The sequence below is a fragment of the Legionella qingyii genome, from assembly GCF_003990155.1.
Taxonomy (GTDB): Bacteria; Pseudomonadota; Gammaproteobacteria; order Legionellales; family Legionellaceae; genus Legionella; species Legionella qingyii.
In genome coordinates, this window is record NZ_RZGX01000013.1 from 57,672 (window position 1) to 115,342 (window position 57,671).

Sequence of the window (57,671 nt, forward strand, 5' to 3'; positions counted from 1 at the left end):
CCACAAAGAGCAGTTACCCCAGGACAATATGTAGTTTTTTATGATAAAAACCAATGTCTGGGTGGTGCTACAATTGAACAAATTATTCGATAATTGCATTATAATTTATATGATACAACGGGAGTTAAAATGGCTGCTATTGATATATCCCCTACTGCCAGCAACATCCACTTCTCTGTTAGTGCAGCAGATAAAGTGGCAGAGCTAATAAAAGAAGAAGATAATTTAAACTTGAATCTCCGCGTCTCAATTACAGGTGGAGGCTGTTCTGGGTTCCAGTATGGATTTAGTTTTGATGAAGAAATCAACGAAGATGATACTGTAGTTGTTCAGCAATGTTCAGATGGTGTCTCCTCAGTAAAACTTCTAGTTGACTCAATGAGTTATCAATATTTGCATGATGCTGAAATTGATTATGTCCAAGGCATTCAAGGTGAGCAGTTTGTCATTCGTAATCCAAACGCAAAAACTACTTGCGGATGCGGTTCATCATTTAGTATTGATGATGAGGATGATTATTAATTAATAATACTCAGTATCATTTTGGCGTAACGAAGCAAAATATATTTTGCCTCGTTACCTGCGCTTGCAGAATCAGTAAGGTTTAACAACAACCTTAGTTCCTATTTTAATAAAATTTTTGCTTAGCCATTTAGCATCAGCTGGATGTACCCGAATACAGCCATGGCTCGCATTATAATTAGGGACTTCATAAGAACCGTGTACTGCATAATATTTAGTAAAGAACATACAATATGGCATTGGCGAGCCACCGCGTCCTACAGGATAACGACTCGAAACACATCCAGGTCCTCCCTTACTCCATACTGTAAAAACACCACTTGGTGTTTTACATCCCCTATGGATGTCCGGGCAATATTTTTTACCACCAGATCCTTTTCCTATACGCACAACTTTGCCATTTGAATCTATAGCCTTCCATGTCAAGGTATTGGGATTGAAAACAAAGGTGTTTGCTAAAGCAGCGGAAGAACAAAAAAGAAAAGCAAATAGAGGAATAAATAAAAAATAAACTAATGATAATAAAATAGAACTTTGTTTTTCCATAATATTTCCTAATGATTTATCCATCTTCACCTTAATTCTAGTTCATTATTTAATCAATACAAATTATTTTTAAGCAAAGTAGAATTATTTGTTCTACTATTTAATGGAGGGATATTAATAGGTATTCAATCATGAATAAAAATTTGCTTACAGGATTGTACATTTTGTTAGGTAGTACATTTATTTCTTTCACAATAAATGCTGAAGATACATCCAGTAGTACTAGTGCCGGAGATGTCTCTTCCAATAATAATACATCTAATAATCCAATTGATATATCAAAAGACAGTTGGTTAAAATCAGTTACCCCATTATTGCCTGATCTCATCTGCAAAGGATTTGAAAATGATCCTCAGCTAAAAAAGCGGCTTGATGAAATCAAAATGACTTATGAACAATGTGCTGCAAAGATTCCAGATAGCGTCAGTAAATGTCAGCAAGAACTTTATAGTACTATTCCTGATAAAATCAACAGTGATAATGCTGGGATTTGGGGAAAAGCGCTTGGAGAATGTATTGGTAAAGATTTTGCGATAAAATACCTAATTCCCAAAAGCCAATAGAAATTAAAATAAATAAAGAATGATGGATACCTGGTCCTAATTGGACCTAGTATCTGTCAGTTTATTATATTTATCAGTTTTGATCCCAATGATTAACTCCTGATTTCTTACTCAGAAACTCAACAAAAGCTTTATGAAGTTCAAGTTCCTCTGGTTCTGCAGGTAAAACAACAGGATTTTCTAATTGAAGTACAGCAATTTCTTGAGTTTTGACTTTGGCATGAATGGAAGATTCTTCAACTTCTGCAAATAAACTGGTTTGACCGCCAGTCATTGCCAGATAAACATATGCCAGGATCTCCGCATCCAGCAAAGCACCATGAAGTTCACGGTTAAAGTGATCTATGCCGAATCGTTTGCATAAAGCATCTAAACTATTTCGCTGTCCAGGATATTTTTCACGTGCCAAAACTAATGTATCAACAATATTACAATAATCCTCAAGTTTTTTGTTCCATTTAATCAGCTTTAGCTCTGAATTTAAAAATCCAACATCGAAAGGGGCATTATGAATTATTAATTCAGCCCCAACAATAAACTGCCAAAACTCTTCAGCTTTTTCTTCAAATAGTGGTTTGTCTTGCAAAAACTCATCACTTATTCCATGAACACGAAAAGCACCCTCATCAACCTGTCGCTGAGGATTGAGATAAACATGGAAATGTTTCCCAGTTAATTTTCTTTCAACTAACTCCACACAGCCTATCTCGATGACACGATGTCCGTGCTCTGGCCCTATACCAGTAGTTTCTGTATCTAAAATAATCTGACGCATCTTTTACTCGCTTAATTCTTCAATCGCCTGATTTGCCAAAGCATCTACCAAATCATTTTCTACATGACCAGAATGCCCTTTTACCCAATGCCATTTTATTTGGTGACGAGAAGCTAATATATCTAATATTTTCCAAAGATCTGCATTCTTGACAGGCTCCTTTTTGGAGTTTCGCCAACCCTTTATTTTCCAGTTAGGCAGCCACTCAGTCATTCCTTGTCTTAGATATTGCGAATCGGTATACAGATCAACTGAACAGGGGCGCTTTAAGGCTTCCAAGCCTTTAATTGCGGCCATAAGCTCCATGCGATTATTTGTAGTATGCGCTTCCCCACCATATAAGGTTTTTTCTTGTCCTTTATAACGAAGCAAAACACCCCAACCACCCGGCCCTGGGTTTCCTTTACATGCTCCATCGGTATAAATTTCAATAGTCACTTTTATTCCTAATCTTTATTCCATAAATGGAAAAATGGAGTAACAAATTTATCATTTAGGATTTGCTGCTTGATTATAGCAATGTCAGGCGCGAAATATCGATCGGTATCATAAGCGGCTACATGGGAACGAATCTGCTGATAAATTTCTTCTAATAATACTGATGATTTTAATGGTTTATGAAATTCAAATCCCTGTGCCGCCGCTAATAATTCAATAGCTAAAATCGTTGCAGTATTATCATTCATTTCATGTAAACGACGTGCAGCACTGGTTGCCATGGATACATGATCTTCTTGATTTGCGGAAGTTGGAAGACTATCTACTGAGTGTGGGTGAGCTAGTGCTTTATTTTCACTTGCACAGGCAGCTGCCGTAACATGGGCAATCATAAATCCCGAATTTAAACCACTTTCTTTAGTTAAAAATGCAGGTAATCTGCTGAAATTTTTATCAATTAGTAATGCAATACGTCGTTCAGCACTCGCTCCTATCTCAGCTATAGCCAAAGCAAGATTATCAGCCGCCATAGCAACTATTTCCCCGTGGAAATTACCTCCTGAAATTATTTGCTCTTGCTCGCTAAACACAAGCGGATTATCAGAAATCGCATTAACTTCAACCTCTAACGTCTCTCTTACAAATCGTATTTGATGCATTATTGCTCCCATAATTTGGGGTTGGCATCTTAACGAATAAGGATCTTGAACACGAGAGCAATGGCGATGGGCCTCGCGAATCTCGCTTCCAGCTAATAACTCCCTATAATATGCTGCAACATTTCTCTGTGCCTCATGTCCTCGTACTTTTTGAATGCGATCGTCAAATGGCACATCACTACCATTAGCCGCATCAACGGATAAAGCCCCAGCAATAAGTGCCGTTTCAAATAACTTTTCTGTCGTAAATAAAGCATTTAAAGCAATTGCAGTAGAGGTTTGCAGTCCATTAAGCAAAGCAAGACCCTCTTTAGCCTCTAATTCAATTGGTTTTAAACCCGCAATGTTTAATCCTTCAAGTGCGCTGATGACTATTCCTTGATATCGCACATCCCCCACACCCAGTAAAGGTAAAGATAAATGGGCTAAAGGAGCCAAATCGCCAGAAGCACCTACTGATCCTTTTGCTGGAATGCAAGGATATACTTTATGATTAAATAAAGAGATTAATGCTTCAATCAGCTCTAGACGAACTCCGGAATATCCTTGAGCTAGATTATTTATTTTAAGCAATAATATTAAAGCAACAATTTCATCTGATAATAGTTTCCCTGTGCCACAAGCATGAGAAAGTACGATATTTCGTTGCAATTGTTTCAGATTTTCTTCTGAAATTGTCTGATTTGCTAAAGACCCAAAACCAGTATTGATGCCATATACCGTTTTTTTGTCGAGAATTACTTTTTTAACTGTTTGATGTGATGCATGAATCCGCTCAAATGCCTCTTTAGCAAGAACACAAGTTAATTGTTTTGCTAAAATCTCTTTGATTGAATGCAAGTTCAATTCACCTGGTTGAAGAATAAAAGACTCTTGCATTAATTTACCTCCTTAAAAATAGGTTGGGTTTTTGCCCCATCCAGAGTACACAACTCAAACTAAGATCTTTTATTGGGACAAAACCCAACTACGAATCTATTCTAGGATTCCATAGGTAACCAAAGTGAGTTTTCCTTAGCGCATTTTTTTGCAAGCTCATACCCGGCATCTGCATGCCGCATCACTCCGGTTGCAGGATCATTATGAAGTACTCTTGCAAGGCGTTGTGCGGCTTTTTCAGTGCCATCAGCAACAATCACAACACCTGCATGTTGTGAAAATCCCATACCTACTCCACCACCATGATGGATGCTAACCCAGGTAGCACCACTTGCACAATTTAATAACGCATTAAGTAATGGCCAGTCAGAAACGGCATCACTTCCATCCATCATACCCTCAGTTTCGCGATTAGGGCTTGCTACTGAACCTGAGTCCAAATGATCCCGCCCGATTACAATAGGAGCTTTGACGTCACCATTGCGAACCATTTCATTAAAAGCTAAAGCTAAACGGGCTCGGTCTTTTAATCCAACCCAGCATATCCGTGCAGGTAAACCCTGAAATGCAATTTTCTTCTTCGCCATATCCAGCCAATTATGCAGATGTTTATTGTCTGGAATTAATTTTTTAACCATTTCATCGGTGGCATAAATATCTTCAGGATCTCCTGATAAAGCAACCCACCTAAACGGTCCAATACCTTCACAAAATAAAGGTCGAATGTACGCAGGAACAAAACCTTCAAATTTAAAGGCGTCTTTTTCTCCTGCTTCAAAAGCCATTTGCCTTATATTATTGCCATAATCAAAAACAGGAATTCCTCTTTTTTGAAATTCAAGCATTGCATGAACCTGTAGGGCCATGGATTTTTTCGCTGCAGCAACAACCTCTTCAGGTGCAGTCTTACGCATTTTTGTTGCTTGCTCTAATGTCCATCCCGCAGGAAGATATCCGTTTAAAGGATCATGAGCGCTGGTTTGGTCGGTGACTAAGGCGGGAGAAGCTCCTCGTTGAATCAACTGTGGAAAAATTTCAGCAGCATTTCCTAAAACAGCAACTGATAGAGGACTTTTCTTTTGACAGGATTCATTTATCCAGGCTAAAGCTTCATCTAAATCTGTTGTATAACAATCCAAGTATTTTGTATTAATGCGTTTTTCTATTCGTGACATATCACATTCAACGGCTAAAACACTCGCGCCTGCCATCGTACCCGCTAAAGTTTGCGCTCCTCCCATTCCTCCTAAGCCACCAGTTAATATCCAACGTCCTTCCAAACTCCCCTCGTAGTGTTTTTGAGCTGCAGACACAAAAGTTTCATAAGTCCCTTGAACAATACCTTGTGAACCTATATAAATCCAGCTTCCGGCAGTCATCTGGCCATACATCATCAAACCTTTTTTATCTAATTCATTAAAATGTTCCCAAGTAGCCCAGCGCGGAACCAGATTAGAATTAGCAATAAGGACACGAGGAGCATCCTCATGAGTGGTAAAAACACCAACAGGTTTTCCTGATTGAATTAATAGCGTCTGCTGATCATTTAATGTTTTTAGTACTTCTACAATTTTATTAAAGCATTCCCAATTGCGGGCAGCCTTCCCCAAACCACCATAAACGATTAGAGAATCTGGATCTTCTGCTACATTTGGATCAAGATTATTGCACAACATACGAAGTGCTGCTTCAGTAAGCCAACTTTTAGCTTGTTTTTCGCTGCCTTGACTTGCTCTAATTACACGCTTTGTCTTAAATTCTTCCATTAAAAATTCTCCATAGCGAACTAAAAATAGAAGCATCATACACCAGAGCTTTTTCAGAGCATAGATATCAATTTTGATAACTGGATGTAAGCGATATATCCTTTTGACTCTTTTATGAATATTCTATAATAATCGTGCAACCTGATCTCAGTAACGACAATTTTAACTCAACATGTCCTATAAGAAAACAGATTGTCTATGCTAGACTACATTACTATGTTATAATTGGTCCATGTTTACTTATCGATTTAAATAAAGTGCATACCAACTCTGAAAAACACCCAAAGTCACTCCGTATTTTTTTCGCAACTGAAATGTGGGAACGATATGGTTTTTATGTAGTGCAATCACTTTTAGCACTTTATTTAGCCTTACATTTCAAATGGCCAGACAAACAAGTGTATGCTTTGGTTGGGTCATTCACTGCATTGACTTATCTTTCACCGGTAGTAGGCGGGTGGATTGCGGATAAATTAATAGGTCAAAAACGCGCTGTTTTACTCGGTGCAGTTGTGCTCTTTGCAAGCTACTGTGTTCTATCACTAGTAGATAGCACAACTGTACTTACAGCAGCTCTTGCTGCAATTGCCGTAGGAACAGGGCTTTTAAAGCCCAATATTTCATCTCTTTTAGGAAATGAATATCTTATGGGTTCTGCACGTCGTGAAAGTGGCTTTACAATTTTTTATATGGGAATTACTACAGGTATCATTTTAGGAACCACGCTACCTAGTATTTTAAATGAGCACCTGGGTTGGATTGCCTCATTCACAAGCGCTGCAATCGGCATGATCGTCGCTTTTGGCGTTTTTTTATATGGCATCAAAAAATACAATATCAAAGACTATAATCCTTTTGTTTTTCAATATAAAAAGATTTTTGTGGCCATGTTCCTAATGATATTTTTATGGTCCTTATCGTTCTATATTTTAAACTCCCCTCAATTAGCGAATCTTATATTTGGACTTGTTGTATTGTTTTCAGCTGGATACATTTTATATTCTGTCAGTAGAGAAAATGCCAATCAATCGCGAAAAACTCTAGTAATTGGCTTGTTATGTATCATTTCAGTAGTATTTTGGTCTTTTTACTTTCAAATGTTTATGTCACTGACCCTGTTTATTTCACGCGTTGTTGAACCAACTTTTTGCGGCATTCAATTTCCAGCACCTTATTATGTAACTATTCAAAGCGTGGGCATGTTACTTATCGGTTACTTTCTAGCAAAGAAAAACCCCAAACTTAACATCGTTGAGCGCGGATTAAGTATTGGGAAAAAATTTCTACTCGCAATATTTATTACAACTGCAGCATATGCTGTTATTGCTTTTGTCAGTAATTTTACTGATAAAGGCACCCTGCTCTCGCCCCTTTTAATCATTCCAGCTTATTTAATGTTTTCATTAGCTGAGCTGCTTTTATCTCCAGTTGGATTATCTGCAATTACACTTCTTGCAGATAAAAACAAAGTAAGCACCTTAATGGGTATCTTTTTTGTTTCTCTTGGAATTGGGGGATTTTTATCAGGCAAACTGGCTTCACTAACAGCGATTCCTTCAGGCGAAACCAATATTGCTGTATTGAAAACGCTTTATGCCGCGGCATTTACTCAACAATTAGGAATACTATTTATTGCAGCTCTATGCTGTCTGATTTTATTTGCTGTGATTAAATTTTTATTAACTCATGTTCGTTTAAATGATTATCCAGACTCAGTCTTGGAGCCCATGTTCTCTATGCAAACCGATAAAAATATATCTTATTGATTTTTTGATATATTTTTTATCAAACCAGTATTTTGCCATTAAATGAATTGAGTGTATTCATTATAGCTCTTTTTATATAGGCAAAATACTGTTATTATTCAGCGCCTTTTATAATTGTTAGCTTATTTATGTCAGATAAAAACCCAATGTTAACGAAACTCTTACAGCTGCTTGATGATAATCAGGCAATCGACGTTAAAGTAATTGATGTTAAAAAACAAACAACAATTACAGACTATATGATTATTGCTTCAGGACGCTCCTCTAGACATGTTAAAGCAATTGCACAAAAAGTCATGGAAGATATGAAAGCTGCGGGTTCGCCAGCGATCAATTGCACTGGTCTAGAAACCGGTGATTGGGTGCTTATTGATTTTAATGACTTTATCATTCATGTTATGCAACCTGAATATAGACAATACTATAATCTAGAAGGTCTGTGGGAAGAACATCCCGAAAATTAAATATTTTACTCAATCGTTATGTTAAAAATCACCATCATTACTTTAGGCAATAAAATGCCAGACTGGGTTACCCAAGGCTCAAATGAATATGCCAAACGATTAAATGATGGTGTTCAACTTAAAATAATAGAAATACCTTTAATTCGACGCAGTAAATCATCGGACCTATCTCGGATATTAGAAAAAGAATCTGCGCTTATTAAAGAGGCCCTACCCAATAATGCACGAATTATCGCCCTCGAAATTGAAGGTAAGGCATTTAGCAGTGAAGAGTTAGCAATTAAGATATCTCAATTGCAACAGACAAGTAGCCATCTCTGCTTTATAATCGGTGGTCCTGAAGGACTCACTCAAGAAATACTTAAATTATGTGATGAACGTTGGTCTTTATCAAAACTTACTCTTCCCCATCCCTTAGTTCGTATTATTTTACTAGAAACCTTATATAGAGCTTGGTCTATTATTAATAATCATCCTTATCATAAGTAGCATTTATCACATTATAGTAGCTGTAACCTAAATATAGGTCCGAGGGGTCAAAACCCACGTTACACTGCATTTCATCCAGTCTGCAAGCACCAGAAATCTATAGTAAACCATTCCATTTTAAGTTACTATTCACGTCTTTAAGTCCAGCTTAACTGACTGTGCGTCAATGAGTCGAAATCAATCGTTCAAAAATTATAGGATAGAATCCCAGCATCAACTTTTTAGAATTAATTTGCTGGTTGCTTTTCTTATTATTTTATCTTTAATCCTTGTTCTAAGACTGGCATTTTTGCAAATTTCCGAATTCAAAAAATATCAAACCTTGTCGCTAAAAAATCAAATGAGTATTATTCCCATCGCGCCGCCACGAGGAGTAATCCTTGATAGGAATGGAGTCTTGCTTGCTGAAAACATTCCCGTTTATGTTCTGGAGATAATTCCCGAACATGTTAAAAACATGGATCAAACATTAGCTGAATTACAAAAATTGATTCCTTCAATTACAGAAGACGACATACAAAATTTCAAACGAATCCGAAAGCAAAACCGTTCTTTTGTCCCCATACCTGTTAAATTAAAATTAACGCAAGAAGAAGTAGCAATTTTTGCTATCAATCAATATCATTTTCCTGGCGTTAGCATTAAAGCGCGATTGATGCGCCACTACCCCTTAGGCGAAGTTACGGCCCATGTTTTGGGTTATGTTGGCAGAATCAATGTTGAAGAATTAAGATCCGTTGATCCAGCTAATTATCGTGCTACAAACTTTATTGGTAAAGCAGGTGTGGAAAAATATTATGAAGATGTGCTCCATGGTAAGGTTGGATACCAAATGGTTGAAACTGACGTAAGTGGGCGTACATTAAGAGTTGTTAACAAAATTAATCCTCATTCAGGCTCAAAACTCTACTTGAGTATTGATGTCCGACTTCAACAAGCGGCTTACGAAGCACTCAAAGATAAAAGAGGTGCTGTTGTTATGATTAATTCTAAAAATGGCGAAGTTCTAGCCATGGTGAGCTCGCCCAGTTTTGACCCTAATATTTTTGTTGGTGGCGTAAGTTCTAAAGAATACAAAAAACTATCAAATACATTACAAAGACCTTTATTTAATAGAGCTGTACGGGGAGTTTATCCACCCGCATCAACTATTAAACCATTTGTCGGTTTGGCAGGCCTGGATAAAGGGTTTATTACTACAGCGACAACAATTTATGATCCTGGTAAATATAAACTCCCTACTGCAAGTCATATTTATAGGGACTGGAAAAAAACAGGACATGGAATGATTAATTTTAAAAGAGCGATCACCGTTTCTTGCGACACCTATTTTTATCAGCTAGGCAATAAGATGGGCATTTCTAATATTGAAGATATGCTCGTAAAATTTGGTCTGGGTCATTTAAGTCATATTGATCTTTATGAAGAAGCCTCAGGTATCGTTCCAAGCCTACGATGGAAAAAGCAAACCAAAGGAGTCCCCTGGTATCCCGGAGATACCTTAATTACATCGATTGGCCAGGGCTTTATGCTCGCAACACCTCTACAAATGGCAAATGCCACCGCTTCGTTGAGTCAACATGGGCAACGATTCAGACCTCATTTATTAACAAAAACTGTAAATAGTGACAGTGGTGAGACAGAGCGATATAAACCTATCGAAGAATATCCAATTTACCTTAAAGATGAAGCAAATTGGGATATCGTTGCTGATGCAATGCACAACGTTTTAATCAGCAATGAAGGTACAGGTTATCGATTTGGACGCAACCCACCTTACCCTGTCGCTGGAAAAACCGGAACAGCCCAGGTATTTAGCGGCAGACAATATGAAAAAGCAAAATATGAGGATATTCCAGAAGCATTACGCGACAATTCATTGTTTATTGCATTTACTCCAGTTGAAAAACCTGAAATTGCACTTGCAGTGGTTGTAGAGAATGATGTTGCTGCTTCAATGGTTGCACGCAAAGTACTTGATGCTTACTATCAACTTTATCCGATGAAAACTTATGAACAGACGACACACTAAACCCGTTTATCGCTTCACTGCAAAATCACTCCATTTGGATTTTCCTTTATTAGGGCTATTGCTTTTATTAATCAGCTTTGGTCTTTTAATTTTGTATAGTGCATCTAATGCCAATTCAGGAATGATTTTACGACAATCAATGAGACTTGTTTTTGCATCACTCATTATGGTTGTGCTTGGTTTTATCCCCCCTCATAAGTATAAGATATGGACTCCATGGATCTATAGTATCGGATTAACCTTATTAATTGCCGTAATGCTTATGGGAAAAATAGGGAAAGGAGCTCAGCGTTGGCTTGAATTGGGTTTATTTCGCTTTCAACCTTCTGAAATAATGAAACTAGCTGTCCCTATGATGGCTGCATGGTACTTTGATCGACAAACACGACCCAGTAGTTTTAAATCTCTTGCTATCGCTGGACTTATTATCTGTGTCCCTGCACTTCTTATTGCAAAACAACCCGATTTAGGTACTGCGATTATGGTTGCAGCTGCAGGGCTTTGTGTTGTGTTTTTAGCTGGAATTCGGTTTAAAGTTATTTTGTTACTGATACTCCTGGTAGGTTCTGCTATTCCAGTAGCCTGGCATGTAATGCATGATTATCAAAAGCAACGAGTTTATACACTTCTTGATCCGGAACAAGATCCACTTGGAGCAGGCTATCACATTATTCAGTCCAAAATTGCTATTGGCTCAGGTGGCCTTGCTGGTAAAGGTTGGTTACAAGGAAGCCAGTCTCATCTTAATTTCTTACCCGAACATGCTACAGATTTCATCTTTGCAGTAACAAGTGAAGAATTCGGCTTTGCAGGAGGATTTGCAATTATTACACTCATTGTTTTAATTTCACTGAGAAGCCTGAATATCGCATCGAATGCACAAACGACATATACCCGCCTCTTAGCCGCAAGTCTTGCAATGTCTTTCTTTATGTCTGGATTTGTTAATATTGGTATGGTTATGGGGATTATTCCTGTTGTGGGCATTCCCTTGCCTCTAGTCAGCTATGGGGGTACGGCAATGGTTACCTTTTTAGCAAGCTTTGGGATATTAATGTCGATCAGCTCACATAAAATTTTATTCAACAGTTTAAGATAACTGTCAAAAGGACGTGCAGCCTAAGTGCATCGAATAAGCGCTCACTATTATAGGTCATTGCTAACGTAGTGAGGGATCTCCTGCCTATATGCCCTTTTTATATATAACGCTAAAAATCAGAAGATCTTTCGTCATAACCCCCTAAGGGTGACGTGAAATTCCGCTGCACTACCCTCAAGCAATACAAATTAAAGCAATGCGGCTACTTGTGCGTAACTTCGACGATGAATCATGCAAGGGCCAAGTCGATTTAATGCTTCCCGATGAGCAACTGTTCCATATCCTTTATGCTCTGAAAATCCATATCCAGGATAAATCGCATCAAGCGCTACCATTTCTGCATCTCGGAGCACCTTGGCAAGAATTGAAGCGGCACTAATTTCGGGGATCAAATCGTCTCCTTGCACAATTGCCTTACAAGGAATACTTAACTTGGGTATATGTATACCGTCAACCAGTACTTGATCTGGTTTGATTGGTAACGCTTCTACTGCTCTTTGCATTGCCAGCAAAGTTGCATGATGAATATTCAATGTATCGATTTCATCTACCTCTGCCCTGCCATAAGCATAAGCAAGGGCCTGTTCCTTTATTTTCACAGATAATAACTCGCGCTTTTTTGCGCTTAATTTTTTTGAATCTGCAAGCCCCTCTATCGGCTCTTTTAAAATAACTGCTGCTGTTACAACTGCACCAGCTAAAGGACCACGCCCTACTTCATCAACTCCAGCTATAAGCATAATATTCTTATTCCCTGTATCAAAATCAGTGTATTCATAGACATTAATGTTGGCCAATAATACTCTTTTAAAATTGATTTATCATCCAGGAAATGCGATCATTCGCACAAATAATTAACATATCTGAATTATAAATGAATAAGACTCGTTGTGCTGTGATTGGTGTAGGGTATCTAGGTAGGTTTCATGCACAAAAATATCAACTTCTTCCAAATGCAGAATTAATTGGGGTTTGTGATCTGAATCCAAAAGCGGTAGAAACTGTATCACAAGAACTGAATGTTGCTGGTTATAATGATTATTACGACTTATTTGACAAAGTTGATGCGGTAAGTATTGCGTCAACAACGAACAAGCATTTTGAAATCGCCAAAGCTTTTTTGGAACATGGCATACATGTTTTAATAGAAAAACCAATTACTGAAACTGTTGCTCAAGCAAATGAGTTAATTCAACTTGCTAAAAAACACCAGGTAAAACTTCAAGTTGGGCATCTTGAGCGTTTTAATTCTGCACGATTGGCTTTAGATGAATATTTAGAAACACCTTTATTTATCGAATCAGAACGATTAGCTCCGTTTAAACCTCGCGGAGCGGATGTTAATGTAATTCTTGATCTGATGATTCATGACATTGATATAATTCAAAATATAGTTAAGAGTCCTATAGTATCAATCTTGGCTCAAGGCACACCCATACTAACAACAGCAATTGATATAGCTAATGCCCGTATTACGTTTGCCAATCAGTGCGTAGCTAATCTTACCGCCAGTCGTGTAAGTTTTAAAACGGAACGGAAGACAAGAATATTCCAAAAAAACTCCTATCTCTCAATTGATTATCAAAGCAAAAAACTAGCAGTATTCAAAAAAGGTACAGGCGAAATGTTCCCTGGAATCCCTGATATTGTTCGCGAAGAAACAGAGTACGAGCAAGGAGATGCATTATTTGAAGAAATAAAATCATTCATCAAATGCATCCAAGAAGATAGTACGCCATTTGTGACTGGTGAAGATGGTCTACAAGCACTGAAGGTTGCAGAAACAATTACTTCGCTTATACACAATAACTTAATTGAACGTCATGCAAAAATTTAAGCGCATTGTTATTATTGCTGGTGAAGAATCTGGAGATGTTCACGCATCAGTTTTAATTCGCCAATTAAAAGCCACCTACCCCAATCTTGAAATTAGTGGAATTGGCGGTAGACACATGCAAGAAGCTGGAGCACATTTGATTTCAGATTTGGCTCATCTTGGTGTGACAGGACTTACAGCCGTTATCCGTAACCTTCATGTAATTCGCAAGGCATTTCTGGCAATTAAAAAACATTTAAATCAGCAAAAGCCGGATCTACTGATTCTAGTAGATTATCCAGGCTTTAATTTGAGACTGGCAAAATATGCAAAGCTTAAATTAGGTATTAAGATTCTCTATTACATCAGTCCTCAAATTTGGGCATGGAAAGCCAATCGTATTCACCTTATAAAGAAATGCATTGATCGAATGGCGGTTATTTTGCCTTTTGAAAAAATTTTATATGAAAAGGCTCAAGTTCCAGTAAATTTTGTCGGCCATCCTCTAGTAGAAAAAATAGCATCTGTTGATGAAAGTAAATCTCAGCGTACCGCATTAGGACTTCCTCAAGAGGCAAACATTTTTGCTCTTCTTCCGGGTAGTCGAGCTAATGAAATTAAGTATCATATGCCAGTTCTACGTGATACAGCCCTAATTTTGCAGCAGCGATATCCAAATTTACATTTTGTAATTCCTATTGCTGATACAATTAACCCAGAAAAAATCAAACACTATTTTTCTAATGTGAATTTACCTATTAGCTTTGTACAAGGTAAAGCACTAAACTGCATGGCTGCTGCAGATTTCATTATTGTTGCTTCAGGTACTGCATCCCTTGAGTGTGCTTTATTAGAAAAACCTATGTGTATTATTTATAAGTCTTCGTTCCTTTCCTATGTATTAGCCATGAGATTTATAAAAGTTAAATTTTTTGGTTTGTGCAATCTTTTAGCGAACAGAATGATCGTCCCTGAATTTTTACAATATGATTGCAACGCTCATGAACTAACTCGTTATGTTGATTATTTTTATAATGATCCAAGTCAACCGGAAAAAATGGTTGCCAATTTAAATAAAGTAAAAACCTCATTGTCTTCAGAAAAATCCGATCGCACATTATTTAATCTTGTGGTGAATGAATTGCTCGAAAAAAATGCATAGTTTTCTCTTAAAAATATAGAATATCAATTATGCTTCATGTACAATTAATTTTGCTTTCATTTTAAATGTTAGCAATTGGAATGTGTGATTTAATTAATAATAAGGAAGTTAAGATGACTGTCATTGAAACACCTGAAGCTACTTTAAGCATAACTAAACAAGACCAAGGTCTCCAAGATCTAGTCTACAATTTAGTCTCTCGTTTTCTCACTGAAAACAAAAGCAAAAACATTGACGATCTTTACGATATGATATTATCTGAAGTTGAGCCTCCACTACTGCAAGCAGTAATGGAAAAACGTCGTGGCAATCAACTGCAAGCTGCTAAGATGCTAGGCATAAGCCGCGGCACAATCAGAAAGAAACTCCAAAGATATTTTGGAACTAAATACTTCCGTTTAACTGACGAATAATAAATTTTAAATCAGAATTTACTTGTGTCTCTCAAAAAGGGCTCGTTTTTCGAGCCTTTTTTTTGCAATAAGCATTTCATCGTTTTAAGGATTATATGTAATGAAAAAAATAATGTATCTACCCCCCTTACTAAGCCTTCTAATTGCCTCCTGTGTGACTGACAAGCCCGATGTGATTGCAGATGATGCAGGTAATTTACATTACACTACCCCCTATCAAGATGATACAAGAGGACGCAATATTTTTCCCATGAAGAAAGACGTCCATGGTAAGAAACTCTTTATTTTTGACCCTAAAGCCTATGCATGGGCGGCATATGATGCACAGGGAAACAGAGTCATGACCGGTAGCGCTTCTGGTGGAATGGATTATTGTGATGATATTCATGAATCATGTCGCACAGTAACAGGAACCTATCATGTGTTCAATAAAAAAGGCGCTGACTGCAAATCCAATGAATACCCTATTGCCCGTGACGGTCATGTAGTTGGTGGAGCTAAAATGCCTTATTGCATGCATTTCCATGATGGCTATGCGATTCACGCAGCTTATGAAGTACCAAAATCCAATAGCAGTCATGGCTGTATCCGTGTCCTTCCTGGTGCGGCTAAATGGCTAAACGAGAATTTTATCGATGTAGGAACCACTGTATTAGTACTGCCGTACGCATAAAAAAATATCGGCGTTCAATAATCCTGGAAAATATTAAAGTCATTTTCCAGGATTTCTTTATCTTATTAAAAAATAACACTTATTGACACTTTAATGCACTTGTATAAAATGTGAAAAAAATATTTACAAGGAACCTTTAAGTATGTCTCTATCAAAATTAAATATTAATCTTTTAGTTGAAAAAATAACAGATCAATACATTAACCTCCATAGCTCGAACTATTCTGCCCTGCGCAACCCATGTATTCTCCCATCACCAGTCTCGGCTGTTACTCAAGAAGTTAACAAAGAGCTAACTGGTATTCTTAAGATTGATCAACAAGAATCAGCATCTCAATTAATATCAGATGCAAGTAAAAATCAACTACAATGCGATTTAGAAGAGAAAGAACGTGATCATCTCGAAGAGCAACAAGATTTACTTAAATCATCTCTATTAAAAAGTCATTTGCAACACATTAATGAGCAAAAAATCATAGCGGAACTAGAGATAAAAAAAGCTCAAGAGCATATTCAAAGACTTCAACTTCATTTAAAACGGATTAAAGAACAAAATATTATAAATAATCAAAAGAAAGAGGAAGTAACGCAGCATCATTCCCATCCATCAACTGAGGCATCGCCCCATAACCATACTCATCCAGAAGCAATAGAGCAGCATGTTAGAACCGAACATTCGCATCCAGAAGCAACAAAGCAAGACACAGCAACTACCCATGTTCACTCAGAAACTGCCCCTGATTCACAAACAACTCATAGTCATCCAAATACAACACAGCATGGACATCAAACAGCGGATCTTGAGTCTCAAAAAATAGAGCTTATTCAAAAAATACATTCACTCGAAATTAATTTATTAAGAGTCCAACAATTAAATCTTGAAACACGGCTTGAACAGTTCAAAAAAATAAGCCAAGAGCAAGTTGAGCTGACCAAGAGAACGGATCAAAGACGTGAGCGTGCTCACGCACGAGCTGCAAGAGAAAAAGCTCGTTCGACTGATGATCCAAATTTATTGCAACTTTCGCAACAAAACCGTAATGCACTGAAAGAAGCGATAAGAGAAGAACATAAAAGATTAAATCAAACAAAAGAAGAATTGATACAGAAAGCTAATGAGATAAGCTATCAAATTTACCTCAACCGGCTTGAGAATCTTTTATCCTCCGTAATAAAGGTAAGTTACCCAGAGCATCAGGCGCTAAAACAAATAATTCAACTCATGCAAGCCTATCTTGTAACAACAGCAGAGGAGAACAATAAAAAAGCCATCCTGGATAAAGAGTATCGTGCTAAGACCCGATTAATGCAACAAATGCGCGATAGTGAAAAAAGGATCGAACAATGCAAAACATCTAATCCGCAGTTGACATCCGCAAATTTAAATTTAGCAGAACAAAATAAACAATTAGAAATCACCATCGAAAACGCTCGCAACCATAGAAAGAATCTTTCTATAGCAGGATTACTTTTTCTTCTTTTTACAGGAGGGGCAACCGGAACTGGGATAGCTATTGAAGGTGGATTAGTCGCTCTAACCTCTTTAATTTTTGCTCCTGCTGCAGTACTTGCTTTTGTTACACTCAGTCTTTTCATTGCAGCATTAGTCTATGCAATCAAAACAAATATCGATGAAAATCAATTAAGCAAAAACAAATTAACCATGGAAGATAATCATGCAAAGATTGAGCAACAAAATAAGGACATAATTTCTTTAGAAAACACGATAATTCCCGATCTAAAAAGTGAAATCGACGCAACAGAACAAGAAATTAGTAAAGTAGCTAAAGACTATATGAACCTGCATCAACAAGCTGAATTACAATTGGGCCAGGCAAGAAAAGTAATGGTTATATATCCAAGCAGTCAGCTATTCACCAATGATCCCCTGCCTGAAGTTACTAATATTGAAGCATATCCATTTTTAATACAACCAACAGCTCCATTCATGGAGGAGCCAATTGGGCAAGCCAGTACTTATAATTGACCATAACCGAAGTGAAGTATCGGTATACTTTTATTAGGTTAATGACACATACTTTAGCCTATATCCCACGAAAAAACCGCGGGATATAGGCTAAAACTATTTTACGCCACAGATGAAACCAATAATCGATTCACACGATTTACAAAATCTGCAGGATTATCTAATTGACCACCCTCAGCTAAAACAGCTTGTTCAAACAACATGGTGACCCATAATTCAAATAAATCATCATCTTGAACATCATGTAAACGCTTAATAATTTGATGATCGGGGTTTATCTCAAAAACGGGTTTGCTCATAGGAACCTGTTGGCCAGCAGCCTGCAAAATACGTTGCATTTCTAATCCCATATCTTGCTCATCAGCAACAACACACGCTGGAGAATCAGTAAGCCTATTTGTCACCAGAACATCCTTAACTCGGGTATCTAAAACCTTCTTAATATGGTTTAACAAAGGTTCCAATGTCTTTTCCTGTTCTTTGATTTGTTCAGGTGACTCATCCCCTAACTCTACTTTACCCTTGGAAATAGAATGCAGTTTTTTCCCAGCATATTCACTCAGATAACCAACTAACCACTCATCGATTTTGTCGCTAAGGAGCAATACTTCAATTCCTTTTTTCTTAAAGATTTCCAAATGAGGACTATTTTTAGCCGCGTTATAACTGGAGGCGGTGATATAATAAATTTTATCCTGCCCTTCTTTCATACGACTCAGGTACTCATCCAATGTTGCTTCTTGCTTCTCAGAAGTTGCAGTTGTTGCAAAACGCAGCAATTTAGCAATTGTCTCTTTATTGGTAAAATCTTCAATCGGCCCTTCTTTTAAGACCAAACCAAATTCATTCCAAAATTTTTGATAGGTTTCTTTATCCTGGGTACTCATTTTTTCAAGCATGGATAAAACACGCTTTGTACATGCAGAACGAATGCTCTCTACTTGTTTGTTATCTTGTAAAATTTCTCGTGACACATTGAGTGGTAAATCACTTGCATCAACAATACCTTTTACAAAACGTAAGTAGCGTGGTAAAAATTGGGTGGCATCATCCATAATAAAAACGCGTTTAACATAAAGCTTTAAGCCATGTTTCGTTTCATGCTGCCATAAATCAAATGGTGCATGCGATGGAATATAGAGCAAAGAAATGTAATCATTCTTTCCTTCAACGTGGTTATGCGACCAAGTCAATGGATCCTGGAAATCATGAGAAATATGTTTATAGAGTTGTTTGTACTCTTCGTCAGTAATATCTGATTTTTGCATTGTCCATAAAGCAGTTGCCTTATTTACTGTTTCATATTCTTTTGACTCTTTATCATCCTCAGATATTTTTTTCATAGCGATGGGCCAACAAATGTGATCTGAGTATTTGCTAATAATGCTGCGTATACGCCAATTACTCAGGAACTCATCATTATCATCTTTAATATGTAAGGTGATTTCAGTACCTCGAGTTACTTTATTTTCAGAATCAATGGTAAACTCGCCTTCCCCCTTCGATTCCCAAATAATTCCCTCTTCAGGTTTCAAGCCCGCACGTCGGCTTTTAACGGTTACTTTATCAGCAACAATAAATGCCGAATAGAAACCCACACCAAACTGCCCAATTAACTGAGAGTCTTTTGCACTTTCTCCGGTTAAATGGCTCATGAATTCTTTAGTACCAGATTTCGCGATTGTACCTAGATTTTCAACAGCCTCATCCCAACTTAAGCCAATACCATTGTCTTTAATGGTTATAGTTTTTAGCTTTTCATTAACATCAACAGTAATTTTTAAATCAGAATCGCTTTCATACAGTGAGCCATTTGATAAAGCCAAAAATCTTAATTTATCTAATGCATCCGAAGCATTAGAAATTAACTCACGTAAAAATATCTCCTTGTTGCTATAAAGCGAATGTACTACCAAATGCAACATTTGCTTTACTTCTGTTTGAAAGCCCATGGTTTGTTGCTTACTCGACATTTACCTACTCTCCTATGACTAACACATTTTCTTATGATTTATTGTCATATAGGGTTTCAGTCGATAAATTTCAAGGGGAAACGAATGAAATTAATGTCACAAATTATTTATAATCAAATCCAGGCATGGTTAAGGTACCGCCGGAGTGAATAATTAATACATTACCTTTCAATTGTTGGGTTTTAATATAGTTCCTGGATGCGTAAAATAATTTGGCTGCATAGATGGGATCAGCCAAAATACCCTCCTCTCGCGCTAAACGTTTAACTTCATTTATAATGGTTTGATTCACAGAGCCAAAGGCTTTAGCAGTAGTAGGATAAAAGCAAAGAAAATTTTGAGGAATTAATTCAAGCCATAGTTTCAATTTTCCCCTAAATGTTGCCTCATTATCAGCTAATAGCAATACATGAATCTGTGCTGAATGATTTAATCGAGCCATCCCTTGGATGAGGGCCGCAGCAGAAAAACCTGTTCCTGCATCAATAAAAATATGTTGAAACGTCACCCCTAAAGTATGCTCATTTACACCAATATCATCAGCAAGAGTTGATGCGCCGCTCATTGCTTGTGGAACACTCGCACCTTCTTGCAATACAAATCCAGGTTCATTTAGAGTCTGTAAATAATCAGATGCCAATTCATTAACATTTGGCCAATCATCACGCTCAATCCAGACAATTTCCTGTTCCTCAAGGAATAAGCGGCTTAATTTATAATTTCCTCGTAATTCCAATTTCCACGGCTGAATCAAAAATGCAGTCACTTTCAGCTTGAATTCTCGGGCTAATTGTAACGCAGCAAGTAAATTATTAGATTGAGGTCCGGCAATAATAATTAAATGCTGAACCCCCTGATCAATTAAATAAGGAAAAAGGCTGGCATATTTACGTAATTTTGAACCACTAATTCCACAACCTAATTCATCATCTCTTTTAACATAGCAACTCACCTTGTCATCAGGAAATTGATTTAAACGATGTACTCGACTGGATAAATTCCACATAGATTAAACAAATTTTGAGACCTGGATGGAGCGCAGCAAAACCCGGGTTATATATAAAAATTTACGTTCCTGGGTTTCGTGGCGCTCCACCCAGGCTATAAATCATTTTGTCACATTAATGAGTATCTCTTACAAAATCGAGATGGCTAACAGTTGAAGTTGATTGATGAAACTTATAACCCAACTCATTAAATTGTTTAAGCTGCTCCAGATCATCAAATTGATTTTGCATGAGAAACTTAGCCATTGTTCCCCGTGCTTTTTTAGCATGAATACCAATCATTTTCAGCTGATCATTCTTTTTTTCATAAAAATTGATCGTAATAATCGGATAATTTAATCCCTTTGTATCTACAGCCTTAAAGTATTCATTAGACGCTAAATTAATCAATACTGGATTTTTTTGAGCTGCTAACTCTTGATTTAGTGCATCCGTTATTGTTTTTTGCCAAAAATCGTACAAACTCTTCCCAGCTGGATTCTGCAAATGAACCCCCATTTCAAGCCGGTAAGGTTGGATATTATCCAGAGGTTTTAATACGCCATAAAGCCCAGACAAGATGCGCAAATGATTTTGCGAATAGTCAATCGTCGTTTGTTCCCAGCTTGCAGCTTTTAAACCTTGGTACACATCTCCCTGAAAAAGAAGTAATGCAGGATATGCATGTGATGAGCCTGTATTGTCCAAACAAAAATCTTGATAACGTTTATAATTTAATTCGGCCAAATCCTTGGATAAATCCATCAAAGCAGCTATATCAGCTACTGATTTAGATTTCATCAGTTTAACTAGACTATTGGTTTTATCAACAAACATAGGATTGGATGTCGTTCCAGAATAAGGCTTGGAACTATTTAATAATTTTTTAGCTGGTGATAATAAAATTAGCATAATCAGTCCGTAGAAACTTAACGTGGTGCAGTACCAGGAACCATACCTACCCGTGGTCTAAAAACATAAATTGTTATAGGTTCACTCTTATCAATCACATTTCCCTCAGCATCCATTACTTGCACTGCCAAGGAATGAGAGCCCCGGTACATCCCTTTTATTTCAAAGGTTAGATTTGTTTGCGGTTCACCAAGAGCAACATCATCATAAAGCAGTTGTAACTTATCTCCAGGAAGCAAGTCAGGCTCAATTTGAGCAGTGACCATGACAAAACCTTGATTGTTACGAACCGTTGCACCACTTGCAGGTTCAGCAATTGCAATTTTGGTATAAGAATGCTTTAACTTCACTATATCAGGATGGTCAGTTTGTTCCGGTTCTTGCGTTGAAGCTTGAGAGGTTGAGGAGGCTGGTGATGAAAAACTTTGTGAATCAGGAATAGTCACAGTTTCAGCTCCCGGATGGGGAGTATCACTGAAATGAACATTGCCCTGACTGTCAGTCCATCTGAAAATTTGCGTAGCATAAGATACGCAAATTACCATCATCAATGACAGAGAAACAAAAAATTTACTCATCACCACTTATTCCTAGAGGCTGTAATATAATTCAAACTCATAAGGATGGGTCAGGCTTCTTATTTTACTTATTTCCTCTTCTTTCATGCTGATGTAGTTATTAATAAAATCTTGACTAAATACATCACCTTGTAATAAGAAATCATGATCCATTTGTAAATTTTCCATAGATTGTTCGAGAGAAGCACAAACTGTAGGTACATCAACAAGTTCTTCTGGCGGTAAATCATAAAGATCTTTATCCATAGCCTGACCTGGATGAATTTTTCTTTGGATACCATCCAACCCAGCCATCATCATAGCGGCAAATGCCAGATATGGATTTGCTGTAGGATCAGGGAAACGTACTTCGATACGACGCGCTTTAGGATTATTCACATGAGGAATACGAATCGCAGCAGAGCGGTTTCTTGCTGAATATGCCAATAGAACTGGAGCCTCGAAACCAGGAACCAGTCGTTTGTAACTATTGGTTGATGGGTTAGTAAATGCATTTAAAGCACGCGCGTGCTTGATTATTCCACCTATGTAATAAAGAGCAGTTTCTGAAAGACCACCATATTGATCGCCAGAAAACAGGTTCACACCATCTTTAACTAGTGATTGGTGACAATGCATACCACTTCCGTTATCACCCACTAATGGTTTTGGCATGAAAGTAGCTGTTTTTCCATAATTATGAGCTACGTTATGAACTACATATTTTAAAATCTGTAATTCATCTGCTTTCTTGGTTAATGTATTAAATCGAGTCGCAATTTCACATTGGTTTGCTGTAGCCACTTCATGATGATGTGCTTCGACAACGATTCCTAAAGATTCAAGAGTTAAGCTCATCGCAGAACGCATATCGTGGGAGGAGTCTACTGGTGGAACCGGGAAATAACCGCCTTTTATCGATGGACGATGTCCTATATTACCCCCTTCTAACTCTTTTCCTGAAAACCATTGTGCTTCTTCTGAGTCAATTTTATAAAAAGAGCCACCAATGGTTGTTTCCCATTGTACGCTGTCAAAAACGAAGAATTCGGGCTCAGGTCCAAAAAGGGCGGTGTCTGCAATACCAGTAGATTGCAAATAAGCTTCAGCACGTAAAGCCAATGATCTGGGACAACGTTCATATCCCATCATTGTTTTGGGATCAACTACATTGCATCGAATAAATAAAGTGTTGTCTTGGAAGAAAGGATCCGGTTTGATTGTTTGCAGATCAGGCATCAAAGCCAAGTCGGATTGGTGGATTTTTTGCCAACCTTTAAAGGAAGAGCCATCAATCATTTTTCCATTTTCAACAAAATCATTATCAACTGCTGAAACTGGCATTGTTATATGCTGCTCTTTACCACGAATGTCCGTAAATCGCAGGTCTATTAATTTGGCATCATGTTCCTTAATTGCCTCTAGTACCGTATTTTTGCTCATTATTGCTCTCCAGGATAGTCTGGTTGTATAGTGTACCTTAAGTGACTTATTAAACCCAATAGATTACACTCTATGTTTTAACATAAACCATAAAAAACTATGGGTGCTTACCAATATCAGGCGCTTCAAAAAAATGGCAACACAGCAAAAGGCGTCCTAGAAGCAGATTCTGAGCGTCATGCACGCCAACTATTGCGTGATCAAGGATTAATTCCAACTCAAATCCGTGTGTTGACTCAACAACGTTCAGGTAGTCAAACTAAAAGCAAAATTTCTGCCGCGGATCTCGCTCTGTTTACACGACAGTTGGCTACATTGCTTGCTGCCGGTATTCCAGTTGAAGAATCATTACGTGGAGTGAGTGAGCAAACAGAAAAAGATAAAGTCAGGGAACTGATTATAGGTGTGCGCGCAAAAGTGCTTGAAGGTTATGGGCTAGCACAGGCGATGGCCCAGTTTCCTCACGCCTTTCCTGAGTTATATCGTGCTACTGTGGGTTCTGGCGAACAAACGGGCCACCTAGATGTGGTTTTAGAAAAATTAGCGGACTATACTGAAAATCAACAGATAACAAAGCAGAAAGTTCAGCAAGCATTGATTTATCCGCTTATCATGATCATTGTTTCCATTGCGATTATTTCATTTTTGCTAAGTTTTGTAGTACCAAAAATCATTGAAGTGTTCACCAGCGGCGGACAAACCCTGCCTGAAATGACCCTATTGTTAATTAATATAAGTCACTTCATTAGAGATTATGGTCTTTATACTTTAATTGCTCTTATTCTTATGTTTATTGCCTTTAAAAAAAGTCTCGCTAATGAAAAAATCAAAACATCCTGGCATCGTCTATTGTTGAAGCTGCCTATAGTGTCGTATTTGGTAAAAACAGTTAATGTTTCGCGTTATATACATACTTTTGGTATACTTTTTGCTGCAGGAGTGAGTGTTCTAGAGACAATGCGTGTTGCAGCAAGTCTTGTAACCAATGTCGTTATGCGGCAGGCTTTTGACTCTGCTACTCTAAAAGTTAGAGAAGGATGTGGTATTAACGAAGCGTTAAAAGATACGGGTTATATTAGTCCGATGGCAATCCATTTAATTGCTAGCGGTGAAAAAAGTGGCCAATTGTCAAATATGATGGAACGCGCAGCTGTTCATCTTGATAATGAAGTCAAACGGTTAATTGATACCTCATTAACGTTATTGGAGCCGATGGTGATTCTTTTGATGGGTGCGATCGTTTTATTTATTGTTTTAGCCACTTTATTACCTATTTTTTCAATGGAGCAGTTAATTACTTAAATTTTAAAACTTGTAGTCTGGTGAAGTTCAGGTTGTGCACTTCACTCATCCAATCTATGTTTAAATCGGAGTAAAAATGAATAAACAAAAAGGATTCTCGTTAATTGAAATTATGGTAGTGGTTGTCATATTAGGCATTCTCGCCTCCATAGTAGTACCTAAAATTATGGGACGCCCTGATGAGGCACGAAGAGTTAAAGCCAAACAAGACGTGCTTGCCATACAAAATGCCCTGGATTTATATAAACTGGATAATGGTAATTATCCTACTACAGATCAAGGTTTGATGGCCCTTGTTGAAAAACCCACATCAAATCCAGTACCTAATAATTGGAAACAATACCTCAAATCACTCCCTAAAGATCCATGGGGTAGAGACTACCTTTATTTAAATCCAGGACAACATGGCGATATAGATGTATTTACCTACGGTGCTGAAGGACAACCTGGAGGTACAGGTATTAATGCCGAAATTGGTAACTGGGATGAACCCAAATAATAAACTTCTTTGGATATTCACTACAGAGAGTGAAGTGCGAGGAAAGACAGAGCATGGAACTGATGTATGCAGGCAAGGATATGGAACTGCATCAATGAAACTATCCCCGTCTGCAGTAGCAGTTTCCAAGAGGTCTAATCAAGGTTTTACTCTCATTGAGATCTTGATTGTTTTGGTAATTATAGGCATTACCTTCGGTTTTGCCTTAATTGCTTTTGGTGACTTTGGTGAGAGCCGACGTATCTTGTTTTCAGCGGAACAACTCATGAACACGCTTCGTTTGGCCCAGCACCAAGCTATTTTGGAAACCAGCACGCTTGGTCTGCGTATTAACAATACAGGCTATCAAGTACTTCAACTGAATAACAACACTCAATGGAAAGCTATTTCCGATAAAGGAGTGTTTAAAATGACTTACTTTCCCAAAGACACACATATTACCTTAAAAACAATTAACCCAACTCCAGTGGGAGCTCCTGCCATTATTATTTCTTCCTCTGGCGAGCTAACTCCTTTTACATTAAATTTTGGTAGCAAAAAGGACAATAATTTGGCGTTACTGATTGGCAAACGAAATGGAGAGTTAAAATTTAATGTGGTACACACTAAATGAGACCTTATCATAATAAATCAGGATTCACCCTAATTGAGGTATTATTAGCACTTTCCATAATTGCTATTGCCTTAACTGCTTTGCTTAAAGCGATATCACAAAATGTCGAAACGACACGCCGAGTAAAAGAAAAATCAGTAAGTCACTGGGTTGCTATGCAAGGCGTGGCAATGATTCAGCTTAATTTATTACAAATTAATCAAAGTCAGGAAACAACCCAAGATTCAATGATGTTGAATGAGCATTGGTACTGGAGAGCAAAAGTAAGTTCGACACCACAAAAAAATATTCAAAAAATAGTTATTTCAGTCAGCACGGATAAAGCAGGTCCATTTAGAGAGGAACTGCAAGCATTCAGGTATGTACCATGAAAAAAAACATAACTTCCAAAAAAGTAAACGGTTTTACTCTGATTGAAATCTTAATTGCACTTGCAGTATTTGCCATTCTAGCAACCATCACCTCTTCCGTATTGTATAACGCATTTACCACACGCTCCCGCGTTAATGAACAAAGTGAACGTCTCAATGAGTTACAACTTGCAATAAGTCTCATTCAACAAGATATCAGTCAAACTGTAGAGCGCCCTATTCGCAGTAACGAGATGCGATTATTACCTGCATTTATAGGACAAACAAATTATCTTGAATTCACACGTGATGGTAATGTAAATCCTGGCAGCATTGAAAAGCGCAGCACCCTAAAACGAGTTGCGTATCTTTGCCAGCATGGAACGCTGATCCGTAGAACTTGGAATAGTCTCGACATAATTGATCAAAAAATCTATGAAGATAAGCCCTTGCTAAATCAGCTTAATAACTGTCATTTTGGTTATTTAAATCAAAACTTACAGATACTTCCTGAATGGAGAGAACAAGCAGTAGGCTTAAATCAACGTAAAGAGCCTTTTCCTAAAGCAGTACAAATTAATATGACTCTTCGGAATCAGGGCGAAATAAATTTACTTTTTATTCTACCGGGTGCACTTTATGTTTCAAGTTAAAACCATAAAAGGAAGTGCCTTACTCACCGCGCTTTTTATTATGACACTGGTCGCGATTGTCGCCACAGCCATGAGCACCAAAGTTCAATTAGATATTTATCGTACACGACTTATGATCACTCACGATAAAGTCTATCTCGCCTCACAAACAGTTGCTTTTTGGGCATTGGGTGAATTAAGTAATAAAAAAAATGAATTTACCAAAGCTAATGTCCAAGGAGTGGTAAGTTTATTCCCACATGATATGGAACATATCGACAGCGCAGTTACCTTAAAAGGTGCTCTTTATGATTTGCAATCTCGATATAATATTAATAATTTGGAACACAAAAAATCAATGATAGGATTCATAAATCTCATAAGTACAGCCGTGCCACAATATGCAGAAGCAGAAAAAGTCAAATTAACACTAGCAATTATTGATTGGCTTTCCTCCTATGATTTGGCGCGCGGTAATGACAATTACTTATCATATTATATGAGCCAAAAACCACCCTATTATCCTAGCCACCAATTTATGAGCAGCAAATCAGAACTACGTCTGGTAAAGGATGTGAACGCATCTCTTTATTTGGTCCTGGAACCTTTAATTACTGCATTACCTGAATTTACACCCATTAATATTAATACAGCACCGATAAAAGTACTCAAATCGCTAAGCGGCACAACCAATGAAACACAACTTAATGAATTAATTAAAGCGAGAAAAGAAAATGGAATTAAAGAATTAAGCAAAATCTCTGAAATACTCAAAAAACTTAATATAGCAAACGATCAAATAACCCTGGAGAGTAATTATTTTCTCAGTATCGCTTCGGCAACGAGTGATAACCTCAATTTAACTGTATATACCTTATTTAAACGAAATCGTGATAAAAAAGGAAAAATTTCTGTCAATATCCTCAGAGAAAGCGTTAATGTTTTCTAATCTCAAATACTACTGAGTTAATCTTCATCTTTAGTCGGTTGAATGGTGTTCTGATGGAGTATTTCGTCAGCTAACTCGTTACCGGCCTTAATATCTGATTCAGATAGCTTATTTTTTAGCAGCTTAAGTTCTCTAATCGCTTCTTCATTTTTATTTTTTGCAGCAATCTTAAACATGGCATATGCCTTAATCCAATCTTTATCTACACCCAATCCAGCAAGATACATATAACCTAATTTGGCTTGACCAATAGGGTTTCCTTGTGCTGCAGATTTAGTAAACCAATATACCGCCTGTTCGTAATCTCTAGGAATACCGGTGCCTGTAAGAAGTAACTGCCCGATTTCAGCTTGCGCCTCAGGCTGACCGCTTTGTGCAGCAGCCTGATACCAATAAGCTGCTTTTTCTGGATTTGCCTCAACGCCATAGCCTTTTAGGTAGTAATAAGCCAAATAAGTTTGTGCTTTAACATGGCCTTGATTCGCTGCTTGCGAAAACCAATAAAACGCTAATTTATCATCTTGGGCAATACCTTGTTGTTGTCCGGTATATAACAGACCTAAACTATATTGAGCCCTCACATCTCCCTGATCCGCTGCCTGTTGATACCAATAAAATGCCTGATTAACATCTTTTTTTGTTCCTTCCCCCATTATGTAATCATAGGCGAGATTTACTTGTGCCTTGCTGTATCCTTTTTTTGCAGATTTTTCAAACCATTCAAATGCAGTCTTTTTATTGGCTTGAACACCATCACCAGATACATACATTAAACCAACATTTCTTTGAGCAATTGCATTACCTTGCTTTGCTGATTTCATATACCACTTAAAGGCTTCAGGAAAATTTTGTTTTACCCCTTGTCCCAAATCATACATAAAGCCCAAACTAAGTTGTGCTAAGGGATTATTTTTATCCGCTGATTTTTGATACCAACTTATTGCTTGAGTGTAATCTTTAGCAACACCTTCACCGTATTGGTACATACGGCCAAGCAAATACATTGCCTCAACATTTCCATCCCGGGCAGATTGCATTAAATGAGGGTAAGCAGTGGTATAATCTCCGTTCTCATATGCAGCGAAACCAACAATTTCATCTGCAAAAGCAGTATTCATTACCAGCAATGCTGCTAAAATCACCCTACGCATGCTGACTCCAATTCAATCCTCTTATCTAAAGCGTAGAATAAAGAATCAACAAAGCAAGTCTGATGAGCGAATTAAACTCAGTATGTTCATTGAATATTATCTAAAAAATCAAACAATACTCAATATCCACTTGAATTTTATCCGTCTACTTTGGTTCATATCTTATTGGGGAGATTGGGATGCTGACACGATTTCCATATGGAGTCATCATTACTTTAGACGATGTAATTTAACCTTAAAAAATTAAATCCCTGCCATAACGCAGGGATTCTTATATTCTTTTTACTTCCCGGCCACCATCATTTTTTCAATGAGTACCGAACCACATCGTGTCGCAATATTTGGATTAATATCATTACCAACAGCAAGAATGGATTTAAATATATCCTTTAAATTTCCTGCAATCGTAATTTCATCAACAGGATATTGAATTACACCATTTTCAACCCAAAAGCCTCCGGCACCCCGCGAATAATCACCTGTTACAATATTTATTCCTTGCCCCATTAATTCAGTGACTAATAATCCTTTACCCATTATTTTCAATAAATCATCCAGATCACCTGCTGTCGGGTCAATTGTTAAATTATGGACTCCATCTGAATTTGCTGTTGTTTTTAAACCCATTCTACGCGCAGAATAGCTGCCCAATACATATTGCATCACACGACCTTTATCAACAATTATATTAGGGCGCGTTGGAACCCCTTCGCTGTCAAATGCTGAACTTCCTAAAGCACCTAGTAAATGAGGCTGTTCATAAATACGAATAAACTCTGGAAAAATTTGTTGTCCTATGGAATCCAACAAAAAGGTATTTTTTCTGTAAAGATTTGAACCGCTAATTGCATTAATAAAACTTGAAAATAAACCACTGGAAATTCGTGATGAAAAAATAACGGGGATTGCTTGTGTTTCAATCTGTTGTGCCCCCAAACGATTCACAGCGCGGTTAACAGCATTTTTAGCAATTACATGAAAATCAATCAAATCTTGAGGATTACGGACCGTTGTATAGTCGTAATCACGTTGCATTTCCTCTCCGTCCTTCGCAATTAAAGAGCAACTTAAACTATGGCGTGTACTGTGAATAAATCCAGATCCACCATATGTATTTGCAAAACCATGGTGCGATTCATAAGAGGATACATTCACTCCATCTGAATTCGCTATTCGCTTATCCAGTGATAAAGCATGACGCTCACATTTTAAAGCCATATCAATTGCTTGTTGTGGACTTATATCCCAAGGATGAAATAAATCAAGCTCGGGATGATTTTTAGTCATTAGCTCTTTATCCGCCAATCCAAAGCATGGATCTTCTGCGCTTACTCTTGCTATATCACAGGCCGCTTTAACCATCGCTTCCAACGCAGCAGGTGACGTATCTGTGCTACTTGCTCCACCCTTACGTTGACCAATATAAACAGTCAAACCAACGCCTTTATCCTCACTAAATGCTACGGTTTCAACCTCTCCCATGCGCACATCAACTGAGAATCCTTTATCATTATTCACTGCGACCATCGCATCGGTTGCACCTTCTTTTTTTGCGAGTTCAAGTACATCATTCATCAAACGAGTTAAATCTGTTGTTGACTTATGTACTTCACTATTGTTATGTTGCGTTCTAATTTGCATAAGAGATTCCGTGGTGTTGAATGATGTACATAAGGATACAATAACATGTCTTCACAAACCAATGTTTATCCTGCAAACAAATCATATTTGTTCCATTTATTATTTGTTCTTTGCTTCCTATTCGCCCCACTTTATTCCTATGCTGAGGGATATTGGCGGAAATTAAGCTCTGGTATTGAATATCAAGATCTTGCTGGAGGAATACTTTCGCCCTGGGCACATATTTATGCATTTCGTATCGATCTCAATAAAAATAAATTGGCATTAGTTAATGCAAAAAAATTATCCTTAAAAAATGCCTCTGCAGATCAATTTGCCGAACACAGCAAAGCCCTTTTAAGTATTAATGGAGGCTTTTTTGATCATCAATTTCATCCACTTGGACTCAGAATTAATAATAAAAAATTGATCAACCCTTTAAAACGAATTAGCTGGTGGGGAATTTTTTATATAAAAAATAATAAGGCCTATATTTCAAGTCTGAAACATTTTAACCATGATAGTGATATTGATTTTGCTATTCAAAGTGGCCCTCGATTATTAGTTAAACGGAAAATACCTTCTCTAAAACCAGGTATTGCCGATCGTTCTGCTCTGGGAATTACGGGTGATGGGAAAGTCATTATCCTTGTTTCAACTAATGCAGCAATGACTACCAGCAAGCTTGCTCAATTGCTCAGATCACCACCTTTGTCCTGCATCGATGCGATCAATTTGGATGGAGGAAGCTCGAGTCAATTGTATGCACACATTGGTTCGTTTCTATTAAATGTTCACGGATTTTCCAATGTCAGTGATGCTGTTATCGTAAAAAAAAGATAAAATGAGATACCGTGTAACCTAATAATCTGGGCGCAGTGTAGCACCCCGGATAATGGACTTCATAAAAAATAAAGATTCAGGGCTATCCCCCCATAACTACTAGCAATTTGTGCATAAACACACAACTTATCCACAAAATACTCCCATATTATTCTCTTGACCATCATCCAAAAACACATTATCTTGTTGTTAGTAGCCACACAAGACCCTATATATTGGGTTTTCTGCTATAATCTAATCAATAGTGAATAAATTTAACTCGACTATTCATAACAATAAAAACTGCGTGGAGGAAAAATGTCCGCAATTCTTGATCCGGTAAATGATGTACCGCAAACCAGTCAACTGGAATTGACCGCTAATGCCCCTGGTTTATTAAAAACTATTAAGCGCAATGGTAAAGTAGTAAATTATGATGATACGAAAATTAAAGTCGCAATTACTAAAGCATTCATTGCTGATGAAGGCGGTACAGCCTCTACCTCAGATCGTATTCATCAACAGATCGAAGATCTTACCCGTCAGATAACCCAGGTATTCAAACGTCGCTTACCCAGTGGTGGTGCAGTTCATATTGAAGACATTCAGGATCAAGTCGAATTAGCGCTCATGCGCAGTGGTCACTACAAAGTTGCTCGCGCTTATGTATTGTATCGAGAAGAACATCGTAAAGCCCGCGAAAACGAATTAAAACAACAGGCTATTGATAGCAAAGTCTTATTAATTACCATGCCCGATGGTGAGTTAAAGCCATTAGACACAGAGCGAATGAATACAATTGTTGCTGAAGCATGCCGTGATTTAGAACATGTCCAAGCAGAACCTGTTATTAAAGATGCGATGCGCAATCTTTACAATCAAGCAAAATTTGAAGACGTGCACAAAGCCCTGATCATGGCTGCTCGCACCCTGGTCGAAAAAGAGCCAAACTACACTTATGTTAGCGCTCGTTTGTTATTAGACAGTTTGCGTATGGAAGCCCTGAGTAAATTAGAAATTCACTCAGACGCTACTTTTGATGAAATGAGCAAACTTTATCCTGCTTACTTCAAAGAATATATCGCTCATGGCATCAAACAAGGAATTTTAGACGTAAAAATGGCCGATTTTGATTTGGAAAAACTCGGCAAGGCGCTATTACCCGAGCGTGACATGAAGTTTAGTTATTTAAGTTTGCAAACATTATATGATCGTTATTTCATTCATGATCACGGGGTACGGTATGAGCTTCCTCAAGCATTTTTCATGCGTGTTGCGATGGGGTTGGCGTTACGTGAACAAGATAAAAATGAAAAAGCCATAGAGTTTTATCAATTACTGTCTTCATTTGATTATATGTCATCAACACCTACCCTGTTTAATTCAGGTACCATTAGACCTCAATTATCCAGTTGCTATTTGACCACTGTTCCCGATCATTTAGATGGAATTTACAGTGCAATCAAAGATAATGCCCTGCTTTCAAAATATGCCGGAGGTTTGGGTAATGACTGGACTCCAGTTCGCGCGATGGGCTCACATATCAAAGGCACCAATGGAAAATCACAAGGTGTAGTTCCCTTCTTAAATGTTGCTGATGCTACCGCAGTCGCAGTAAACCAAGGCGGTAAACGCAAAGGTGCTGTTTGCGCTTATCTGGAATGTTGGCATAAAGACGTCGAAGAGTTTCTGGAGCTAAGAAAAAATACCGGGGACGATCGACGTCGTACACACGATATGAATACTGCATTATGGATACCCGATTTATTTATGATGCGTGTACGTGAAAATGGGGATTGGACTTTATTCTCTCCTGATGAAGTACCTAATTTGCATGATCAGTATGGTAAAGCGTTTGAAACACTCTATTGTGAGTATGAAGAAAAAGCGCGCCAAGGCCTCATCAAAAACACAAAAACACTATCTGCCGTCAAACTGTGGCGCAAGATGTTATCCATGCTGTTTGAAACCGGCCACCCATGGATGACCTTTAAAGATCCTTGTAACTTACGCTCGCCACAGCAACATGCTGGTGTAGTTCATAGTTCTAACCTGTGTACTGAAATTACACTCAACACTTCAGAAGAAGAAATTGCCGTATGTAATCTGGGTAGTATTAATCTTCCCGCTCACATCAAAAATGGCAAATTGGACGCTGAAAAATTAAAACGTACCATTAGAACTGCAATCCGTATGCTGGATAATGTGGTTGATATTAACTATTATTCTGTACCTCAAGCACGTAACTCCAACTTGAAACACAGACCTATTGGTTTAGGCTTAATGGGTTTCCAAGATGCATTATATGAATTAAAAATTGATTATGCTTCTCAAGAAGCGGTTGAGTTTGCTGATTCATCTATGGAGTTAATCAGCTACTATGCAATCGAAGCATCTTGTGATTTGGCTAAAGAACGGGGTAGTTATTCCAGTTATGAAGGTTCTTTATGGAGTAAAGGTATATTGCCAATTGATTCAATTAATCTATTGCAGCAAGCTCGCAATAAATACTTAGAACAGGATCGTTCACAACGTCTGGATTGGGAAAACTTACGCATTAAAGTTCGCACACAAGGAATGCGCAACTCCAATGTGATGGCGATCGCACCAACAGCAACTATTTCAAATATTTGTGGTGTTTCACAATCCATTGAGCCTACATACCAAAATTTATATGTAAAATCCAATTTGTCAGGTGAATTCACTGTGGTTAATCCCTATTTGATTGCTGATTTGAAAGCATTGAATCTTTGGGATGAAGTGATGGTCAATGATTTGAAATATTTTAATGGTAGCGTCCAACCAATCAGCCGTATTCCTGCTGAATTGAAAAAGCGTTATGCGACTTCTTTTGAAATTGACCCCATGTGGTTAGTTGATGCGGCTTCTCGTCGTCAAAAATGGATCGATCAAGCACAATCACTGAATATCTACATGGCTCAACCATCAGGTAAGAAATTGGATCAACTCTATATGCATGCATGGACACGCGGATTAAAAACCACATATTACTTACGCAGTTTAGGCGCATCCAATGCTGAGAAATCTACTGTAACTGATGGTGCACTCAATGCAGTTAAAATAATAGCTGAGGAACCTAAGGTATGTTCCATACTCGATCCAGACTGTGAAGCGTGCCAATAATCAGGAGAATTTAAATGTCAGAAAACATAATACAACACCAAGATATAATTCATACTGGTGCAACTGGATACGAACCACTCGAAATGGGGGCCGCGCGCATTCATGTTGATGATAAACGCATCATTAACTGCCGTGCAGACTTAAATCAGCTCGTTCCGTTTAAATATAAATGGGCATGGGACAAGTATTTAACCGCTTGTGCTAACCACTGGATGCCTAATGAAATCAATATGAGCGCTGACGTAGCGCTCTGGAAAGATCCTAACGGCCTTACAGAAGCGGAACGTTTGATAATCAAGCGTAACTTGGGATTTTTCTCAACAGCAGATTCGCTAGTTGCCAATAATCTGGTACTCGCTGTTTACAGACATATTACGAATCCTGAATGCAGACAATACTTGTTACGCCAGGCCTTCGAAGAAGCACTGCATACTCATGCGTATCAATACGTTATTGAGAGCTTAGGCCTTGATGAAGCGGAAGTTTTTAATATGTACCGTGAAATTCCATCTGTAGCGACTAAAGCAGCCTGGGCACTACCCTTTACTCAAAGCTTGGGTGATGAAACATTCCACACTGGTACTGTAGCAAATGATCAGCGTTTGTTACGCGACTTAATTGCCTTCTATGTAATCTTTGAAGGAATCTTTTTCTATGTTGGTTTCACACAAATTCTCTCCATGGGTCGTCGTAATAAAATGGTAGGAACTTCAGAGCAATTTCAATACATTCTACGTGATGAGTCCATGCACATGAATTTTGGTATTGATGTCATCAACCAAATTAAGATTGAGAACCCACACTTGTGGACACCTGAATTTAAAGAAGAAATGATTCAACTAATTCGCCAAGGTGTAGCATTGGAATATCAATATGCTAAGGACACTATGCCTCAAGGCATCCTGGGAATGAACGCCGAAATGTTTGAAGAGTACTTGCACTTCATTGCTAACCGTCGTTTAAACCAAATTGGCTTGCCAGAGCAATATCCTGGAGCTACAAACCCATTCCCATGGATGAGTGAAATGATGGACTTGAAAAAAGAGAAAAATTTCTTTGAAACTCGTGTCATTGAATATCAAGCGGGCGGCACACTAAGCTGGGATGATGAATAGCGGTAATTTAAAATTAGTTGGATAATCTCCTATACCTGTGTAAGGGTTTTAACCCTTACCAGGTAATAAATCATATAAATTCCATCAAACAAACTATCCTTGTTTTCTTTCATCCTTAAATAATTGTACAAAAAACTTATTCTGTTTTATAAGAAAATCTATAAGAAAAAAATAAAGATGACATTTTTCTTCCCTATAGTAGAATCTTAAATCAGTCGAAAATGCAATTTCGACAATTACTCAAAAAATACATTTCAATTCAAATTCATTTTAATTTGGTACAACACATGAGGTGACGAAATGGCCAAGAAGAATAAACAACAGGAAGATGATACTAATTATAGCTTTTTGCTCAAATGCATGGCGGCGTTCTCTGCTGCTGCAATAGCCACAGCAGGAGTTATTGCTGCAGTATCACTAAAATCAGCTGCAGTAGCAACAACTGCGCTAGCAGCGAAAACATTACTCGCATCAGCTTTTATTTTTACACCAGTATTACCCATTGCCCTTTTTGCAATTGGACTTATGCTCGTGGTACCTTTTTTATTTGGTTGTAACAATAATACTTATACTACAGTAAGAACGACTACTCCCGGATACAGGAGTTATGGAAGTTATAGTTTTTACACTCCTTCTTCTGTTTATAATGGCTTTCCTTATTCTGATTATGGTACAGGGACCGTTTATGCAAGTACCGCTCACTCACATGGACATCCTACTAGCGGAACAGTTCATGGACATAGCAGCAGTCATGTGCATGGACATGGTGACAGTCATGTGCACGGACATGGTGGTAGTCATGTACATGGCCACTTTTAATCAGCCTTTCCCTCATTTTTGAGGGAAAATTAAAACAGTTAATCTCATTGATTTTGTTCACTACTTATATGAAACCCAAGTGCAAAGATTGAGTTTTGCTCATTTTGAACTCCTGGGTTCCACTTTACTGCACTCAGGGTACAACACTCAGAACTTAGTTTACTGAGTCAATGATATTAATTTCTGTTTCGCTATTTCTCTTGCACGCTTCCCCGTTGAATAATCAGGCGTAGCATCATCTTCTATGTATTGAGCAAACGAAATAGTATGTGAATCCTTCTCTATCCAGCCAACAAACCATCCTAGTTGCTTGTCCTGATTACGTGAACCATCTTTCTTGAAGGGATTCCCTGCCCCAGTTTTACCATACAACTTCCAGCCTCCTGGCAAATTCTCAATAAATAGAAGGTCACGAGTCATTTGCATGGAAAAACGACTTACAGGCAACTTGTTTTGAGTTAAGGCAGATAAAAACTCAACTTGTTCCTGTGGTGAGATTTGCAATGAACTTGACAGCCAAGCGCGAACCAATCCATTATTCATACCCTTATCACCAGAAACATCCTGATTTCCATAATTAAGAACCTGCATATAATGTTTAAATTGCTCCATTCCTAATTTTTGCGTAATAAGCTGACTGTACCAAACGCAACTGTGCTGTATCCAAGTGGTTGGATTATGTGGCTGTTTCCAAACATCCAGCCAATCATTGTATCCTTGTTTGAAAGGCCATTCAGGATGAGTTTTATCGATTAATATGCCCTTATCAAACCCCATTAAACTGATTGCAATTTTAAAAGTTGAGCAAGGTGAATGGCGCTCCGTACATAGCCCTTCTTGTTTTAGCGTGACGTTGTTCTCTTTTGCTATAAAGCAGTTATTATTGGCAAAAACCACTGAATTAATTGCAAGAGAAGCAATAAAAAAAACAATACATTTTTTCATTTTATAAAACCATCCCATTAACTTGACTATCCCAAAGCATTTTGAAGTAACTCTCTTCATTATTTACCAATTCGGTAAAAGTACCTTCTTCGATAATAACTCCCCCTTCCATCACTACAATTCGATCCATATGGCGAATGGTAGAAAGACGATGGGCGATTGCTATGACTGTAGCATTATTTTGCTCCAGCATGGCATTAATCGATCGTTGAATTTCGTGTTCTGAAAGTGTATCTAGACTTGAGGTCGCCTCATCAAGAACTACAATGGATGCATTTTTTAAAAATGCTCGTGCAATCGCAATGCGTTGACGCTGGCCACCTGAAAGTTTTACCCCGCGCTCACCAACCAACGTATCATATTTCTCCGGTAGAGATTCGATAAAATCATCAATATTAGCCATTTCAGCTGCTCGTTTTATCTCTGCTTGCGTTGCATTCTCTTTTGCATAACCAATATTTTCACCAATAGAGCGGTGAAAAAGCATAATATCTTGGGGTATAAGAGCAATTTGTTGGCGCAAAGAATCTGAAGTAATCTCTGAAATCGGCTTATCATCAATCAAAATTTGTCCATCAGTAGGTCTGAAGTTTTTTAACAATAACGAAATTAATGTTGATTTACCTGCACCAGAGTGCCCTACCAAACCAATCTTCTCACCGGGTTTGATGAGTAAATTAAGATTTTTAAATACAAAAGAAGCTCCCTCGCGATATGCAAAAGAAAGTTGTTTAAACTCAATTTCCCCTTGATTTATCTGATATGCTTGTGCAGGAGGCACATCTACTTCATCATGAGGCATAGCTAAAATACCAAATGACGATTTGAAATCTCCTATTTCTTTTAAAAAGGTACAAAGACTACTCATCAGCGACCATAAATCGAACGAAATGGTAATGGCAGTGAGCATAACAAATAAAAAATCTCCTGTAGAAATCTCACCATGAATACGCAGATAAATCATAAAAATAAAAACCGCAATCAGCATGAACCAATACAGCACTGATCCGACTATATTGAATTTAAAATCATACTGATAAAGTTCAATTTGCCGAGGCACAAAATCAGCCGACATCAGCTCATTAACACGTCGATGTTCAGCTCGTCGTTTTGCGAAATAAAACAAAGAGAAAATATTGGTAATATTATCTGAGAAAGCACCTATAACCTGATGTTTGCTCTCAGCCATATTATTAGAAAGCTGATTCAGTTTAAGCGCCATAGGCAGCATAATTGCCATAACTAATACACACCAGGCCAGCATAAAACAAAACACACTAAAATTAACTACCAATAAAACAAAAACAGAAACAACAACTACACAAAAATGTTTTCCAACAACATGATGGAGATTAGCGAAAACACTATCATATCCATCCAAAAGGCCTTTTAACTTACTAATGACCGTACCACTGGGCGTATTTTGAAAATAATTATAGGAATGATGTTGGACATAATCATAAGCAGATGACAATAATCTTTGCCGAGCATAAGGCTCAGCTTTCCACTCCGCAAAATCACTAATTCGCCAAACTACATCCAGTACAATTTGCGCTGTAATAAATAGTACAATAGGAAACACCAATTGATGATATGAAGTAATCGTCTCGCTGGAAAACGCGTCCACCAGAAGCTTAAACGAATAGTTATTAGCAAAAATATAAATTGCAGTGAGCACCGGCGCCTGAAACATTAACACATACCACCAACGATAAGGCTTAATGACCTGCCATAAAAAATTCCAGGCTGAATGAAATGGATATTTTATATCTGAAGTGTCCATCATGCATGCTCAAAGTAAAAGGTCGACGAGTATATCACATTGAGCCTACAAAATGCTCATAATTAACTCATTCTTAATGATAAATTTCAAAATGAAAATTTAATTTTCCGCAGTGGAAGTTGAGATTTTTTAATGATAACGGTAGACTTATGACGTTAATTAAAGTCCCGGTGGCACAGCTGGATAGCGCAGCCCCCTCCTAAGGGGCAGGTCGGAGGTTCAAATCCTCTCCGGGACGCCAATGAAATCAAAGAGTTAATGATTTATAGTTTAAATAATTAAGATGTTATATTTTGCAGGTGCCTAGATGGGTACCTTAAAATTAAATATTACTTTCTGAAGCCCATATGATCATATTAAAAGTATTATCCAGCCCAGTAACTAGTAATCTTTTATCTGCAACAACAATTATTCTAGTAATTTATGGTTACACTCAATGGAAAAAAATTTACATAGCAGAAAGACAATCAAATAATTTTCTTAACATTGCTATGGATATTAATAGACTATACTTTTCTATCCTGGAACAGAGGCAGCCTGAATTCAGACCAAGCCATAATGATGATTTTATTAAGTATATTGATGATTATAAAATTCCCCCTCTTATGGAAATAGCGAAACAAGCGTATGTCATATCAAAAGAGATAAGTATTTTAGAAAAGACCCTAACCCTTCCCAAGAAAAATGATCAGAGCCTAACTTTATCAAGTTTATATTATCAGTATATTATCAAAGAGATAATAAAAAAAATCACTCTTAACATACATCTGTATTATGCTGATAAAAAGAGGAAACAAGAACAATTAGATCCAACACAAACCGAGCTATACAAATTTTTATATCCATCCTCATTTGCAGTTGATCCCAATCAATATGAGTTTGACGATAAAACAGGATTGAATATCATAAAAGACGATTTTTATGAGGTAATCATTACAGGATTTAATAGTGTATTATCAGCATTAGATAACCTATTGATTAAATAAATGATTCGTAATCAAAAGGTCGTGTGTTCGATTCACATCAGCGGCACAAAAAAAAGCTTAATAATCAATGAAATAATGAAATTTTTAAATATTATGTTTTTGTGCTACCTCGGTACTACCTTTTGAAAATTTTTAATAGTTCCTCTGAATTGGTATTGAGTCTAGATGTGACTTAAATAATGGGCATATGGCATTCATGCATATATAATGAGTGATTATGAATGCTCAAAGGAAATAAGTTGAGAACTGCCTTTATAGAAACCTCTGCAATTAACTGGTTTTATAAAAATCAATTTAATGCTGTCAGTGCTAATAAGCTACTTGCATCAAAAAACTTGATACCGGTCGTTGGTATGGATACCATTTATGAATTGGCACGTTGCTTTACAGTTGAATATGAGAAAGCTGTCAATCTTTTTAATTTTCTAAAACAACTAAAACCTGTATATAGCTGCCAAAGAAAAGTTTTATATGAACAAGAACTTAATAATCTAATGCAGGGTAGTAGTGTTGATCCTCTCTTGGGATATTATACCGAAGAAATATTAACTGATCGGATCAAACACTATTCAATGGGTATTTTTGATAAAACTCATGAGGAATTTATCATTGGAAGACAATTTTTTTGGGACGACTGCAGAGAAAAATTATGGAGTCCAGAAAATATTAAACGAAATAAAGGATTAACATTACAAGCTTATTTGACGCATTGCTTTAAGCAAATTGAAATAACTCCCTTGATATTACAAAAATGGATAGAAGAATTAACCGGAAAAATTTTGTCAAAAGACAATATTGCAACTCTTCTTAAAAAGCTGAATACACTTCCGGCATTGCGAACAGCATTATATTCCCAGTTTTATTTGAATTTTTTAATCATACGAAATCAAGCTACACCACGCGAAGATAGATTTACAGATAGCCTTCAAGTAATCGCTGCCTCGTATTTTTCTGTGATTATTAGCCACGATAATTATCTTCTCAATACTTTATTACCCTCTCTTAATCCCGATCAATTAGGGGAAAATATATCGAGTTTAGTCGATTCTGTTCATGGTGAACTGTGCGCAGTTGATTAAAAATATTGATATCTAAACCTTTGACTAGCTATTTAAGCAGCACTTTTTGTATTTTTTTCCACTGCCACAGGGACAAAGAGAGTTTCTTCCTGTTTTTTTCTTTTTAGTGGGGGTTGGCTTGGTTTCGCTATCAATTAATCCCTCTATATTACGATCATATTCCCAAGGAAATTCTATATAACTTGCGGTATTAATTAGATGATCGGAATTATTACATAGTATGCCTAATCCGATTGATTTATTGGCTTTATGACGGTATTTTTCAATAACGTTATTGCTTGGTTTTGGGTTTGAAGATCAATTAAAGATAAATTGTTTGATGCGATTAAAGATATAACGACTTTAGCAGGTGTTATGGGTATTACACACCTTCTTATTTTTCTTGGTCCACTTGATTTATAGTTTGATAGATTTTTAATAGCCTGATCAATGGCGTATAGTACACTGTTATCTAATTCTAGTAGAGAAAAAATAATCCATTTCGCAGAATCATCATTATACACACTGTATTCAGATATAATTTTTTTAATGGAGTCTGGAAGTTTTAACCTAAAATCAGGCGGGTTATCTAATAAACCTCGCTCATAAAGCATTAACTCATCAAATTTAGGAGAAGAGGAAGTGTAAATTATGTCGGGTACAGCTTCATGATTATCTGTAAAATTTGAATATTCTAATCTGGTATCTAGATACATCGAAAAAAGTGATAGTTCATCCCCATGCCAATCTTGTTCCAAGGATAAAATACAAAGTCTTCGTTCTATGTAATGTAAAAATGCTTCGGGAAATATATTTGTCTTTGTAATTAAATCCAAATCAGCTAAACATATAGAAAAAGGAAAATTATTATCTTGGAAAAGTCCTAGTTCTTGTAATCGCTTCATTTCACTACCAAGCCCAGCTAAATGAAATAATGATAATGAGATTGGATATATTTTTTGAATGGAGTTGCTAGCAAAACTTAATGTTCGGTCAGTTTCTGTTTCTTTAAACGTAACATGCTTGTTTGAGGCTATATATTTTATGGTTCTTATATTCTGAGTAAAGGCTTCAACTATATTACCAATAATATCAGCTGTTAAGGTTTTTTTATTTCCCCTCTGTGACTCAAATCTAAATTGTTTAGATTTTGCTTCAAGCAATATTAAAAAGGGGCCAAATTTAACTGCAATATCAAGTTCAGCGATACCTGTCTTCTTTTCTGGATCGGGGTAGGTTAAATTCTCGAAAATACAATCTTGAGGAAATATCCTTTTTAAAGCATTCGCACCTTCTTTTTCAAGCCATTCTGCCCTATGTTTTTGATATCTTGCATAAAATTTTTTATCAGTCTTAGCTAATAAATTAAATTTTTCCCAAGCTACATCCATAAGATTTGATAAATGTGAAAACAAGACTTTTCCGCAAGTCAAAATGTACATAGGGTGTTTTTGAATAACAATATCTCCATGACAATCGCTTTTAGAAACTCCGATTAATTTTTTTAAGGCATATACTTCATCTGAAGTTAATAAATAATCTTCGAGGGCTATAGGCAATATTTTTGGCATTGAAAAAATTAGCTCTTTCAAAAAGCTATATGCATAGTCTGCATCGTGGTTTTCAGATGGTCTAGAGTTATTCAGAGCGCTTTTAAATTGATTTAACCATTCACCATAATGCTTTTCAAGATCATAAATTATGGATGATATTGTTCCAACTAACTTAGTTGGACATAAACCTGATTTTTGTGAAAACCATTTATCAAAACGACCTTGAATCTCTAAAATCATTCGTTGTGTTTGTTCTGGGTAGGCATTGCCTCGAATAACCTCAGATGACATGCGTAAAATGTATTCAATAGATTCAATTTGATTATCATCCACGTGAGCCTCGCTCGGTGATATGGTATTAAATTGAACATATTCATCCAGTATGTCGTAACACTCAACAATCATTTGGGGAGTAGTAATTTTTTGAAATGAATCTCCAAAATTAGGTATAAGACTTTTGGCTAATGCTTCTAGCATAGCTGGATGCCTTCCGTATTTATCTCCAATTTGTAATTCTGGACTTAAAAAACATATGTAACCAATCATAACAGTAAGAAGTGTTTCAGCATCAGCTGAGCTAACTAAAGATTCAAGTTTTATCTTTGCTTTTTTTGCTTTTTCTTGCCAAAGTAATTCGATATTGTCCAATTTAATTCCATTTCATGCATTTATTAAATAATTATATATGAGTTTTTATGGACAAAAACTTTATAGACTAGGGTGCGCGTTGATACAATATATTATGCCCAAGAAATAATAACTGACTATATCAAGCAATATTCTGGTACATGCAAGTAATTTGATCTAAACAATAATTAATCAATTGATAAACTTATGGCATCAGGGAATAATGCACCAACCTTCTACTTTAAGGGTTTTTGCTATCCTAATCAGATTAAGGGTTGCTATATTGCGTTCACCACGCTCCACAGACCCCATATATCTGGATCCAGCCCAACTTCAGAAGCAAAAGACTCCTGAGAGTACCCCTTTTCTTTGCGGAGTTCCCTGATTCTTTCGCCTATTTTAATAAGTGCTGGATGTTTTTGCGCATACATTTAGAATATGCGCCCTATACTCATAAAACCACGGCTATGAGTATCATTTAGGGAGGCAATTCTCCAGCGAATATTGAGGACTATAAATGAAAAAATTTATCTTATTGTTTATTGTATTTTTAACAATTGAAACAACAAATGCAGCTGTTTTAAATTCCGGCCCATTCCCTTTTGACGGGGGTGAAAGCAAACCATACAGTTTTCTAAAGGTTATGATACCAAGAATTACTAAAGCAACATACGTGATTACTTGTGATATTATCAATCCTAATTATCAAAAAGAATATCCTGTTGTTCTTCAAATGAAACTTAATGTAGCCAATCAAAATCCATATAAAATATATTTAAATGGGGCACAATTGTCTTCTCCCTATTATCAAGGGGAATTAAACAGAAATATTAATCATCTTATGATATTTCCCGTTGAAATAAATGGGGGTGAAGCAGATTCCCATATTCAATTTCATAATTTAGATGATAGTGATACCGTCATAGTAAGCAATTGTGAAGCGCGATTTCTGACTTCGAGTTCATAAAGACTAAATTTATAAATTAAATTTGACCTGGCAGACATTTCTGATAAACTGGCAACTGTCAGATCAAGTTATAACTACTACAACTGACAAAGACCCGTATATCATCTCTTTAATTCAATCGATTTTCTAATTCATTTATACGCCGATTTAATTGATTAATTAACTTTCTTTGCTCTGCTTGAGCTGCTTTAGTCTCTCTCTCCCATAGTTTTTCTATGAGAAACACCGCCTCATCTTCTTGTCCATAGGCTAATAGTTGATCAATTTTCTTACGCATTTTCTTCTCCTGCATTAGTGGGGCGATTGATTTTCTCACCTTCTAATAATTTCGACATTCTTTCGTTCAAGTCGATAATTGCTATAGAGCTACTGTAATCTTTTAACATTCCTATTAAAATTTTTGCCTCACCAGAAGTGATCTCTTGATTTCCCAATGCCCTGAAAACCTCTGCACTCATAGGAAGTAATATGTTTGCATCTTTAACCTCATCTGGAAATTTCAGGCTTATAAAAGCATCATCTTTATTGCCATAAAGCCTTGGTATCAGTTTAGCAGCCAGCCATTTACGTGTGTCAATTCTAAGCCTAGAACGAGCGATAAACTCACCATTGCAAACACGCACACCTTGTTCGTTAATTATTTCATCTTGTGTTGAATCATCAGCTATATCTATAATTTCATCCACTAAGGTTTCAATTTGAGATATTTTGGCTTGCGCGTATTGGGTGTAAAATTCAGGATATTTATAACGCCATTTGTTAATGGTGGTTTTATCTGGCATATCATCATACATAGAACAAAGCTGTTTCAGCCCAACTTCATGAGTGGCTACCCGTTCGCAGATTAGGTTTACTAATTCTTGATTATAAATCGTTGGTCTTCCAACTTTCTTATTTAAATCCATAATTGCTACTCCTTTTAAGAAAATACTATTTGCTATTTAATACGGAAAACTCAACAAACTGCTTAGCTTTATGGCCAGGTTTACCGAGGTATTGAAATGATTGCCTATCAAACCATAATGCGGTTTTACCTTCCCATTCTCCATTGCGTTGTTTATCACAACGCAAAATACAATCGCACTCCTCCAGCTTTGCAGATTGTCTTGAATCGAGAGACATTCCATTTAATTGCATTTGTGCAATTTCTTCTTTGGCTTTGTTGCGCCACACTGTAAAACAATTGTCTGCTAAATCTGTAATAGCCCCGGTACCTTTACAATCTAATTTTGATGGCATTTGAGTTTCATCATTAGATTTACGGGGATGAACTACTATATGAACATGGCAATTATACTGGTTTTTGAAGTCACAAATTTTCTCGATAAATGCTTTTTGTGCTTTAAAATCCTCTTCATCTATTCCACATTTCATGAAGGAATCAATTACAAATACATCAATACCATAACGTTGGTGTGCATAAAGAAATACTTCAAGTAATCGATCTGACTTTGCTGTACCCACAAGGTCGAATAACCACAATTTATCTTCATACCATTCAAGAATTGCGCGAATATATTCTGGGGTTGGTTCAGCAAGACCTGCGGCTTGACGAGTTAATCTCTTTAACAATTTTTTAGGTTTTATTTCAAGGCTAGCAATACACACCCTCGCACCTTGTTGCATTGAAGACAAAATTATATGTCCTAACAATTGAGATTTTCCATGACCATTAATACCAGTCCAGATTGAAAGTTCATTAGGCCGAAAGATAATTTTATTTTGAATATATTGCCAGGGTGGGTTATAACCAAGCATTGTATGTGTATTGGGATAGAACTCCTCGATGACTTCTTCTGTATATAAACTTGCAGAGCGCAGCTCTTCGGGATCTAATGTGCGTGCTTCATCAAAACATTTTTTGATTTGCTCTTTTATTATTCTTTTTTGTAAACATTCATTAGCATCTTTGTATGGCAGTTTTACAATACGGCAACGATGGCGACCTAAACGCTCGATTAATTCGAGAGTTGCTGTTTGTCCTTCTCTATCATTATCCAAACAAAGGTTTATTTCATCAAAAATTGCCAGCCGATCAAATTCGTATTCAAGCCATTTTTGTTTATTACCACCTCCACCGCCGAAGGGAACTGAAAGAGCGGGAAAACCATATTGATATAAGCTCATTGCATCAATTTCGCCCTCACAAAGAGTGATTGTTCTGGAGTTATTAGGTATTAAATGCCAGCCAAACAAACACGGTTCACAATTTGGCTCAACGACAATTTGTTTTTTTCCATTAACTCGAATTAAACTAAGCTGTTTTACAAAAATAAGCTCATCTTCTCGCCAGTAAGGAAAAATAATATTATGACCTGCCTCCCCAACTTTATAAGCTTTTATGGTTTCAGAGGTTAATTTCCTTTCATTTATTAAATAATCCATTGTTGGTGAATTTTGTTTTACTGGGGAAGTATTTTTTAAAATCGGTTTAACAAATTTTAAGGTGCTATGAGCTTCAAATTTGGGTGTTGATATACCTAGATAGTGGCTTGCTTCTTTAAGGGCTTCAGAGATCTTTGAATTACGTTTAATCGCCCAAAGGTCAAGTAAATCACCTTTCTCACCCGTTGCAAAATCGCACCATACTCCGGCTTTATCACCCACTAGATGTACCTTTAGAGACTCACCAGACTCACCATTAATACTTCCTGTACACCATTCACTACCTTGTCGTTTTCCATTGGGTAATAAATATCGAGCTATCTCTTCAGCACGTTGCGCTAACATTACCGATATTTGTCTAAAATTATTCACGACCTACCCCCGACATTATATTTGTTGTATCGAATGATTTTTTTTGTTGAGAAAACTTCGCTGCATTTCTTAACCATGTATGAAAAGCCATTCCCCAATCAGAAAATTTACTTCCTTTAGCGATATGATGTTCCTTGAAGTGTTCAAATTCAGAGTCGATATCTAGACTTAATCCATTTGCTTTTTCTCGGTGTGATTCATTTATCGCGAACTTTTGAGGAAAAGTCTTTTTTATAGTTTTAACCCGTAATTTTTTGTTGGCTAATAATGTATATTGCTTGATGTTATTACTGATGTTATTAGGGGGGCTATTAGCACCAGGTGTCCCTGCTGATGCCACTAGGTGGATAGTGCTATTTGCTACTGGTGGCTGTGAGCACCCAGTGCTATCGGCACTAGGTATTGTTAATTGATAATGGTTACTAGACCCTGTCGTACGCAATATTTTTATTAGATATTTATTCTCTAAAGACTTCAGAGTACGTTTTACTGAATCGGTGGACATACCACAATCTATAGAAAGTGATTGATGAGACGGAAAACAGCTTGTTTTATTACCCATATAGCTAGCTAACATAACAAGCAATAACCTTTCATAAGCATTTAACATAAATGCATGAGAATGTTCCTGTCTTAAAAATCTATCGACTACAATTTGAGCTTGCATCATAACTCTGCTCTTAAACGTTGAACCCCGATAAAAAAATTCCGTTTAATTTCCTCACTAGACTTCTGACCGGAATAACAATCAGATATCATTTTGTCAGCGAGTAAAATCAACTGTGATAAAAAATAATCGCGATCCAAATGCGTTGTTTTCTTCATTATCAACCCCCTCTTACACCGTCGTTTATCAATTGACGTATTTCTTCAACTCGCCAAACAGTAATACGCGGACCTAACTTTGTAGGCTGAGGAAAACGGCCGTTTTTAACACCCTCCCACCATGAAGATTTACCAATAGGTATTATTGGAGGAACAGGTGGATTAGCTTTGGGATTACCCAGTATTTGCGATAAACGCAAATAGCCAGTTTGCGGTAGTTGATTCATTAAAAGTCACTCCTGTCTGTTGATGTTCTAAACAGTTTAAAAACTATTTTTTTGACTAAACAGACAGAAGGGTTAGGTAGGTTTCTCGAAAAACAGGGGGGTAAGTTAATAGAAGCCTAGTAAATATAAGAGCTATCTAAGGGGGTAGGTTTTTTAAATTTAATTTAAAATTTCTGCTCTTCCGCCCTTTTTACCTTTTTTAGTATTAATAACCGTTGCTATTCGCTCCTTAGATTCTTTTGAAAAGCATTTAGGATAAAGCTCTTCTATTAGCAACAAAGCTTGTTGTTTAAAAGAGAGACTTTCATTACGATTATTTATAACAGCTCTGTAAACATTGTTAGCTGCATCTAATTCTGGGGCATAATTCTCACATCCGTGATCCATTTGAAGGGGATTATTTTTTAGCTCCTCATGAGATAAATGTAGTTTGTCATTCATAACTCGTTGTAATTGTATTATTTGATCTTTTTTATCAAGTAGTTCAATTGATTGCGTGTATAGTGTTTGCCAATCGGCAATCTGAGCACCTATCTCTTGTACTGCTTCTTTTAATTTTAGAGGTATGTCAAATTGCATTCTTTCTGCCCATGCTAAAAATTTACCAGGTGTTATAGGATCAGGAAGTTGGCCAGCGCTATTATAATTTAATGCTAATTCTTTTATTTCTTCGAATTTTTTTACTAATGGCGATAAATGAGAATACATTTTTATGTTGTCCCATTTAATTTTTCCCGGATCTTTACCAAGAATTAAGGTAATCCCTTCTTCAATAGACCATAGTGCTTTTTTTCCAAAATAACTAAAATCAGCATTATAATATGGTTGATGAAAAAAAAGTTTTTTTTCATCATTTTCACGTTGCTCTCTTTGCTTTACAATTTCCTCATTGTAAAGTCTTTCAATCTCTTCTGCCCCAAGCTTTATCAAATCTGCTCGTATTTGCTCTTTAGGTATTGTTTCATAAGATACCTTCGTCTTATCCGATTTATCTAAAGTAGAGCAAATTGCCGCAGGCTGAATCTTTACTAAATAATCTATCTTTTTAATCAAAGCATCAACATCCATCACTTGAATTCCTTTCACTATTTAAATTTAATCAATGCTGCAGAACTAATTGGTTTTACATTATTCGGTTCTTGTGCAATCTGGTGCTTAACTAAATTTCCCCAGTTTGCCCATGCCTCCTTTTGTTCCTCTGCATAAACTGCTCGTTGATAAGTAGCAACCAACTTATTCAAAGGCTGATGATTTAACATTTTCTCAATTATATGTGGTTCTGTTTTTAAATGTTCTCCCCATGCCGTAGCAGCTGCTCTTCGAAGATCGTGGACACTAAAAGATGGTATGTCCGCTAAAGGAGCATTTGAAGCTAATTTCTTTTTTGTACCTTTAGACTTACCACGTAACCGTGCAATCGCACCTGTTAACGTATCTGTATGTATATGACCGCCCTCTTCATAACTCCCTGTATCAAAAACGAATAAAGAATGCCCTGAAATCGGCAATAACGATTGCAGAATTTCAACAGATAGAGAAGAAAGGTAAATTGTATGTGCTTGGCGATTTTTTGTTCTTTCTGATGATAGCACCCAAATTCCTTCGTTAAGATTTAATTCGTCCCAACGCATAGCGGCAACTTCACCTCGACGCGCACCTGTTAAAATGAGTAATTTAATAGCGCTAGTAAGAACAATAGACATAGATGAGATTTCCACATATGGCAATTGGGTTGAACTACTTGCTTGATCCAATGCTTGCCACAATCTACGTAGTTCATGTAATGACAATACCCTATCACGTGGTTTACTAGCCGTTGCAGCAAAGTCTTTAGGTTTAAGTAATCGTGCTGGATTTTGATCAATTAAATGACGTGTAAGGCCATAATCCATCATTAAATTAAGAGAGGATAATGCTTTCCTAGTTTCTTCTTTAATTCCTTTATGGGTCATGACATCCAGTGCCATAGATAAATGAGCGCGTGTTACATCTTTTGCTAATAAGCCAGCTAATGGTTTTTGCAGATGCAACCGCCATCGATCTTCATGACGTTTGAGCCAAGTATTCGTTACTCGTTGAGTGCTCTTTTCGAATTCAATCCAGCGCTCAAATAAAACCTGCATCGTGATTGCTTGCATATTTTCAGCAATCACAGCAGCCTTTGCCGTGCGTGGATCAATGCCGCTATTTACAAATGCTTGTAATTCTCTAATTTTATCACGTGCTTCTTTTAAACTAAGTTCTTTAGGAGTACCAATGGTCATACGCACTAAACGTTTATCGCCGGGTAAGCTATATGAGAAGAGCCAGCTTTTTGCCCCACTTGAGCGAACTCGCAAAAAAAGACCTTCACCGTCATGCAGCTTGTATTCTTTATCACGAGGAGCTGCTTTTTCTACAGCTTTAGCAGTTAGTTTTCCCATCTATTTTCCTATAATCAACTTGGCAACAGGTTGTTGCCGAATTCGGGAGTCAGTGAATCCCCAATCGGTCAATAATTGCCTTCGCTTAAATTGTGCAACGCCCTGTTGCACAATTAAACACTGAATTTGGGAGACATTATCTCGCGAATCTACGTAACATTATTCATTCCCTTTATTTTGAAGTTTCATTTGTTCTTCAAGAGCCTTAATTTCTTTATCGAAATCGGATTCAAAAAGCCTATCTTGTATGATGCGATATTTTTCAAACTCACTCTCCGCATGATCTTTAGCGATTTTTGCACTAATCTTGCCTGCATTTTGCAAAATTTCACGCTCATCAAATTCAAGAAACTTATCTAGTCGTGTAGACCAATCTTCCATTGTCATGGGAATTTTTCGTCTGGCACGGTCTTCTGCTAATTCTAAATAAGCATTGACTATACGACCGAGAGAATCTAATTCCTCAACTGTTAGGTAGTTTTTGGCAATTGGCACATCCGTTTTAAGGATTTTGCCATGTGGGCTATTTTCCCAATTTGTGAGTCCCATATGGGGTTTATTGCTATCTGCACGATTAAGTATAAGTTCTGATGCAGTGTAGCCATGAATTGCATAATGTAGTTTATTTTGTACTTTAGCGAAAAAATCCCGTGTTGTAGGTGCATTTTTATTGTAATCAACACTGGTTGCATAAATATCGGTGATTTTTTGATAGAAACGACGTTCACTGAGACGGATTTCTCGAATTTCTTCTAACAAGCGTTCAAAATAGTCTTCACCAAGGAAACTGCCATTCTCAAGCCGTTTTTTATCCAGAACAAAACCCTTGATAGAAAACTCACTCAAAATCTGTGTTGCCCACTGGCGAAATTGAGTGGCACGCTTAGAGTTAACACGATAGCCAACAGATATTATTGCATCAAGGTTGTAATATTGAGTATTGTAATTTTTACCATCGTTGGCAGTTGTTAGGAATTTCCTAATGACTGAACTTTGATCAAGCTCCTGTGATTCGAAAATGTTTTTAAGATGTTCATTAATGGTAGGTACAGTCACGTCAAATAACTCGGCAATTAGCTTTTGAGTTAGCCAAATGGTTCCCTCTTCATATCGCACCTCAATCCCATTTTCACCAGACTGATGTGTGAAAATAAGAAATTCAGCAGTACTATTACGAATAGTCAGTTTGTTTTCTGGAGGTTTGTCACTCATACTATGTCCTTTCTGTGAGGTTGGAAGTAATAACAGGTGCCTAAATGGGTGCCTAAAAATCATTGGATTTGAACGCATTCTAATGGACAAGATCGGACAAAGCAATAGGATTAATGTTATATTTTACAAGGAAACAAGAACTTTATCGGACAACATAAAATTTAATGCCTTGCGCCTCCTAAGGGGCAGGTCGGAGGTTCAAATCCTCTCCGGGACGCCAGTAAAAAAAAGAATTTTTATTCTAGGATGTGTTTACAATTCATTCCCACCGACTAATGCCCTAAAAAGATTCAGAGATTGATATTCTTTGGTGAACCCAATTTTCTTTTGAGTTGCAGTTCATACACAAATGAAATTTTCTTTTCTCTGTAAAAATCTTTTTGCGGAATGCTTGATATTTCTCTCCATTCCAAACTTTACGAAAACCATCTTTCATATTTCCGAGAGGAACTTTTGCATACGCATCGTAGCAACAGGGCACTACATCTCCATTCCAACATACAGTGGAACTTGAATAAAGTTTCCAACAGGAATTGTCTATAGTTCTCTTATAATCGGTAATACCATTACAAGAATCATAAATTGTATATTCTTTTGTCACTGTTTTGTATTTGTCAAGTAAAGCTTTTAGTAGTACTTGATCATATTGTCTAAAAATAAAATAGCGTAGAGTCACCTCGTTGGCTCCAATTTTTTTTGCTAGTTGTAGTAGTTCATCAACTTCATGTTCATTGGTTTTCATTAGAATAAATTGTAACTCAATAAATGGAGTCTTTGCGCCTAGTCTCTTTTTTGCTTCACTCAATTTTTGAATGCCATCACGTACCGTTTCAAAAAAATTCTTTCCGCGAAATTCTTTATAGGAGTGATTGGTTATACCATCCAATGAAATAGTAATTCTATCCAAACCCGTGCCTACAATTTTTTCACAGTTTGCTTCATTATTTAAAGTAGTTCCATTAGTATCCATTTGAATATAAATATTCTTGTTTTTCGCATAGTGTAACATTTCAATGTAGTGAGGATTTAAGGTAGGTTCCCCATAATTCCAGAAATAAAGCTGAAGAAGATAATCACCCACTTCATCCATTAAACTTTTAAAAAGCTCTAAGGACATATGTCCTCTTGGTCGATTTAAGGTGTTATTTCCAGTTGGGCAAGAGGGGCATGTTAAATTACAAATATTAGTTGGTTCAACATACATAGATAATGGCATATTAGGTATGTATGTTTTGTTTTTATTAAAGCTTCGATGAGTCTTTAATGAATTGATTGTTCGTTTAAAATTTTGAAAAATTAATTTTCTATTTATCAGATCCTCAAAAAGGGTGTTATACAACTGTTCGTCATATTTTCTCTTATAGGGTTTAGCTAATCGCAAACTCTTTCTGGGCTTCAATAATTCGTATAATAAGTTGTATATTAATTTATTCATATTGAAAAACTTTTCAATTCATATTTGTTAACTATAGTATATAAAACCAAAATTAAAGGTAAGTATTGAAGAGCTAAAACCTAATTTTCGGCATAATACCGCATGAATATCCGCGATAATCGATCAAATTATGCTATTTTATCCATTATGCATATTCAGCCAGGACTAATTCGCCGCACCATTATCTCAATAGCAGATAATTTTATGAATGCCTCGCTACTTTTTAGCAAAAACTCATAGTCTTTACTCAATCGTCGCTGATAATTCATCCAACGAAAAGTACGCTCGACTATCCAGCGAAATTTCACGATTTTAAAGATCTTCCGAGGGCGTTTAACCACAGTCCAAACAATATTAAAAAGAGAGAGAGCCCAGTCAATCAATTTGCTTCCAGTGTAGCCACCATCAGCCCAAATAATCTTTATGCTATTGAAAACAACTATGCGTTGAGTAATGACCAACCGCGCAACAGCTCTGTCTTGAATACCTGCAGAATGCACCATAACTGTAAGCAACAATCCAAGAACATCTACTACGATATGTCGCTTTCTTCCTTTAATTTTTTTTCCACCATAATAGCCTGTATTCAGTGCAGGTCCTGCTGTTTTTCCGTCTGACTATCGATTATGCCCGCGCTTGGCTTAGGATTTCGTCCTGAAACTACCCTTATATCTTCCCTTAGCCCGCGCATCATATCATCTAAAACACCATCATCTCGCCACTGGGAAAAATAATCATAGACCGTTGATTTAGGTGGGAAACATTTGGGTAAATAGTCCTATTGGCAACCGGCGCGCAGTGAATAAAATATGGCGCTCATAACCTCCCGCATACCGGTGGTCCTTGGACGGCCGCCTTCTTTTTCTGCAGGAATCAATGGCTTGATAATAGCCCATTGTTTGTCAGTCAAATCACTTTGATAACGCTTGCTCATCCAATTAAATCACCCTAATCTTCAAATCAGCAAAGCATAATTTAGCATCAATGATTTCGCCATAAAATGATTTTAATTTGAACATAAAATGGCTGCGCTGGAGATATTACCCTTTCCGGACAGCCTCTAAAAAGTTATTTAAACTCATGTAATTGGATTTCAAAACAACAAACATGGGTTAATTAAAACAGTTTTTTTTGAACTAAAGTATTCACATAAAGTTCTATCGCAGTAAATTACGTGAATTTTTTTTGTAGTCAAGGTATTGCCCTGGAAACGAGACTATCTAAAGATCATTGAAATTGCCCTGCCACGAACTACCCGGCTGCTTTAAAATCAATTGATTAACCGAGCAATATTAAATTTTTCGATAAGACATATCAAAAAAAATAATTGGACTTATATTGACCTAAATGGTAAAAACGAAAACTTATTTCGACTAAACATCGATTTTTTTTGATTTTTATTAATTCCCAGGATGTTTTATGCAAGATAAATCTGAACTGTGTAACAAACTTTATACCTTAGCTCAAATCAAGACATCTAATGTAAGTGCTGAATGTAAATCGGTGCTTTTCGAGATGCAAAGACTAGGACTTACCATCGATTCTACCCTTGAAAAAATTAAAATATTTTTAGGGGGTATTGTCTTATCAATGGCACAAGATCAGTGGAAATATGGGATAAAGCTCTCTGTTAATCCCGGTCAAATTGTTGAGAATGTCAAGCTCCCAAACCAGGCTAGTTGTGAAGAAATGATTAAACAGATAGGGGAGTATATTGGCAATAATCCCTATCTAATTTCTATAGATTTTTTTAAACAAAAAATTCAAGCTAGAAGCGGCAGGTCAGAGGTTTATTTTTTTCCAAATTTACAAAATAGCATGGATGAAATTAATGGGTTATTGGCTGAAATTAAATTAGCCCTAATTTCCGAAGAAGATAAAAGTAAAGCTCTATTGCTTATTTGTGTAAAAAATCAAATAGCTTTCTTTGCTAGCTCTAAAGATAATCAAGGACAGGTCGAGGATCAAACGGAAGAGAAATACCCGGAAATAAACTAGTAATCCTGATGCCGGGCAGTCTGTAGACAATTGGAGGCGTGAACATAAAATCAGGCCGTAAATCTAATTGTCCACAGATTTTAGTAGAGCGCAAATCAATTGCGCGTTTGTGATTGACTCGATTGGTGATGCTTTCCAACATCCCTCTAAATAATTTGAAAAGGAGTTTTAAATAATCATTCTTTTTATCTTAATGGTTATTGTGTTTTTGGCCATTATTAAAACCAACAGTAGAAACGAAAAAACTAATAAATTAAATTTCGAAATTCAATCAAACCACACAGAATATAATCCTGCGACAGAACTCCCAATGATGCCCCCCGGCCGGGATCCTGGTAAAAAAGGGTCATGTTTAACTTTTAATCTAAAAAATAGCGTTCGAATGAAATAGTTTATTAGCTTCTATCCAAAGTACAATAATCTAGCGTGAAATAGGTTTTATATAACCATTCGCACGCAGTATTGATGTAATAAAATCTAATTTATTATCCGTATAAGCTTCACGATCAAGATTATAAGATTGTGCTAATCTCAGTTTAAGTGACTCATAATCTAATCGCGTACTTTTATCACGACGAAGTATATCCCTAAACAATAAGCGATGTTCAAATGTATTACTATTGGACTCTACAATATGAACATGATGCGTCCTTCCTTCACCAAAAGGAGGCATTCCTTTAAAAAATCGTAAATGTGTTTTATCTGGATTTTCTTCCCAATAAATATATCCAAGTGATTCAAGAGGATAAACCCAACGATCAGCTTCTTTTATCGATTGAACGCCAATGAAAATATCAATAATTGGTTTGCTTGAAAGTCCAGGAACAGCCGTGCTTCCTATATGGTCTATAGAAACAAAAGACGCTTGATTAGCAATTGTTTTAATCGCCTTAATTTCTGCCTCTGCTAGCTTTGGCCAAGCAGGATTATAAGGTTGAATAATAATATTATCCTTAGCATTTAATTGCTTATCTCGAGCTGTACCTGTTTGATAGTCAATGATTTGTACAAAAGAACTTTTGCCATTGACATAATTTTCTATATCATCAGTGAATACTTCAGCCAGACAACATTTTAAAACAGAATAAGCTTTTGCATAGTCTTCATGCTTACGCATAAAATCCCTAAAAGATATATGACGTAAAATTTCTGATGATCCCTGTTCAAACAAATGAATATTATGGGTTCTTTTATTTTTTGATTTCCAGTAGAAACGCCGCCCAGGAATACCATATTCCCCCATACAAACATAACCTAAAGCCTCAAACTTTAAATTCAATGAATCAACCAGTTTAATATCTTTAACAACGGGGAGAACATCCACAATTGGTTTAGCATAAATGTTGGGTATAGCAGTGCTTCCAATGTGATGAATACCTGCACAGTTTTGGCCTAGAATATTTTTAATTTCAGTAGCTGATTCATTAAATAATCTTGGCCACTCTGAATTGGGTGCGGTTAACACAACTTGTCTTATTTTTTCTCTTGAATCAATCATATTAAAATTCTTTACTTAGAGTATTTTCATTTAAAATTCTTCTTACGGACGTTCGCCCAATATCTAGTTGCCTTGCAATTTCCGACTGGTTCATCCCTGTTTTGAAAAGTGCAACGACTTTGTCAGTGTGCTTCTTAGCAGTTATAGGCCGGCCATGAGCTTTTCCTTTGCTTCTAGCATGTGCAATACCTGCTTTAACTCGTTCGCGCAAAATTTCTCGCTCAAACTCTGCAAAAATTGCCAGCAAGCCTGCCATTGCCCTTCCTGTTGCTGTGGTTAAATCTAAAGCTTCGGTTAAAGATATAAATCCGACGCCAAGATCATTTAACTCATGAAGAGTATGAAAAAGATCATTGACAGAACGTCCCCATCGATCAAGCTTCCAAACAATAATTACATCAATTTGACGTCGTTTCGCCTGATGTATCAATTCAGCTCTTT

Annotated in this window: 58 protein-coding genes, 1 tRNA gene and 1 pseudogene (2 of these 60 cut by a window edge); 28 read left to right on the forward strand and 32 right to left on the reverse strand. The window is 36.8% G+C overall.

What is annotated here, in order from left to right; genetic code table 11:
- A protein-coding gene (gene mnmA, locus ELY20_RS10670; protein WP_110142346.1) for a tRNA 2-thiouridine(34) synthase MnmA crosses the window boundary here: on the forward strand, positions 1 to 93 show its end. The gene continues 993 nt to the left of window position 1, outside the view; the window shows 93 of its 1,086 coding nt (coding positions 994-1,086); its start codon lies off the left edge, out of view; its stop codon occupies positions 91 to 93.
- Between the two features lie 36 nt (positions 94 to 129).
- On the forward strand, positions 130 to 522 hold the full coding sequence (erpA, locus tag ELY20_RS10675) for an iron-sulfur cluster insertion protein ErpA (protein WP_110142347.1): 393 nt from the start codon (positions 130 to 132) through the stop codon (positions 520 to 522).
- 72 nt (positions 523 to 594) lie between these two features.
- On the opposite strand, the gene ELY20_RS10680 is transcribed toward erpA, so the two are convergent.
- The gene (locus tag ELY20_RS10680; protein WP_110142401.1) at positions 595 to 1,068 is read right to left on the reverse strand and encodes a L,D-transpeptidase; all 474 of its coding nucleotides are present in this window, start codon (positions 1,066 to 1,068) and stop codon (positions 595 to 597) included.
- Between the two features lie 131 nt (positions 1,069 to 1,199).
- Here ELY20_RS10680 and ELY20_RS10685 point away from each other — a divergent pair, with 131 nt between their 5' ends.
- Positions 1,200 to 1,631: a hypothetical protein gene (locus ELY20_RS10685; protein WP_110142348.1), complete on the forward strand. Its 432-nt coding sequence runs from the start codon at positions 1,200 to 1,202 to the stop codon at positions 1,629 to 1,631.
- Between the two features lie 73 nt (positions 1,632 to 1,704).
- Here ELY20_RS10685 and dnaQ read toward each other — a convergent pair whose 3' ends face one another.
- The 4 genes from dnaQ to hutU form a co-directional block, all read right to left on the reverse strand.
- Positions 1,705 to 2,406: a DNA polymerase III subunit epsilon gene (gene dnaQ, locus ELY20_RS10690; protein WP_110142349.1), complete on the reverse strand. Its 702-nt coding sequence runs from the start codon at positions 2,404 to 2,406 to the stop codon at positions 1,705 to 1,707.
- A 3-nt stretch (positions 2,407 to 2,409) separates the two neighbouring features.
- The gene (gene rnhA / locus ELY20_RS10695) at positions 2,410 to 2,844 is read right to left on the reverse strand and encodes a ribonuclease HI (RefSeq protein WP_110142350.1); all 435 of its coding nucleotides are present in this window, start codon (positions 2,842 to 2,844) and stop codon (positions 2,410 to 2,412) included.
- An 8-nt stretch (positions 2,845 to 2,852) separates the two neighbouring features.
- Positions 2,853 to 4,382: a histidine ammonia-lyase gene (hutH, locus tag ELY20_RS10700; protein WP_110142351.1), complete on the reverse strand. Its 1,530-nt coding sequence runs from the start codon at positions 4,380 to 4,382 to the stop codon at positions 2,853 to 2,855.
- Between the two features lie 101 nt (positions 4,383 to 4,483).
- The gene (gene hutU / locus ELY20_RS10705) at positions 4,484 to 6,148 is read right to left on the reverse strand and encodes a urocanate hydratase (RefSeq protein ID WP_110142352.1); all 1,665 of its coding nucleotides are present in this window, start codon (positions 6,146 to 6,148) and stop codon (positions 4,484 to 4,486) included.
- Between the two features lie 257 nt (positions 6,149 to 6,405).
- Between hutU and ELY20_RS10710 the strand changes: the two genes are divergently transcribed.
- From ELY20_RS10710 to rodA, 5 genes are all read left to right on the forward strand, one after another.
- Complete coding sequence (locus tag ELY20_RS10710) at positions 6,406 to 7,914, forward strand: peptide MFS transporter (protein ID WP_267900606.1); 1,509 nt, start codon at positions 6,406 to 6,408, stop codon at positions 7,912 to 7,914.
- A 128-nt stretch (positions 7,915 to 8,042) separates the two neighbouring features.
- Complete coding sequence (rsfS, locus tag ELY20_RS10715; protein ID WP_110142353.1) at positions 8,043 to 8,378, forward strand: ribosome silencing factor; 336 nt, start codon at positions 8,043 to 8,045, stop codon at positions 8,376 to 8,378.
- An 18-nt stretch (positions 8,379 to 8,396) separates the two neighbouring features.
- A complete protein-coding gene (rlmH, locus tag ELY20_RS10720; RefSeq protein ID WP_110142354.1) occupies positions 8,397 to 8,867 on the forward strand; it encodes a 23S rRNA (pseudouridine(1915)-N(3))-methyltransferase RlmH in 471 nt (156 codons plus the stop codon).
- Positions 8,868 to 9,033: 166 nt separating this feature from the next.
- Positions 9,034 to 10,899, forward strand: a complete 1,866-nt coding sequence (gene mrdA / locus ELY20_RS10725; protein WP_110142355.1) for a penicillin-binding protein 2 — start codon at positions 9,034 to 9,036, stop codon at positions 10,897 to 10,899.
- Positions 10,880 to 11,998 carry a rod shape-determining protein RodA gene (gene rodA / locus ELY20_RS10730; protein ID WP_110142356.1) on the forward strand — a complete coding sequence of 373 codons (1,119 nt, stop codon included), beginning with the start codon at positions 10,880 to 10,882 and terminating at the stop codon, positions 11,996 to 11,998. Before mrdA ends, rodA begins: the two co-directional genes overlap by 20 nt.
- 188 nt (positions 11,999 to 12,186) lie before the next feature.
- Here the strand turns inward: rodA and rnhB are convergent, their stop codons facing one another.
- Positions 12,187 to 12,738 (reverse strand): ribonuclease HII, encoded by a 552-nt coding sequence (gene rnhB, locus ELY20_RS10735; RefSeq protein WP_110142403.1) that lies wholly within the window; start codon positions 12,736 to 12,738, stop codon positions 12,187 to 12,189.
- A 134-nt stretch (positions 12,739 to 12,872) separates the two neighbouring features.
- Between rnhB and ELY20_RS10740 the strand changes: the two genes are divergently transcribed.
- The 5 genes from ELY20_RS10740 (at position 12,873) to ELY20_RS10760 (ending at position 18,049) form a co-directional block, all read left to right on the forward strand.
- Positions 12,873 to 13,835 carry a Gfo/Idh/MocA family protein gene (locus ELY20_RS10740; RefSeq protein WP_110142357.1) on the forward strand — a complete coding sequence of 321 codons (963 nt, stop codon included), beginning with the start codon at positions 12,873 to 12,875 and terminating at the stop codon, positions 13,833 to 13,835.
- Entirely contained in the window at positions 13,822 to 14,976 is a 1,155-nt protein-coding gene (gene lpxB, locus ELY20_RS10745) for a lipid-A-disaccharide synthase (RefSeq protein WP_110142358.1), read from the forward strand. The genes ELY20_RS10740 and lpxB overlap by 14 nt, the downstream gene beginning before the upstream one ends.
- A gap of 113 nt (positions 14,977 to 15,089) precedes the next feature.
- Positions 15,090 to 15,389: a helix-turn-helix domain-containing protein gene (locus ELY20_RS10750; protein WP_058469069.1), complete on the forward strand. Its 300-nt coding sequence runs from the start codon at positions 15,090 to 15,092 to the stop codon at positions 15,387 to 15,389.
- A 100-nt stretch (positions 15,390 to 15,489) separates the two neighbouring features.
- Positions 15,490 to 16,062 (forward strand): L,D-transpeptidase, encoded by a 573-nt coding sequence (locus ELY20_RS10755; protein WP_110142359.1) that lies wholly within the window; start codon positions 15,490 to 15,492, stop codon positions 16,060 to 16,062.
- A 142-nt stretch (positions 16,063 to 16,204) separates the two neighbouring features.
- Complete coding sequence (locus tag ELY20_RS10760) at positions 16,205 to 18,049, forward strand: hypothetical protein (RefSeq protein ID WP_110142360.1); 1,845 nt, start codon at positions 16,205 to 16,207, stop codon at positions 18,047 to 18,049.
- Positions 18,050 to 18,150: 101 nt separating this feature from the next.
- Here the strand turns inward: ELY20_RS10760 and htpG are convergent, their stop codons facing one another.
- The 5 genes from htpG to glnA all read right to left on the reverse strand — a co-directional run bounded on the left by htpG (position 18,151) and on the right by glnA (position 23,920).
- Positions 18,151 to 20,022 (reverse strand): molecular chaperone HtpG, encoded by a 1,872-nt coding sequence (htpG, locus tag ELY20_RS10765; protein ID WP_110142361.1) that lies wholly within the window; start codon positions 20,020 to 20,022, stop codon positions 18,151 to 18,153.
- Between the two features lie 103 nt (positions 20,023 to 20,125).
- Positions 20,126 to 21,028 (reverse strand): pyridoxal-phosphate dependent enzyme, encoded by a 903-nt coding sequence (locus ELY20_RS10770; RefSeq protein ID WP_110142362.1) that lies wholly within the window; start codon positions 21,026 to 21,028, stop codon positions 20,126 to 20,128.
- Between the two features lie 115 nt (positions 21,029 to 21,143).
- A complete protein-coding gene (yaaA, locus tag ELY20_RS10775; protein ID WP_110142363.1) occupies positions 21,144 to 21,920 on the reverse strand; it encodes a peroxide stress protein YaaA in 777 nt (258 codons plus the stop codon).
- A 17-nt stretch (positions 21,921 to 21,937) separates the two neighbouring features.
- Complete coding sequence (locus tag ELY20_RS10780) at positions 21,938 to 22,498, reverse strand: DUF4124 domain-containing protein (RefSeq protein ID WP_110142364.1); 561 nt, start codon at positions 22,496 to 22,498, stop codon at positions 21,938 to 21,940.
- Positions 22,499 to 22,510: 12 nt separating this feature from the next.
- Positions 22,511 to 23,920, reverse strand: a complete 1,410-nt coding sequence (glnA, locus tag ELY20_RS10785; RefSeq protein WP_110142365.1) for a type I glutamate--ammonia ligase — start codon at positions 23,918 to 23,920, stop codon at positions 22,511 to 22,513.
- Between the two features lie 99 nt (positions 23,921 to 24,019).
- On the opposite strand from glnA, the gene lspF reads away from it, so the two are divergent.
- The 6 genes from lspF to gspK all read left to right on the forward strand — a co-directional run bounded on the left by lspF (position 24,020) and on the right by gspK (position 28,265).
- Positions 24,020 to 25,222: a GspF family T2SS innner membrane protein variant LspF gene (lspF, locus tag ELY20_RS10790; RefSeq protein ID WP_110142366.1), complete on the forward strand. Its 1,203-nt coding sequence runs from the start codon at positions 24,020 to 24,022 to the stop codon at positions 25,220 to 25,222.
- A 76-nt stretch (positions 25,223 to 25,298) separates the two neighbouring features.
- Complete coding sequence (lspG, locus tag ELY20_RS10795; RefSeq protein ID WP_110142367.1) at positions 25,299 to 25,721, forward strand: GspG family T2SS major pseudopilin variant LspG; 423 nt, start codon at positions 25,299 to 25,301, stop codon at positions 25,719 to 25,721.
- Positions 25,708 to 26,334: a type II secretion system minor pseudopilin GspH gene (gene gspH, locus ELY20_RS10800; protein WP_276309317.1), complete on the forward strand. Its 627-nt coding sequence runs from the start codon at positions 25,708 to 25,710 to the stop codon at positions 26,332 to 26,334. The genes lspG and gspH overlap by 14 nt, the downstream gene beginning before the upstream one ends.
- The gene (gene lspI, locus ELY20_RS10805) at positions 26,331 to 26,705 is read left to right on the forward strand and encodes a GspI family T2SS minor pseudopilin variant LspI (RefSeq protein ID WP_110142368.1); all 375 of its coding nucleotides are present in this window, start codon (positions 26,331 to 26,333) and stop codon (positions 26,703 to 26,705) included. Before gspH ends, lspI begins: the two co-directional genes overlap by 4 nt.
- The gene (gene lspJ, locus ELY20_RS10810) at positions 26,702 to 27,337 is read left to right on the forward strand and encodes a GspJ family T2SS minor pseudopilin variant LspJ (RefSeq protein WP_110142369.1); all 636 of its coding nucleotides are present in this window, start codon (positions 26,702 to 26,704) and stop codon (positions 27,335 to 27,337) included. The genes lspI and lspJ overlap by 4 nt, the downstream gene beginning before the upstream one ends.
- Entirely contained in the window at positions 27,324 to 28,265 is a 942-nt protein-coding gene (gspK, locus tag ELY20_RS10815; protein WP_110142370.1) for a type II secretion system minor pseudopilin GspK, read from the forward strand. The genes lspJ and gspK overlap by 14 nt, the downstream gene beginning before the upstream one ends.
- A gap of 17 nt (positions 28,266 to 28,282) precedes the next feature.
- On the opposite strand, the gene ELY20_RS10820 is transcribed toward gspK, so the two are convergent.
- Both ELY20_RS10820 and pmbA read right to left on the reverse strand, forming a co-directional pair.
- A complete protein-coding gene (locus tag ELY20_RS10820) occupies positions 28,283 to 29,416 on the reverse strand; it encodes a tetratricopeptide repeat protein (RefSeq protein ID WP_110142371.1) in 1,134 nt (377 codons plus the stop codon).
- A gap of 282 nt (positions 29,417 to 29,698) precedes the next feature.
- Positions 29,699 to 31,057, reverse strand: coding sequence for a metalloprotease PmbA (pmbA, locus tag ELY20_RS10825; RefSeq protein ID WP_110142372.1), 1,359 nt, complete (start codon positions 31,055 to 31,057; stop codon positions 29,699 to 29,701).
- Between the two features lie 45 nt (positions 31,058 to 31,102).
- On the opposite strand from pmbA, the gene ELY20_RS10830 reads away from it, so the two are divergent.
- The 4 genes from ELY20_RS10830 (at position 31,103) to ELY20_RS10845 (ending at position 36,936) form a co-directional block, all read left to right on the forward strand.
- Positions 31,103 to 31,879, forward strand: coding sequence for a phosphodiester glycosidase family protein (locus ELY20_RS10830; RefSeq protein WP_110142373.1), 777 nt, complete (start codon positions 31,103 to 31,105; stop codon positions 31,877 to 31,879).
- A 297-nt stretch (positions 31,880 to 32,176) separates the two neighbouring features.
- A complete protein-coding gene (locus ELY20_RS10835; protein ID WP_110142374.1) occupies positions 32,177 to 35,002 on the forward strand; it encodes a ribonucleoside-diphosphate reductase subunit alpha in 2,826 nt (941 codons plus the stop codon).
- A gap of 14 nt (positions 35,003 to 35,016) precedes the next feature.
- The gene (locus ELY20_RS10840) at positions 35,017 to 36,117 is read left to right on the forward strand and encodes a ribonucleotide-diphosphate reductase subunit beta (protein WP_110142375.1); all 1,101 of its coding nucleotides are present in this window, start codon (positions 35,017 to 35,019) and stop codon (positions 36,115 to 36,117) included.
- A 300-nt stretch (positions 36,118 to 36,417) separates the two neighbouring features.
- Positions 36,418 to 36,936, forward strand: coding sequence for a hypothetical protein (locus tag ELY20_RS10845; protein WP_110142376.1), 519 nt, complete (start codon positions 36,418 to 36,420; stop codon positions 36,934 to 36,936).
- Positions 36,937 to 37,095: 159 nt separating this feature from the next.
- Here ELY20_RS10845 and blaOXA read toward each other — a convergent pair whose 3' ends face one another.
- Together blaOXA and ELY20_RS10855 are read right to left on the reverse strand one after the other, a co-directional pair.
- A complete protein-coding gene (gene blaOXA, locus ELY20_RS10850) occupies positions 37,096 to 37,881 on the reverse strand; it encodes a class D beta-lactamase (protein ID WP_110142405.1) in 786 nt (261 codons plus the stop codon).
- A 1-nt stretch (position 37,882) separates the two neighbouring features.
- Complete coding sequence (locus ELY20_RS10855; RefSeq protein WP_233590567.1) at positions 37,883 to 39,667, reverse strand: ABC transporter ATP-binding protein; 1,785 nt, start codon at positions 39,665 to 39,667, stop codon at positions 37,883 to 37,885.
- A gap of 161 nt (positions 39,668 to 39,828) precedes the next feature.
- On the opposite strand from ELY20_RS10855, the gene ELY20_RS10860 reads away from it, so the two are divergent.
- The 3 genes from ELY20_RS10860 to ELY20_RS10870 all read left to right on the forward strand — a co-directional run bounded on the left by ELY20_RS10860 (position 39,829) and on the right by ELY20_RS10870 (position 41,729).
- Positions 39,829 to 39,905, forward strand: a tRNA-Arg gene (locus ELY20_RS10860).
- Between the two features lie 106 nt (positions 39,906 to 40,011).
- Positions 40,012 to 40,650, forward strand: a complete 639-nt coding sequence (locus ELY20_RS10865) for a hypothetical protein (protein WP_110142377.1) — start codon at positions 40,012 to 40,014, stop codon at positions 40,648 to 40,650.
- Between the two features lie 221 nt (positions 40,651 to 40,871).
- The gene (locus ELY20_RS10870) at positions 40,872 to 41,729 is read left to right on the forward strand and encodes a hypothetical protein (RefSeq protein WP_110142378.1); all 858 of its coding nucleotides are present in this window, start codon (positions 40,872 to 40,874) and stop codon (positions 41,727 to 41,729) included.
- Positions 41,730 to 41,753: 24 nt separating this feature from the next.
- On the opposite strand, the gene ELY20_RS17170 is transcribed toward ELY20_RS10870, so the two are convergent.
- Together ELY20_RS17170 and ELY20_RS10880 are read right to left on the reverse strand one after the other, a co-directional pair.
- A complete protein-coding gene (locus tag ELY20_RS17170; RefSeq protein ID WP_110142407.1) occupies positions 41,754 to 41,996 on the reverse strand; it encodes an SEC-C metal-binding domain-containing protein in 243 nt (80 codons plus the stop codon).
- Entirely contained in the window at positions 41,954 to 43,909 is a 1,956-nt protein-coding gene (locus tag ELY20_RS10880; protein ID WP_110142379.1) for a hypothetical protein, read from the reverse strand. Before ELY20_RS10880 ends, ELY20_RS17170 begins: the two co-directional genes overlap by 43 nt.
- Positions 43,910 to 44,405: 496 nt before the next feature.
- On the opposite strand from ELY20_RS10880, the gene ELY20_RS10890 reads away from it, so the two are divergent.
- A complete protein-coding gene (locus tag ELY20_RS10890; RefSeq protein ID WP_110142380.1) occupies positions 44,406 to 44,855 on the forward strand; it encodes a hypothetical protein in 450 nt (149 codons plus the stop codon).
- Between the two features lie 109 nt (positions 44,856 to 44,964).
- Here ELY20_RS10890 and ELY20_RS16775 read toward each other — a convergent pair whose 3' ends face one another.
- The 12 genes from ELY20_RS16775 to ELY20_RS17175 form a co-directional block, all read right to left on the reverse strand.
- Positions 44,965 to 45,132 (reverse strand): hypothetical protein, encoded by a 168-nt coding sequence (locus ELY20_RS16775; protein ID WP_158618874.1) that lies wholly within the window; start codon positions 45,130 to 45,132, stop codon positions 44,965 to 44,967.
- On the reverse strand, positions 45,125 to 45,760 hold the full coding sequence (locus ELY20_RS10895; RefSeq protein ID WP_110142381.1) for a terminase small subunit-like protein: 636 nt from the start codon (positions 45,758 to 45,760) through the stop codon (positions 45,125 to 45,127). The genes ELY20_RS16775 and ELY20_RS10895 overlap by 8 nt, the downstream gene beginning before the upstream one ends.
- A gap of 25 nt (positions 45,761 to 45,785) precedes the next feature.
- The gene (locus ELY20_RS10900) at positions 45,786 to 47,612 is read right to left on the reverse strand and encodes a toprim domain-containing protein (RefSeq protein WP_110142382.1); all 1,827 of its coding nucleotides are present in this window, start codon (positions 47,610 to 47,612) and stop codon (positions 45,786 to 45,788) included.
- On the reverse strand, positions 47,605 to 48,282 hold the full coding sequence (locus ELY20_RS10905; RefSeq protein ID WP_110142383.1) for a helix-turn-helix domain-containing protein: 678 nt from the start codon (positions 48,280 to 48,282) through the stop codon (positions 47,605 to 47,607). The genes ELY20_RS10900 and ELY20_RS10905 overlap by 8 nt, the downstream gene beginning before the upstream one ends.
- Positions 48,279 to 48,437 carry a hypothetical protein gene (locus tag ELY20_RS16780; protein ID WP_158618875.1) on the reverse strand — a complete coding sequence of 53 codons (159 nt, stop codon included), beginning with the start codon at positions 48,435 to 48,437 and terminating at the stop codon, positions 48,279 to 48,281. Before ELY20_RS16780 ends, ELY20_RS10905 begins: the two co-directional genes overlap by 4 nt.
- 2 nt (positions 48,438 to 48,439) lie before the next feature.
- A complete protein-coding gene (locus ELY20_RS10910) occupies positions 48,440 to 48,664 on the reverse strand; it encodes a helix-turn-helix transcriptional regulator (protein ID WP_110142384.1) in 225 nt (74 codons plus the stop codon).
- 159 nt (positions 48,665 to 48,823) lie between these two features.
- Positions 48,824 to 49,732, reverse strand: a complete 909-nt coding sequence (locus tag ELY20_RS10915) for a hypothetical protein (RefSeq protein WP_110142385.1) — start codon at positions 49,730 to 49,732, stop codon at positions 48,824 to 48,826.
- Positions 49,733 to 49,749: 17 nt separating this feature from the next.
- Complete coding sequence (locus tag ELY20_RS10920; RefSeq protein WP_110142386.1) at positions 49,750 to 51,087, reverse strand: tyrosine-type recombinase/integrase; 1,338 nt, start codon at positions 51,085 to 51,087, stop codon at positions 49,750 to 49,752.
- A 159-nt stretch (positions 51,088 to 51,246) separates the two neighbouring features.
- Positions 51,247 to 52,299 carry a virulence RhuM family protein gene (locus ELY20_RS10925; RefSeq protein ID WP_110142387.1) on the reverse strand — a complete coding sequence of 351 codons (1,053 nt, stop codon included), beginning with the start codon at positions 52,297 to 52,299 and terminating at the stop codon, positions 51,247 to 51,249.
- A gap of 280 nt (positions 52,300 to 52,579) precedes the next feature.
- Entirely contained in the window at positions 52,580 to 53,734 is a 1,155-nt protein-coding gene (locus tag ELY20_RS10930) for a radical SAM/SPASM domain-containing protein (RefSeq protein WP_110142388.1), read from the reverse strand.
- Positions 53,735 to 53,889: 155 nt separating this feature from the next.
- On the reverse strand, positions 53,890 to 54,324 hold the full coding sequence (locus tag ELY20_RS10935) for a transposase (protein WP_110142389.1): 435 nt from the start codon (positions 54,322 to 54,324) through the stop codon (positions 53,890 to 53,892).
- Between the two features lie 188 nt (positions 54,325 to 54,512).
- On the reverse strand, positions 54,513 to 54,668 hold the full coding sequence (locus ELY20_RS17175) for a transposase (RefSeq protein WP_110142391.1): 156 nt from the start codon (positions 54,666 to 54,668) through the stop codon (positions 54,513 to 54,515).
- A 485-nt stretch (positions 54,669 to 55,153) separates the two neighbouring features.
- Between ELY20_RS17175 and ELY20_RS10950 the strand changes: the two genes are divergently transcribed.
- Complete coding sequence (locus ELY20_RS10950) at positions 55,154 to 55,732, forward strand: hypothetical protein (protein ID WP_110142392.1); 579 nt, start codon at positions 55,154 to 55,156, stop codon at positions 55,730 to 55,732.
- A 421-nt stretch (positions 55,733 to 56,153) separates the two neighbouring features.
- Here ELY20_RS10950 and ELY20_RS10955 read toward each other — a convergent pair whose 3' ends face one another.
- The 3 genes and pseudogenes from ELY20_RS10955 to ELY20_RS17095 form a co-directional block, all read right to left on the reverse strand.
- The gene (locus ELY20_RS10955) at positions 56,154 to 57,230 is read right to left on the reverse strand and encodes a GrpB family protein (protein ID WP_126955513.1); all 1,077 of its coding nucleotides are present in this window, start codon (positions 57,228 to 57,230) and stop codon (positions 56,154 to 56,156) included.
- Between the two features lies 1 nt (position 57,231).
- Entirely contained in the window at positions 57,232 to 57,417 is a 186-nt protein-coding gene (locus ELY20_RS17090; RefSeq protein WP_267900607.1) for a helix-turn-helix domain-containing protein, read from the reverse strand.
- Positions 57,403 to 57,671 (reverse strand): annotated as a pseudogene (locus ELY20_RS17095) (recombinase family protein); its annotated part runs 121 nt beyond the window's last position; the annotation flags it as partial. The pseudogene ELY20_RS17095 and the gene ELY20_RS17090, both read right to left, overlap by 15 nt.

Bases quoted from the DNA above. Each gene is read 5' to 3' on its own strand.
- erpA (WP_110142347.1), top strand. From the start codon at position 130: ATGGCTGCTATTGATATATCCCCTACTGCCAGCAACATCCACTTCTCT.
- ELY20_RS10680 (WP_110142401.1), bottom strand. From the start codon at position 1,068: ATGGAAAAACAAAGTTCTATTTTATTATCATTAGTTTATTTTTTATTT.
- ELY20_RS10685 (WP_110142348.1), top strand. From the start codon at position 1,200: ATGAATAAAAATTTGCTTACAGGATTGTACATTTTGTTAGGTAGTACA.
- dnaQ (WP_110142349.1), bottom strand. From the start codon at position 2,406: ATGCGTCAGATTATTTTAGATACAGAAACTACTGGTATAGGGCCAGAG.
- hutH (WP_110142351.1), bottom strand. From the start codon at position 4,382: ATGCAAGAGTCTTTTATTCTTCAACCAGGTGAATTGAACTTGCATTCA.
- hutU (WP_110142352.1), bottom strand. From the start codon at position 6,148: ATGGAAGAATTTAAGACAAAGCGTGTAATTAGAGCAAGTCAAGGCAGC.
- rsfS (WP_110142353.1), top strand. From the start codon at position 8,043: ATGTCAGATAAAAACCCAATGTTAACGAAACTCTTACAGCTGCTTGAT.
- rlmH (WP_110142354.1), top strand. From the start codon at position 8,397: ATGTTAAAAATCACCATCATTACTTTAGGCAATAAAATGCCAGACTGG.
- mrdA (WP_110142355.1), top strand. From the start codon at position 9,034: ATGAGTCGAAATCAATCGTTCAAAAATTATAGGATAGAATCCCAGCAT.
- rodA (WP_110142356.1), top strand. From the start codon at position 10,880: ATGAACAGACGACACACTAAACCCGTTTATCGCTTCACTGCAAAATCA.
- rnhB (WP_110142403.1), bottom strand. From the start codon at position 12,738: ATGCTTATAGCTGGAGTTGATGAAGTAGGGCGTGGTCCTTTAGCTGGT.
- ELY20_RS10740 (WP_110142357.1), top strand. From the start codon at position 12,873: ATGAATAAGACTCGTTGTGCTGTGATTGGTGTAGGGTATCTAGGTAGG.
- lpxB (WP_110142358.1), top strand. From the start codon at position 13,822: ATGCAAAAATTTAAGCGCATTGTTATTATTGCTGGTGAAGAATCTGGA.
- ELY20_RS10750 (WP_058469069.1), top strand. From the start codon at position 15,090: ATGACTGTCATTGAAACACCTGAAGCTACTTTAAGCATAACTAAACAA.
- ELY20_RS10755 (WP_110142359.1), top strand. From the start codon at position 15,490: ATGAAAAAAATAATGTATCTACCCCCCTTACTAAGCCTTCTAATTGCC.
- ELY20_RS10760 (WP_110142360.1), top strand. From the start codon at position 16,205: ATGTCTCTATCAAAATTAAATATTAATCTTTTAGTTGAAAAAATAACA.
- htpG (WP_110142361.1), bottom strand. From the start codon at position 20,022: ATGTCGAGTAAGCAACAAACCATGGGCTTTCAAACAGAAGTAAAGCAA.
- ELY20_RS10770 (WP_110142362.1), bottom strand. From the start codon at position 21,028: ATGTGGAATTTATCCAGTCGAGTACATCGTTTAAATCAATTTCCTGAT.
- yaaA (WP_110142363.1), bottom strand. From the start codon at position 21,920: ATGCTAATTTTATTATCACCAGCTAAAAAATTATTAAATAGTTCCAAG.
- ELY20_RS10780 (WP_110142364.1), bottom strand. From the start codon at position 22,498: ATGAGTAAATTTTTTGTTTCTCTGTCATTGATGATGGTAATTTGCGTA.
- glnA (WP_110142365.1), bottom strand. From the start codon at position 23,920: ATGAGCAAAAATACGGTACTAGAGGCAATTAAGGAACATGATGCCAAA.
- lspF (WP_110142366.1), top strand. From the start codon at position 24,020: ATGGGTGCTTACCAATATCAGGCGCTTCAAAAAAATGGCAACACAGCA.
- lspG (WP_110142367.1), top strand. From the start codon at position 25,299: ATGAATAAACAAAAAGGATTCTCGTTAATTGAAATTATGGTAGTGGTT.
- gspH (WP_276309317.1), top strand. From the start codon at position 25,708: ATGAACCCAAATAATAAACTTCTTTGGATATTCACTACAGAGAGTGAA.
- lspI (WP_110142368.1), top strand. From the start codon at position 26,331: ATGAGACCTTATCATAATAAATCAGGATTCACCCTAATTGAGGTATTA.
- lspJ (WP_110142369.1), top strand. From the start codon at position 26,702: ATGAAAAAAAACATAACTTCCAAAAAAGTAAACGGTTTTACTCTGATT.
- gspK (WP_110142370.1), top strand. From the start codon at position 27,324: ATGTTTCAAGTTAAAACCATAAAAGGAAGTGCCTTACTCACCGCGCTT.
- ELY20_RS10820 (WP_110142371.1), bottom strand. From the start codon at position 29,416: ATGCGTAGGGTGATTTTAGCAGCATTGCTGGTAATGAATACTGCTTTT.
- pmbA (WP_110142372.1), bottom strand. From the start codon at position 31,057: ATGCAAATTAGAACGCAACATAACAATAGTGAAGTACATAAGTCAACA.
- ELY20_RS10830 (WP_110142373.1), top strand. From the start codon at position 31,103: ATGTCTTCACAAACCAATGTTTATCCTGCAAACAAATCATATTTGTTC.
- ELY20_RS10835 (WP_110142374.1), top strand. From the start codon at position 32,177: ATGTCCGCAATTCTTGATCCGGTAAATGATGTACCGCAAACCAGTCAA.
- ELY20_RS10840 (WP_110142375.1), top strand. From the start codon at position 35,017: ATGTCAGAAAACATAATACAACACCAAGATATAATTCATACTGGTGCA.
- ELY20_RS10845 (WP_110142376.1), top strand. From the start codon at position 36,418: ATGGCCAAGAAGAATAAACAACAGGAAGATGATACTAATTATAGCTTT.
- blaOXA (WP_110142405.1), bottom strand. From the start codon at position 37,881: ATGAAAAAATGTATTGTTTTTTTTATTGCTTCTCTTGCAATTAATTCA.
- ELY20_RS10855 (WP_233590567.1), bottom strand. From the start codon at position 39,667: ATGATGGACACTTCAGATATAAAATATCCATTTCATTCAGCCTGGAAT.
- ELY20_RS10865 (WP_110142377.1), top strand. From the start codon at position 40,012: ATGATCATATTAAAAGTATTATCCAGCCCAGTAACTAGTAATCTTTTA.
- ELY20_RS10870 (WP_110142378.1), top strand. From the start codon at position 40,872: ATGCTCAAAGGAAATAAGTTGAGAACTGCCTTTATAGAAACCTCTGCA.
- ELY20_RS10890 (WP_110142380.1), top strand. From the start codon at position 44,406: ATGAAAAAATTTATCTTATTGTTTATTGTATTTTTAACAATTGAAACA.
- ELY20_RS16775 (WP_158618874.1), bottom strand. From the start codon at position 45,132: ATGCGTAAGAAAATTGATCAACTATTAGCCTATGGACAAGAAGATGAG.
- ELY20_RS10895 (WP_110142381.1), bottom strand. From the start codon at position 45,760: ATGGATTTAAATAAGAAAGTTGGAAGACCAACGATTTATAATCAAGAA.
- ELY20_RS10905 (WP_110142383.1), bottom strand. From the start codon at position 48,282: ATGATGCAAGCTCAAATTGTAGTCGATAGATTTTTAAGACAGGAACAT.
- ELY20_RS16780 (WP_158618875.1), bottom strand. From the start codon at position 48,437: ATGAAGAAAACAACGCATTTGGATCGCGATTATTTTTTATCACAGTTG.
- ELY20_RS10910 (WP_110142384.1), bottom strand. From the start codon at position 48,664: ATGAATCAACTACCGCAAACTGGCTATTTGCGTTTATCGCAAATACTG.
- ELY20_RS10915 (WP_110142385.1), bottom strand. From the start codon at position 49,732: ATGGATGTTGATGCTTTGATTAAAAAGATAGATTATTTAGTAAAGATT.
- ELY20_RS10920 (WP_110142386.1), bottom strand. From the start codon at position 51,087: ATGGGAAAACTAACTGCTAAAGCTGTAGAAAAAGCAGCTCCTCGTGAT.
- ELY20_RS10925 (WP_110142387.1), bottom strand. From the start codon at position 52,299: ATGAGTGACAAACCTCCAGAAAACAAACTGACTATTCGTAATAGTACT.
- ELY20_RS10930 (WP_110142388.1), bottom strand. From the start codon at position 53,734: ATGAATAAATTAATATACAACTTATTATACGAATTATTGAAGCCCAGA.
- ELY20_RS17175 (WP_110142391.1), bottom strand. From the start codon at position 54,668: ATGAGCAAGCGTTATCAAAGTGATTTGACTGACAAACAATGGGCTATT.
- ELY20_RS10950 (WP_110142392.1), top strand. From the start codon at position 55,154: ATGCAAGATAAATCTGAACTGTGTAACAAACTTTATACCTTAGCTCAA.
- ELY20_RS10955 (WP_126955513.1), bottom strand. From the start codon at position 57,230: ATGATTGATTCAAGAGAAAAAATAAGACAAGTTGTGTTAACCGCACCC.